Below are 44,679 nucleotides of genomic sequence, written 5' to 3'. Positions count from 1 at the left end.
CGCAACTCAAAAGTCGTTATCTCCCTATCTCTTCCATCCTTTCCTTCTGCCTTGGAAATGCTAAAGTTAAGGAAGTATCCTGAAAGTACACAATAGTTTACAAAGTACAATCGGGGATTGAATCTGCAACTGTTGTAATTTAGCTTGTTGGCTAATGGGGTCGCGATGAATAGTTCAACTGGCAAATTTTGGAAACAACCGACGATTTATATATTGCTTTTGGTGACGGGAGCAGGAGCGGCGCTAATTGGCGATCGCTTAGTATTGTCGAAAATACCTGTTTCTGCTCAGAACCGAATAGAGCAGAAACTTGACCAACCGCAAGTCAAAATTCCTTCTGACAATAGCAATTCTCAGGCTCAGATCGTCTCACAACTTCCCCTGCCGATCGCTCCCGGTGAGGAGAATTTTATTGCGGCGGCGGTGCAGAAAGTCGGGCCGGCGGTGGTTCGGATTGACTCTTCTCGACGGGTAGGATCGGGAGGACTAGGGTTGGATGGACAATCTCCTGAAGATTTTTTTAGGGGAGAACAACCACAAGGTAGAGGACGGGTTGAGCGGGGAACTGGTTCCGGTTTTGTAATCAGTGCTGATGGTCAGGTACTCACTAATGCTCACGTTGTAGATGGGGCAGATACAGTAAGTGTGACACTCAAGGACGGTCGCACCTTTGAGGGGAAAGTTTTGGGGGAAGATCGAGTAACGGATGTGGCAGTGGTGAAGATTGAGGCCGATAAGCTGCCAATTGCGAAGGTAGGAAACTCTGACCAATTGTTACCTGGGGAATGGGCGATCGCGATCGGTAATCCTTTGGGTTTAGATAACTCGGTAACTGCTGGGATCATCAGTGCTACAGGCCGCTCTAGTCGCGATGTGGGTGTCCCAGATAAGCGGATTGGCTTTATTCAAACTGATGCAGCAATTAATCCCGGAAATTCAGGCGGCCCACTATTGAATGCTGCTGGTGAAGTGATTGGTATGAACACGGCAATTATCAGCGGTGCTCAAGGATTGGGATTTGCAATTCCTATTAATGAAGCACAGCAAATTGCTCAACAATTGATTACAACAGGCAAAGTTGAACACGCTTATTTAGGTATTGAGATGGCGACGCTGACACCCGAAATTCAGCAGCTAGTTAACAACGATCCGAATAGCAGAATTCGTGTCAATGTTAGCGAAGGAATTTTAATTAACAGCGTTGTTCCTGCTTCTCCTGCTGCTAGGGCAGGTTTCCGGCCGGGAGATGTCATTCAGAAGATCAATAATCAGCCCATGCTCAAATCGGAATCGGTGCAAAAATTGGTACAGAATACTAAAGTTGGTACTTCTTTACAAGTAGAGGTAAACCGCGATGGTAAGCTGATTAATTTGGAAGTAAAACCAGGAAATCTCCCAGTTCAATCTGCCCGCTAAAGAAGGGACTAGGTGCTAGGGGCTAGGGGCTAGGGAAAGAGAGAGGGAGATGGGGAAGATAGGGGGTAATTAGCAATTAGCAATTAGCAATTAGCAATTAGCAATTAGCAATTAGCAATTACCAACTAACAACTAACAACTAACAACTAATGTTCCCTACCTTCCCCAGTTTTCAGTCCCTAATACTTCTGAGCTTCCTGTTGTGCGTCGTCACTGTATTGGCGGTAAAGCGCAGCTCTGTTTACAGCGGTATCGTAGCGTGGATGAGCGGGCACTACTGCGCTCATCAGTTCGGATGCTTGCTGCCATTTAGCAGCTATTACCAACCAATCCTCGCGAGTTTGAGCGTTTTTACCACTGTCTGCGGCTTGTTGAGCTAGCCGCACAGCTTGTGCGAAATCATCTTGAGATTGAGCGATACTTGCAGGTTTTGGGGTTGCCGGAACTGGATTGGGGGAAATGTTGTAGGGTACGGATTGAGTTGTAGCTTGAACAGTCTCAGAATCTTGAGCATTAAGCCAATTGTGCAGTACCAAACCTACCATCAGCAAAAATAAACTCAGGCTGACTCCGCCGACTAGACCCCGCTGATATTGTCGCCGATCGCGTAACAGAGATGATGAGGAAGTTTTGGGTAAAACTGGCTTCTGGGATTGAGTTTTGCCTGAGCGAAGCCAGCCGAAGATATAGTTAAGATCCTCGAAGGACTGTTTAAAAAAGTTGGGCTTTGCGAGGATAATTTGTTTTGACCACAGCAATTGATTTTCGGGATTTCGGCTAATTTCTTCTAGCCAGAGCAACTGCTGTTCTCGGACAATCCGGCTGTTAATATTGACTCGGCGAATGTAGCGCGGTGAAATTCCTTCGAGAATCTGTCGAATGCGCTCCACCAAGGTAGACTGTTCGAGCTGATCGACTTTTGGGGCCTCGCATAGCAGTTGTAAGACACCATCTGCAAACACAGCTCTAGTTCTGACACCGACTTCTGCCAACTTTTCGTTGAGCACTTGAATAATCGCTGCAACACTACCCTGACGAGCTTGTATGGCTATTTCATCAATCCGATCTACCATTTTAGGTTCAAGAATGAATTTATAGTTCAGTCCGAATGTATTTATGTGATTTTTCATAAGACTATCAGTTAAGGAGGGTAACGGGTAGAGTCAAGAGGAGAACATGGCTTGAGTGTTGCTTCAGCTTGAGCGATCGCACTTCAGGAACTCTTTGTACTCTAGAGGGCATAGCAAGTTAGAATGTAGCGATCGCCATACATGAAAACTCCTGCATCACCTCAACCGAACCGAAAAATTAACTATGAGCAAAGTAATTCGCGGTCAAATTTTTGTTTTAGATGATAATATCGATACCGATCAAATCATTCCTGCTGAATATCTCACCTTAGTTCCTTCCAAGCCAGACGAGTATGAGAAACTAGGAAGCTACGCTCTAGTAGGGTTGCCCAATCGTTACGGCAAGTTCATACAACCCCCAGAAATCAAAACGCGCTACCCTATTATTGTTGCAGGAGAAAATTTTGGTTGCGGCTCTTCACGGGAACACGCTCCCATTGCATTAGGAGCTGCTGGTGTCCAAGCGGTTGTCGCTCAATCTTACGCCCGGATTTTCTTTCGCAATTGCTCCGCTACAGGTGAATTGTACCCTTGGGAATCTGTCGAGCGGCTATGCGATTTATTTGCTACTGGCCAGGATGTTAGTATCGATTCTGAACAAAATCAAATCATTAATCACACTCTAGGCAAAACTTACGAACTTAAGCCTCTGGGAGATGTAGGGCCAGTAATTGATGCTGGAGGACTTTTTGACTACGCTCGTCTTACGGGCATGATTGCCACTCGGTAATCAGTTAACAGTTAATTGTTAACAGTTAACCGTTAACTGTTAACAATTAACTATTACTTTTGGATAAATTTCTGGAGCTTGCGAACCATTTTATCGATGATTCCTTCTTCGTTATCATCAACCAAAGCTTCTGCTTCCGTGCGCTTGACTACATCTTCCGGCAGGTTTAGCAACTGCACTAATTTTTGATAGGCTGCTGCTTCATCAGCGTTGATTTTGGGTTCGTCAGGCGTGCGAGCACTAGAAGCAATCACTTCATAACCTAGTTGCAACACTAATTCGCGTTCTTCCTGGCTTTCTAATTGTGGAATCAATTCATCTAAGGGGAGATTTTGCATCAAGTAATCTCGCAATTCTTGTTGCACTTGTTGCACTTGTTGCTGATTGTCACCGGGGGCAAATAAACGACTGAAGCGGTTTAACATTAAATCCACTTCTTCTGTTGCGAGTTCTCCGTCAGACCATGCCATAGAAGCAACAATCCTTAGTAGGTTCATTTGACGGGGATTAATGGATGGAGGAGGTGGTGGTTGCATAATAAAAATTGGTAATTGGTAATTGGTAATTGGTAATTGGTAATAGCTAATTGCTAATTGCTAATTGGTAACTGTTAACTGGTAATAACGTAAGTGTGACCCCCTTATGAACGTAAGCATTACTCCTTAAACTCTTGTGCTTTGTTAACAGTTAACAGTTAACAGTTAACAGTTAACCGTTAACCGTTAACTGTATATCATGTCACAAATTTGGATAGAGGCACTCCGAGCCATCCAGCAAAGTTTTGTTTCTGAATTGATGTTGGGTGCTCTAATGTTAGAATCTGATAGCGATTGGGGCGGGGTTTGACGAGAGTAACTCGACAAGTCCGCAGTTCGTCTTGGTGAAAGACAGTCACGGCGATCGCATCTCCCGGCTGATAATCTTTAAGGCGATCGCTCAAATGTTCAGCAGTTACCCGGAAACCGTCAACTGCTAGCAATTCGTCCCCAGCGTCAATACCCCCTAACTGTGCGGGCCCCCCTGCTTCCACAAATTTTATCATCTCCCGTCCATTCTCTATCCCTGCGGTCAAACCGATGTGGGGGGAACCACCAGGATCGTCGCCTACTAACTGAAGTCCAAAGGGTTCTAGGTATTCGTTAAATGGCAACTCTTCGGTGCTGTCTAGATACCGCTGAAAAAAGTCGCTTAAATCTATCCCTGCTACTGACTCAATTACACTTTGTAACTGTTCGGGGGTAAAGCCAACTTCTGTTCGGATCTCGTTAAAAAGTGGCTGTTGCTGATTTGGGGAATTAGCAGTCCCTTTGCCAAAATTTTCCCACATAATTCGCATTACATCATCAAGCGATCGCGTATTTCCGTGACGCGCCCGAATCAGCAAATCTAACAGCAATGACACCATTTCCCCTTTCAAATAATAAGAAATCTGGCTATTATCACTATTAGCATCTCGCCTGTAAAGCTTAATCCAAGCATCCCAACTTGACTCGTTTAGAGGTTGTACCTGACGACCAGGAGTTGTTTGAAAGCGAGTAATTTCCTTACCCAAACTTTGGAAAAACCCCTTAATATCATAAATTCCGGCTCGGAAAGGAATCACTAGATCGTAATAGCTCGTCGTGCCTTCCGAAAACCAGAGAGAAGGAGTATAATTCTCTCCATCATAGTCAAAAACTTCTAAAGCTTTAGGGCGGATACGCTTAACATTCCACAGGTGGAAAAATTCATGAGCGACTAGCTGCATGAAGCGATCGTACTTTTCCTGACGGCGAAAACCAAAGCGAGGATAGTTCAGCGAACAGCTAAACTTGTGTTCTAAACCGCCAAAACCTGAACCTGATAAATGCAGCAGAAATAAATAGCGATCGTAAGGCAAATCTCCGAATAATTCAGCTTCGACCTCAATAATTTTCTGCATATCCCGAATCATGCGCTTCGGTTCGAGATTGCCTTTACCCCAAATCGCCAAGGAATGAGATTTTCCTCTGACTTCAAAATCATAAAGTTGGTGAGAGCCAATCTCAAAGGGGCTATCTACCAAAGTATCAAAATCCACAGCCAGGAAAGTATGAGATTCCTGTAAGATAGCAGGCAAAGTAGTAGTAACTTGCCAAGAAGGTTTCGGTGGCACAATAGTCACCGTGTAAGAATTACGCTCAAATCCAGGGATATAAAAAAACAGTGCCGCCCCATTAAAATAGCCATGAGAGGAGTCTAAATGATTAGTCCGCACTGTCAATTCATTAGCAAAAATGCAATACTGCACCGTTACTTCCGAGATATTTTCCGTCTCAATTTGCCAGTGATTTTTGCTAATTTTGCGCCAAGGCAAAGACCGATTTTCTCCAGCGTAGGCGCGGAAGTTCTGGAGGTGCCTAGCGTACTCTCGAACTAAGTAAGATCCCGGAGTCCAAACCGGGATTTTTAAATCCAGAACAGATTCGTGCCAAGCTTGCACGCGCAAAGTCACTTCAAACAGGTGATTTTCTGGCTGGGGCATGGCTACCCAGTATTGAATCCCCGGCGCTATCTGCTCTGAGTTAGCAGTTCCGCTGGCTGGTAACGGGCGAGAGATGGTGGCATCAGTCATTGATTTGCTAAATTCTTCAAGTGCTTGAGGTTGGTCAAATGGATGGCTTGACGGTCAGGATCGATTTTGATCCAACCTTTGCTATCCAGTTTTTCCATAATTTTGCTAGTTTCCTCTAGACCGATATCTGTCACGTCCGCTAAGTCTTTGTAAGGGATGTTAAAGATGTCAGTACCATATTCGGTTTTTTGACCATAGTTTTCTGCTAGTTCGACTAAAGTATTGGCTAGTTTAACGGCTGGTGGTCGGTTACGGATTTGATAGCGCAGGTTGGTTTGGCGCAGCCGTCTTACCATCAATTGCAACATTCGGTGGTGCAACTGCTGGTCTTTAAATAGGATTTGAATAAATCGCTGAGCAGTGACGCTAATCAACCGCACTGCTGAAAGGGCAATCACGTCATTGGAGCGGGGGGACTCGTCCAGAATGGCCATTTCGCCAAAGAAGTTGCCGCGCCCCAAAATCGCCAAAGTCACGACATTATCTCCAGAGAGACGGCGGACTTTGACCCAGCCTGACACCACAAAATAGATGGCGTTGCCCCAAGCGTCTTCCATTAAGACAGCTCTGCCTGGTGGATATTCGTGCTTAACGGCAACGGACAGCAGACTTTCCAATGTCTGTGGGTTGGCTCCCTTTAAGAGGGGGAAAAGCTCACTAAAAGCTTCTGTCTCCATGAAAACTCGCGGTAATGGGGAAATTTTAATATGCCACAGCCGGCAGTTGGGGAACTAAGGTTGCTCGGCAAAAAGAACTTTTTGCTCCTTAATTATTGATGATAAGGGCGGTGGGGCTTGGATCGTATGAAAATCTTAAGATTCTTTGTAATGCCGCCCTCTGGGAGGTAATTTACCGCTCAGAGGAGGGCTTTACGACGATCGCGATTTTGTCCGCACTGCTTGGCGAATGCGATCGCCCAGAGTTTCTATGTAGTCTGGCCAACCAACGGCGATCGCTTGTTTGTGGGCCAGTGTTAAGGGGTCTACAGCGTCGGCTGTCCATGAAAGGGGTTCCCCATCTAAGTCGCAACAGACTAATCCTGCGGCTTTTGCTAAGGCTAAGGGGCCGACGGTATCCCAGAGTTTAACTCTACCGTTGAAGTAGAGATATAAACCTGCTCTACCTTGTATGACTTCAATCACTTTGAGACCGAAGCTACCGAGGGAGTAGAATTGAACTCCGGGAATGAGTTGGGCGATCGCACTACCAAAGTTTTTTTGGTCTCTGTCCCCCAAAATAATTTTACAATTCTCGCGGGTAGGCGCGGGAGGTTTGGCAACTACTAAGGGCTGCGGGTTGTTGTCTCCCTCTGTTTGAAACAGTCCCCAATCTTTGCCACCCCAATACATCAAGTCAAAAGCGGGGGCGTAAATCCAGCCGGCTACTGGTTCGTTATCTGATAGTAAACCGATCATTACTGAGTAATAAAGTTTTTTTTGAATAAACTCCTCTGTGCCATCCAGAGGATCTATACACCAGATCCGGCGGTAATTGGCGTGAAAAGCTCCTCTAGAAAGAGGATTTTCCTCGGTGATCGTGCCATCTTCAGGAAAAAGCTGGTGAAATTCGGCGGAGAGTTGTCGGTCTAAGAACTGGTCTATATTTGTTACATAGTCGTTTGGCCCTTTTTGGGAAACCTCAAACGGCAAGCGAGCCAATTTTTGAGCCTGTTGACCGCAGTCGCGCATGAGAATGCGAATTTTTTGGTCTTGGTCAGTGGAAAGATACGACATATAGCTAAAAATAAAGGCGTAATTAATTGAGAGGTGAACATATTGTAGTGTGGGCAAGGCGCAACGATTAACTTATACCAGTTTTCACTTGAGGAGGTACTGTTCTTAATTAGCAATTACCCTGTTCTCAGGCAACCGAAAACTGCTATAGGTCACTATGTCATGATTATCAGTCAAGGAAAAGGAGGACGCTTTGAAGTATCACTTAGCATTAAGTCGCCCGATTGACCTTGAGAGTATCGCTAAAGATGCTGAAGTTGGCATTTGTCCGCGTCATGTGATGTGGGGACTCAGCCAGCGGTTAGGGGCGACTATCCATCAACCAGAGGGGTATTCCCCATTATTTCTCGATCGGATACGCTCTAAAGTTTCTAGTCGGCCGGAACATTGGGCCTTAGCCCGCAAGCTGTCTGAGCAACTCGATCGCAATGATACGATCTTGTGTACGGGTGAGGATATTGGTATTCCCGTAGCCACGCTTTGCGGGGCTAAGTCTAATCGACCCAAAATTGCTGTATTTTTTCATAATATAGATCGGCCGCGCGGCCGTTTGGCTCTGAAATTGTTTGGTTTGGGAAACCGGATTGACTTGTTTATTGCTTGTGCTAGTCCTCAAGCTAATTTCCTGTGCCGCTACTTGAATTTGCCTGAATCCCGATGCTGGCTGCTTCTAGATCAGACAGATACAAACTTTTTCACGCCGGGCCCCCCAAGACCTGATAAGGGGCGTAGAACGATCGCCAGCGTCGGGTTAGAAAAGCGGGATTACAGGCTGCTTGCTGAAGCTACTTCTAATTTAGATGTGGATGTGAAAATTAGCGGTTTCTCTAAGGATGCGATCGCATTAAAGCAAGCTTTTCCTGAAATTCTGCCGGAGAATATGTCCCGTAAATTCTACCCTTGGCCTGAGTTGGTGCAACTCTACCGCGATGCGGATATAGTTGCAGTTACTCTGACAGATAATAAGTATGCTGCGGGTATCCAAGTTTTTCTAGAAGCGATGGCAACTCGGCGACCGGTGGTAGTGACGAAAACTCAAGGTTTGGCTGATTACCTTGCGCCTCCTGGTATCGCTACAGTAGTTAATCCAGGGGATGCTGAAGGTTTGCGGAATGCAATTATAAAGTTACTAAACAATCCCCAAGAGGCGGAAAAACAAGCAAAATGCGGTTATGAATTGGTACTCAAAGAGCATAATAGCGAGCAGTATATTGAGGCGCTAGCGGCGCGGCTAGCTGCACTCTAATACTTTAGGACTTACGCAGGTCGTAGCAGAAACCGGGTTTTTGAGAGAATCTGTGGGTAATAACTAGGGACTAGGGGCTAGGGGCTAGGGGCTAGGGAAGAAGGGAATAAAATCAGCGGGTTCCAGCAATCGATAGTGTCTGGTATTGCCTTAGCGGTTGCTATATTTTCGTCAAAAAACCCGGTTTCTTAGTTAGTTAGGGTGGCGTTACGAATAACTTTAATTTTTTAAGTAGAATTTGCGTATTTTTAGGCCGCTTTTCAGGTTTAATATTCATCATTTCATCTATAAAATCTGCTAAGTAATTTTCAATTTTAACAGTGCTATTCCTCCAAATAATTTGCTCTGGGTCGTTATCTGATATCAAATTTATAGGCGCTTTACCTGTCAGTAAATAAACAAAGGTACGCCCTAAAGCAAAAAAATCAGATTGTTGTATAGCTTTGCCTGCAAGTTGTTCGGGTGGGGCGTATCCCAAGGAACCAAGTGGTAAACTTTCACCTGCTTCTGTTTTGACGCTCCCAAAGTCAATTAATGCCAATTTCCCATCAGGCTTAAGTATAATATTAGATGGCTTAATGTCGCGATGAATAATATTTTTACTGTGAATTAAGCCTAATATATTGATTAGCTGTTTTAGCCAATCAATAGCTATTGATTGAGAGATTTCATGTTGCTCTAAATATTTATCTAAGTTTTCACCAGGAATTTTTTCCATTACTAAACATTGTAAATACTGAGAGCAACCATTAGGTGAAATCCTAAAATAACCGTCAGGTTCTACTTTAGGAATTCCTATATGCCTCAGCCAGATTAAAACCCGTGCTTCTTGTTTAAATAACCGAACTAAATCCGAATTATTTGTATATTTTAGGACTTTTAGGACTTTGTGAGTTCCCCATTCTTGTTCGTCAGTTCCCCAATCTTCTACCTCAAATATTTCTGTAGGATGTCCTAAGTCTAACGATCGCAATGGTTTGATAATGCGGTAGCGATCGTTAATTAGCAAAGCTGTACCGCAAGCTGGGCAGTATTTAACTGCATCGGAGTTTTGGCGATTGTGACACTTAGGGTTAATACAGTAGTTCACCAAAAAAGTCCTATTTGCAATCGGCGAGATTTGATATTAATCGGCTTTAAGCAACATCATTTAAAGCAACTAAATTCATCATAGTGGTTCCCACTTACAGATAGACTCTGGCGAAAGAGGACAAGTTTTGGTATCGATCGAATTTCCGCCGAGGTAGAGTAGCATCAGTTTAGTCAAAGATTTCAATGTTTTGATATCGCTGATTTGATTGTTGTAGAGGTAAAGTATAGTTAGTTTAGTCAAAGATTGCAATGGTTCGATATCACTGATTTTATTGTTGCTGAGGTCGAGTATATTCAGTTTAGTCAAAAATTCTAAGGGTTTAATATCGCTAATTTTATTGTTGCTGAGGTCGAGTATAGTCAGATTAGTCAAGGATTGTAAGAGTGTGATGTCGCTGATTTTATTGCTGTAGAGGGAGAGAGATGTCAAGTTAGTTAAAGATTGCAATGGTTTGATGTCGCCGATTTGATTGTTATGGAGTTGGAGTAAATTCAGTTTAGTCAAAGATTGTAAGGGTTTGATGTCGCTGATTTTATTGTTATGGAGTTCGAGTAAATCCAGGTTAGTCAAAGATTCTAACGGTTTGATGTCGCTGATTTTATTGCTGTAGAGGGAGAGAGATGTCAAGTTAGTTAAAGATTCTAGCGGTTTGATGTCGCTGATTTTATTGCTATGGAGGATGAGTACATTCAGTTTAGTCAAAGATTGTAAGGGTTTAATATCGCTGATTTGATTATCGTTGAGGTCGAGCCAAGTTAGGTTAGTCAAAGATTGCAATGGTTTAAGATCGCTGATTTGATTGTTATAGAGGTATAGTGCCGTGAGACTAGAAAGTGTCTGATTAGCCGCCTCACACTCAGTAGTCTCAGCTTTCTCCAACAGCACTTCAACAGTATGTTTAGCTTCAGGACTTAAAGAAGTCCGATCGCGACACCAATCAGCAAATGTTCTGTTTCCAAATTGCGTCTCTGCTGCTAATACTCCCAGTCCATTTGCACATAACGCTAGGGCAATCGCACTACAACTAACTACTATCAACTTTGGTAAATTTATAGATTTATCTGCAACTCTCAGTCTCATAAATCTTGTCCCTAGAAGCTTTGTTCATCGTCATCTCCTGTGGGTGGTTAAATCAGACTGAAATTCCCCCCAACGTTGCTGCACCTGTTTATAACATTCAGCAGGGGAAATCGCCAAGTTTTGCAACAAGTTGATATCGATCGCACCGTTACCAATAACCAAAATTACCATCGCCTGAGTGGGGTCATAGGTCGCGATCGCCCCTAGTAATCCACTAACAGCCTCTTCCTCCAGTTCCAGACCTTGCAGATACCGCCCTACCTGCCCTTGAGGAATAAATGTCCGATTGAAGTTAACAATATCAATAGTCCAATCAATGAACGGAGGAACTACATCCACAACATCGCAAACTACCAGCCCACGTCCTTCATTTACATAACCAATCCAGGCCGTGTATCCCAGAATCAAAATATTATGGTGAATGAAGCGGTTCTGCCAATAGCCAAAATATCCTTGCCAAAGGTCATTTTGCATTCGCATTGGCTTCCTCCCGCAGAATTTTTGCTGCTTCCACCTCTATAGATCGCGTTACTACATTAGCCCGGATCGCGCGAAACATCCCAAAGCGACAAAGACCCGCACCAAATGACAACCGCATCAACAGAATCGTAGGCACTTCTCGCACAGACTTAATAAAGCCAGAAACTCCATATTTCATCCACCCTTGCGGACGAATAATTCCCTGCCAAATCGTATCTAGCCAAGAAGGTAGAGTTTGTTCCGTCCAATCTGCGGTTTTCACCTCTCCCTCAACAAATCCCGTCGCCTCTAAAAGTTCAGAAAAGCCTTCAATACTGGAAAAAGCAGGATGCGACCATTGATCGAGTAACTGCTGCATCACAGGTTTCTCCCAAAAATTCAGCGGTTGCTGGCGATCGTCCCGCTGATTCCAATCAGCCAGAACCATTATCCCACCGGGCTTGAGTACGCGCATCAACTCTCTGGCGAAAATAGCTTTATCGGGCATATGCGGGCCTGCTTCGATCGACCAAACTACATCAAAACTCCCATCTGGGAATGACAATCCCATCGCATCATCTACCTGAAACTGGACATTCAGACCTGCTGGCGTGAGTTCCTGAGCACGTTTGACTTGTTGAGGACTGATGGTAATCCCGGTGACTGCAAACCCGTAATCCTGGGCCAGAATGCGGCTGCTACCGCCAATTCCGCAACCGACATCTAAAACGGTAGTGCCGGGAGATAATCGATCTAAACCGCCCCAACGCACCATTTCATGGATGAAGTCAGATTTAGCCGCTAAAAAATCCTTTTGTTGTGGTGGCGAACCATAATAACCTAAGTGAATATGTTCGCCCCAATAAAACTCTAAAATGCCGTCTTCCGTCCACTCGTCATAGGAATTGGCAACAGAATCAGATGATTGATAACGACGAGCGGTGAGTAGATAGAGTGCAATTCCTACTATTAGGAGTGTCAGCAGAATTCCCAGTGTAGCAAACAATAAATTCATCCCGATTTAACCTCAACATTTTTGACAATAACTTTTTCCATTTTGTCTAGGAAACTTGGTTATGTACCTAGAGCCATTGATTGGGACGCTTGACGAAATGATGCGATCGATACCAGGCGATTAGAGTCAGCATCCCAGAGAATAAACTTGGAACATTCCAGCATATCGCCGATCCGCAGCTTTTTTACTTTCGATAGCAAGTGAATATTTTCATTATGACAAGCTTCGAGATTATAATTAGGGATTCTTTCAGAAAGATGATGAATGTTGTGGTAGCCAATATCTGCGGTAAACCACTTGAGAATTGTCGGTAACTCTAGGTAAGTGCTGCCCTCGATTGCTCCCCTAATGTAGCTCCAGTCTGCTGTTTTGTGGGCGTAGCAGCCATCAAAATTGTGCTGTACAAAAAAGACCCAGATGAAGATTGCAGCAGAAAAAGTCAAGATAATTGAGTACATGGTTAAGAAGAATCCCGGCCCCAAGAGATAGCTAAAGATAATTAAGCCACCAATAACGCAAATGTTGTTAAACAGCAGATCCCAAAATTCTGCCACCGTGTACCAATGTTTGGACTTATGAGCAGAGATAATTTCTGATAAACTCATGCCGGGAGATGTTTTCAATCGAGTAAATAGATCGCGAATAAAATCATAAGTTCCTGCGATCAGGGCAATTCTTGGCTTGATCGCGAGATAGAAAAAACCGCCGGGAAAAGCCATTAATGGATGTCGTAGTAATTCATAAAGCCTTTGGTCAAATGAATTGAGTTTTGAAAATTCCTCGGTAGAAAGAAAGTCGGCAATACCGCGATATCGCTCCCAATCACCATTGGTTTTGTGATGGTAGGCATGATCTCTTGACCAGGGGTATTGAGGGATGGCGTTGATGACACCCAGGATAAAACCTACGACTCGATTAACTCTTTTTGAACTAAAGAGCGAATAGTGTCCGCAATCGTGCATTAAAGAAAAACAACGCACGGATAAAAGTACAATTAGAAGCACTATCGGCGGTAGCAACCAAAAGGAAATCGCAACTGCTTTTACTGCTAAAAACCATAAAAGAAGATAAGGGACAAGCGTGTTGAGGATTTGATAAGTCGCCCATAAGTCGTTACTCCTCATATAGGGAGTCAGAACAAAGTCAGATTTTTTAATTGTGGTTTCCATTCAATAAAGCTCTTTTGTGAACAACTTTGAGGCCATCTGTTAACAGTTAACAGTTAACTATTAACTATTAGCTGTTAACTGATTAAATAAGATGGCGTGCAGATTAAATAGAGCAATCGTCATCGATTACCCCCATATCACGGCAATTAGGCTCAGAAAATACTACTGAATTGTGAATCGTAAAAATTGGTTAACCAACTATATCGACAGGACTGAAATAACCGCTTGGCTGCGGCTCAGTTTCACACCTGCTAGCATTGCAAAGCTAACTAGGGGCACATGGGGAGAGATGAGGCTACTAACAGCAACTAGGCAATACCGCCACAACCTGCTTGCTATTGTGACTTGAGACGATATTCTCGACTTGGAATCGCAAAAAGCTTTTAGACATAATCTGTACCTCGCAGATATTTGGGCAACATCGAAAACTATCGGCGGGCATCCTGACTCAGAGAATAAGAAACTCTCATTACAGTTGCGGGACAGCGCCAGATTTACACTGGACTTTCCCCCTTACGTCTGATGGCTGCTCCCCATCAGAACCGACAATTATATTAAATAGTAGCATAACTTTGATTGAGAGTCAAGGTTATTGTCAAAATAATCAAGAATAATCGATTTTCAGAGAGAAGAAATTGATTTCGTTGCTTGCAATAAAACTGAAGGTAGATGAAACGATCGCACAGGCGAGTTAACAATAGAAAAAGCCGATCGCGCGGCGGTGGAAGCACTATCAAAAAGGGTTTCTAATTCAGAAACCGCTGCCATTGGTGTTTGTTGTCGCGCTGTCCAGTCGGCAAAATCAATTAGCAAATTCCACTGAGAAATTATTGTGAAAGGAATGCCAATACTTTCTCCCGCCGCTTGCCATTCAGACAGCATCCAATAGCGATTGTGAGAAGGATCTCGTAGTAATTCTACTTGGTTAATGAACTCTGCTAGGGGTTTTTCTTCGGGAGAAATCGCATCTACTACTAGCAATTGACCTCCGGGTTTGAGAACGCGGAGGATTTCAGCTAAAATGGGTGGTAAACTGGGGAAGTGATGAGCTGCGTAGCGACAGGTGACGAGATCGAAGTGGCGATCGCTAAAAGGCAATTCGGCCGCGCTAGCTTCTTGAAACTGAATATTTGTAATCTTTCGCGCTGCTGCTTGTTGTTTCGCCTCTGCCAACATTCCCGGACTTAAGTCGATCGCGATCGCCTCCCGAATCTTTGGCGAAAAGGCAAAAGCTGTATGACCCGCTGCACAAGCAACATCTAATAAGATCGTATCTGCTGTTGGCGATGCCGTTTTCACCATCAGCGCTAAATCGTGTCCCTTAGCAAAGATTGGCGACGTGCCATAAGCGGCAGCGGCGCGGTCAAATTGCTGTTTCACATTGCCTTCTAGTTCCATAAATTAATCCTCACCTTCCCAATAATCTACTTCAGTTTACCTGTAAATATATGAAATCTGTCCCCACAACCGCTCTATTCTATTAAAGAATCCGTTGATTTTGACTCGCTGCTTCTCTCTGCATCAGCAAAGCGAACCGGCCAAATGCGATCGCAGAAAAATAGCGTTCCTGCTACTAAGCATAAGGGAATTGCCAGCAAATTCAACAGCGGAATGCTTACCAAACCAAAGCAAACTAAACCAAAAGTTGCACTTCCAGGCAAACTAGCGCGAACTACTGCTAACTTATCTTGAAAATTAAGCCGTCGCCTGTCTAAAGGTGCGCTCAGGAAATCCAAACAAACTAGGGTTGCTCCCAAGGCAATACCTCCGACAGTTGCAGCAATAGATCCTATTCCTGGCACAAAATTTAATAGTAATAATGGCAAGGCCACGCTAATCAGAAGTTGCAATTTTCTTAATTCAAACCCGACTGCTCTTTTGATTTCGCCAAAAATACCGAGCAAACTTGTATCTGCTGGAGGTAAATTACCAATTCTCAAAAGTTCTAACTGCTCCGACAATTGGCCGTACCAAGGCGCACCTAAAATCACCCCAAATTGCACCAATAAAAAGCCAATTACTAGCAATAATCCCGCAACGAGAAGGACTCGTAATAGCCAACCTAATACAGAAGTTAAAACGCTTAAATAGCTCAACCAAGCAGGTAAACCCGCAATCAGAGCATTAAATTTGACTGATAAATCAGCAACCAGAGCATCTATTCCTTGCAAACTAGGAAACAGTAAGCCCAGATAAAGAGCAGTGCCAATTATTAAATTTACCAATACGGGAACTAGAACGTAACCCCAGAGTCTAGGAGTCTGCAAAAGGAATCCCAATGCTCGAAAAGGATAAGATGCACCCGCTAGGATACCGATAGGTGTCCGAATCAGCGCGTTAGTAGAATTTGAACCTTGCTGGTGTGCCATTTTTGTCTCAGATTATATTTTCCCAGTTTACTGTTAGTCTATGTATTGCTACTACTATAGCTTAATTAATTTCGGTAAATTTATGACTTTTTTGGTGTAAATTGGAGTAGTGAGGTCGTTTGCGCTAAAATTTGCACATACTTGAAACTCTAGTTGCGTAATTAGGCTGATGGCTTAAAAAAGAGCAACTTCTCACCAACAATTCCTCTAAATCTTCAATTCGCCTCAGCCAGATAGTACCATTACTTCCTGCTACAGCAAGTTTTTTACCATCAGGGCTCCAGCTTACATTAACAACATTCTCGTTAAAATCAAATTGAGCAACTTGTCGCCCCGCTAAATTCCACAGCCGCACCGTCTTATCAATTCCGACAGTCGCAAAACGCTCTCCATCGGGGCTAAAGCTAACTAACTTAGTATCTAAATGCAAAGTCTCTATCTCCTTCAATAAATCCTTTTTTGACATATCCCAAAGTCCCACTTTACCATTTAAAGTTACTGTAGCAAATAGTCTTTGCTGCTGAGAAGAACTAAAGCTAATACTAATAGCTTGGGTGGGCAAAGTTTCTTCTGACTTTCCTGAGATATTCCAAAGCCGGACTGTAGAATTGCCATCTAAAGTCGCTAAAAATTTTCCGTTTGGGCTAAAGGTTACGCTTCTCACTAAACCATTATTCCCTGGGAGTGTAACACCAGAGGCGATAGAGTTTGGCAGTTTAGAAAGATTCCACAACCTTGCAGCATCGTCTATACCAGCAACAGCTAAAAGCTTCCCATCAGGGCTAAAACTAATACTGGTAATTGCTCCCTTAACAGCTTTCCATTCATAAATTTTTTGACCTGATAAACTCCATAATTTGATAGTACCATCTCTTCCACCTGTGGCTAAATATTTTCCGTCAGGGCTAAAAATCAGGCTATTAATTGACTCTTGTAAAGCTTTCCATTCATAAGTCTTTTTGCCTGATAGATTCCACAGCTTAACTGAATTATCTACTCCAACAGTCGCTAAAAATAGTCCATCTTGGCTAAAACTCACACTGGTGACAGCACCAATGTGACCTTGCCAAGCTATCTCTCTTCCTTGAAGAAAAGACCCTTTAAACTGCTCTTGTGCGTCGAGTTTATCGAGAATTATCTGTAAAGCTAATAGAGGTCTTGTTGCTGGATATCGCTGCAAAACTGGCTTATTCTTCACCAATGCTCTCAACTTCTGACCCGCTGCGATTGCCCTCGGTAAAGCCTCTAATAAAGCTTGGCTATTTTCTGAATTTTGAGAAATCGCTAAAAGTAAAGCATCTGTCCCATTTTGTTCTATTTCAATACTTGTTTGAGCTAGTTGAAACCGCTGATAAGCTAGAGTTGAAAAACTGATTGCGCCTACCAAAGATGCCGCCAATATACCAGAACCTATCCCAATCCATTGTTTAGCTTTTTGCTTTGAAGTTGCTGCTTCTGTCTTGGCTTTTGCAGCATTAATTCTGGCTTTTTCAGTCTCAATTTTAGCCGATTCTAGAGTTTGTTTTCGCTCGTCTAAAACTACTTGTTGGCTAGCTGTCAAAAATTGGAAATCGTGATTTCTCAAACTTTTACCAGCAGCCCAGACTAATGCTAACTGCAAATCTTCACCTTGTAATAACTGAGAATAATCCTGACAATTAGAATTTAGCCACGCTTTGATTGCTTGAGAGTAAGGTGGTAGCTTTCCTAACTCATAATCCACATAATTTATATCAAAAATATGCTGATAAATTAGGTTTGATACTTTTAATTTATCTCCCCGTTTAACGACTAATCCTGATAGCCGCAGCTCCATCTGTTCGGGAGTGCCATCGGCGATAATTTCGCCATATTGTAAAATTTGCTGATATAACCCTAAGCGTCTAACAATATGTTTATCTTCTGTGAGAATACGATCTCTAATTGTCGAAAGATGCTCTGGTACATCCTGAGCTTCCCAATTTTCAATTACTCTCTGATGCACCACTTTTCTTACTATAAATTCGGGGGAAATTTGCTCAGATTTTTCGGTTAAATCTGTATTCTCAAGGATAAGTTTACAAACCTTTTGAGTCAAAAAAGGTTGTCCTCCAGTCCAGTATAAAACTTCCCTCATAATCGCCTGATAATTTTCTGCAACTGCTGCCAAACCAGCCGTTAAAGGTTTTGCTTCCTCTTCGTCAAAACCTGATAATTCAATTGCCTTACCAATATTAAAAGGTGTACTACTAGAACCTGGATCTCTGCATAAATCTTTTGGCGATGCTACACCCAAGAGTACCCAAGTCAGGCGATTATACTCAGGATTATTAGGACGTTTATTATAACCAGAGCGAATGAGAGCAAAAAAATCATTGGCGGGGAAATTGAGAGCGAGAATGCTATCAATTTCATCGATAAAAATTACAATATTGCTGCTAATATTAGCCAGCATTACAGTTTCTATAAACTCGCTCAAACGCTGCACAGGTGCTAAAAAATCGCGCTCTCGCCACCAAGTTCGGACATTGACAACATCTGAGAGATTAAAATTATTTTCTATGGTGCGAATTAGACCAGCATACCACTGTTCAGGAGTCACGCCCCGGTTTCCAATTTCTGACATATCAATAGCTGCACAGGCGATTTCCTCAGCTTTTAGTCTTTGTATTGTTCGTACCTGTAAACTCGATTTACCCATCTGTCGGGAATTCAAAACATAACAAAATTCTCCAGCTTTTAATGCGCTGTAGAGGTCGTCATCTGCTTGCCGCTTCACATAATTGCAAGCGTCACCTGTTAGACTCCCGCCGACTTGATAGTAGGATGGTTTTGTTGCTAAATTCATTAAAATAAATGTAAACTAAGTTAAGTCTATCTCATTACTGGGATTTAAGGAGCCTATGAGCCAGATGCCGAAAAACATAGCTCAGTTGTATAATACGGACTTTGTGGCATGGACAGAAAAAACGGTGCATTTGCTTCGTACTGAGCAATTTAAACAGGTAGAATGGGAAGCTGTTATTGAGGAAATTGAAAGCTTGGGTAAATCGGAGCGGCGGGAGTTGAAAAGTCGATTAGAAGTGTTGTTACAGCATTTACTAAAGTGGCAATTTCAGTCTAGTTTGCGAAGTAGCTCTTGGCGAAATACGATTGATGAACAACGCAACCGAATTGAAGATTTACTGCTAGATAGTCCTAGTCTTAATCCCGCTCTAGAAGAAGTTTTAGGCGAGTGCTACCGCCGGGGTAAAAAGGCTGCTACCAATGAAACTGAATTACCTCTAGTTACTTTTCCTACAGAGTGTCCCTACACTATTGACGAAATTCTAGATGCTGATTTTTTCCCAGATGCTATTAATCTATAGTCCCATTATCGCGCAAATTTTGACTCAAGTGCAAGCTGAAATATTGGCGGTACAATTCACATCTCGGACTGCACTCATTACCTTGTAATTTTACTAACCCTAAACTTTCTAATTTAAATGCCTGCATCGTTTTTAACTGTACCGAAGAACTCGCCATAACTACTTCTCTCATTCCCGCCGTCAATTCTGGATACTGTTCCAAATTCCACAACTGCCTGCGTAGATGATCGCTATAAACTCCACCTTCTCCAAAAGCAGTTTGCTTGAGCTGTTCAAGGGTCAAGTCCTGCCGTGAAATGTGATATAATGCTACTCGCACTAGATAAGGATTTCCCCCCACAATTGCCATTAATTCTAATACTTCTTGCTCTGACCACTTCAAATCATGCCGCTGCGCTAAATCTGCGATTTGTTGAGCGTTAAACTCTGGTAATTCCACTGGCAACCCCACATTGAAAGGGGATTGATTGATATTCATGGGAATGTAAACTTCTGTGGAGTGAACTACAATTAATCTTAGTTTTTTCCAAATCTCTCGACGTTTTGATTCTTCATGCCAAGCTCGTAGCAATCCCAAGAAATCTTCAGCAATATCCGTATATTGAAAAATACGGTCGATTTCATCTAAACCTAAAACTACCGGACTATCGATTTGCGGCAATATATACTTTTCAAAGTAATCTTTGCAATTAACTTTACTGCCAAAAATATCATCCCAATAATCATCTAATTGATTCGGCAAGTTCAATTCTCGCCCGATATAAGCGCAAAACCACTTTAAAAATTTATCTAAATTTGCAAACACGCCTTTATCTACTAGCTGAAAACTCAGCGGAACGGTGCAATAACCTTGACGTGAAGCGCTATCTAAAATCCGAGAAAGTAAAGAAGTTTTACCCATTTGTCTCGGAGCTTTAATCCGAATTAATGCACTTGATTGCAAAATTGTCTCATAGCAACGTTCTTCAATTGGTGGCCGTTCCACATAAAATCTAGAATTTACATCGACTTGTCCCCCCGGCAATTCTGGTTCTGCCGTAGGTAAAGGAATGTCATTACTAACTGTAAAGTCCGTATTTACCTGGTTGCTGTCAGGTTTAGCAGAATTGTGGTCGCTTGGGTCAAGGGTGAGCCCAAAAGTCGCGAATAACTGGCGAATTTTGCTGAGGTCGGCTCCATCTCGGCCCTGCCGAATTTTGCTAACAGTATCAGCGCCGACACCCGACTCCGCCTCTACCTCAGCCAGCGTGCCTTTGAGGTTGTTCTGGTCAGACCACTCCTGAATCGCCTCATTAATTTTTTTCAACCCAGAGGCGGTAAGAATTCGACCGCGATCGCGTTTTGACTTGAGCACTTCTCTTTTACCGAAAACCGAGTTTAACGCCTTAACTTGGTATTTTAGACGATTTTAAGGGAGATAGGAAACTCGCCCTAATTTAAGGAAGTTAATTTTTAGCCACATTTTTGACACTAACCGACTCAAACCCTCTCCAGTCAGTAGTTGTAAGGTTTTCAATGATTTCCCCTAAAAATATTTTTTAACTCCCTAATCTCCTGCGCGGAACCCCTCTCCAATTTTTTAAAGTAGTGACATCAAGCAAACAGGGAATACAAAATGAATATTTTACGCAGACTGGCAATGGCTGCTTTCGGTACCGCCGCTATCTTCACAATCAATACTTTAAATCAAGCTGCCGCAGCTTATAAATTTGACCAAACAGAAATTGACCAAAACAGCGTTGTTGCCGTTGCAGTTCCGCGCGGTTTAGGCGGCCACCAACTGTTAGTTTTAGAACAAATATCTAAGTCGCGTTCTTGCTGGAGCGAAAGCGGTTCTAACCCCGTTACCATCGATCCGTTGCTGTTAAATTTTGACTTCACTGGTCTTTGCGGCCGCGCCACAGATAGCAATGGTTATTCTATCCGCATGGCTGGTACTGATTTGGCATTAAAATATAGTTTAAGTTTGCAGAATAATGGCAGCGATGTTCTGCTTGTCGGCAGTCCTAACGACCCAAATTATCAGCCTGTTGTGATTGGTAGAACGCGCGGTGTAACTGGCGGTTTCATGAAGGTTTTTCTCGATCCAGAATGGCGTTTTGCTAAACGAGCTTATGACGGTAAAACCCTCGGACACTTTTATTTAGCCAGCAATCAAACTGCTCCGGGAACTGTAAATAATGGGACTGATACACCGCCTATTACTACTGCTTTTAAAGATATCAGTAGCGATATCTATTCTAAAGAAATTCAACAGGCTGTAGAGTTGGGATTCGTTGCTGGATTCAGCGATAATACCTTCCGCCCTCAAGAAGCTTTAACTAGGGAGCAATTGGTATCTTTAGTATTGGAATCTTTGAAGCGAGTCAAGGGTGCTAATTTAAGTATTCCCACTCAAGTATCATCTCGTCCTTATGCTGATGTTGAAGCTTCCCGCTGGAGTGCTGCTAAAATCAAATTTGCACAGGATAATAAGATTGTCAGCGGCTATGAAGATGGGACGTTTAAACCGCAGCAACTTGTCACCCGCGCTGAAATGATGGCAGTGCTAAGAAAAGCAGCAGAATTTGGTTTGACTTTGCAAGGTCAATCTCCCAATTTATCCCCCACACAACCAGTTAAAACTTTCTCAGATACCCCCAATCACTGGGCCGCTTCCACAATTAATCAAATGTCTGGTTATTGTTCTATAGCTTCTCCTTTGAATGAAAGTGGCAATCAGTTTTTCCCAGATGCCGGAGCGAAGCGTAATTATGCAGCCGCAGCTACTTTACGAATGCTCAATTGTGTTTCTAAGTAGTAGTTAATTGCTTTCGGTGAATAGCGCGATCGGACTTGTCATTTTTGATTTCACTATTCACCTAAATCGGCCCAAGAGTTAACAGATAGAACAGTTCTTTAACAACCCAGGTAACAATCATGGAAACTATTCTTTGTTCACCTCTAGCTACCCCTAATCAATCTGAATCAGTTAAGGATAAGGATAATTGCGATTTAGATAGCTGCATTGCATTAGCTTGGTTGGAGTTAGTAGCATTAAATGCAGATGCTTTGACGGGAGATGATTGGCTGGCTTTGTGCGATGATATTGATACTGGCGAAATCTATCGAGACTGGTTTTTGTGGCAAGATATGGAAGTTAGCGGCGAATGGGAAGCTTTCGATCATTTAAGCGATCGCAGATTTGCATTCCCAGAAAAAGCTTCTCTCAAAGCTTTGATTGACAGGATAGAGGATGCGAGAAATTCCGCGATCGCACAGCTTGAATTTTGCTAGGATACCCTCTATAAGTCCCCCGAAATTCGGGGGATGACGACAGCCGAAAGCTAAAAAAAGTATTTTTGAATACAATTTGCGGGAAGTCCAGCTCTAAAATATGTAGTTCGAGGATGCGATCGCAAATTTTTCTCACTCACTCCATTTTGCCGACAGACGTGCTATAATTCAAAAAAGCGAGGGCACGTAGCTCAGTGGATAGAGCATCAGATTCCGGTTCTGAGGGTCGGGGGTTCAAATCCCTCCGTGCTCGCTTAGTTAGCAAGGCAGGCAAGCCACCCCGCATTTCCCCATTTCCCGCTTGCCTGCCATTTTTCTTGTCACATAGAAGAAGGGGCTAGGGGCTAGGGGCTAGGGGCTAGGGAAGAGAGGGAGGGGGAGCGGGGGAGCGAGGGAGCGAGGGAGCAGGGGAGATGGGGAAGGTAAGTAAGAGGGATTAGCCATTAGCCATTACCAATTACCCATTACCAATTACCCATTACCAATTACCCATTACCAATTACCCATTACCCTTATATTTCTTCACCATCCCCCCCTTGACCTTGAACACCTTTAATAATCCGAGATAACTCACTCTTTTCATTAAAACTAATCCGAGTTGGAGAACCGCTAATAATCCGTTCGTAACTGCGGAAAGAGTCTCTAATTTCCGGCCCTTTCTCCGTAATTGTATACTCCCGAATACCCTTATCGTGCCAAGAACCACGCATTTTGAAAACATTAATAGCGCGGGACATTTCTCCTCGGATTTCCACATACTGAAGCATGATAATCGTATCAGTAATCGTAGAAATATGAGAATCCGTAATTGAATTAGAGCCCATGAACTGATCGCTTGTATTCGTGAAAAAGCCAGTTATTTCCTCCTGCTTAGCAAAACCAGTCACGCCGATCACAAATTGCCGGAAAGAATTATTACTAACTCCCCGCGCTAAAGCTGATAGGGAATCAATAGCAATTCGAGACGGCTTAAATTCAGCAATTTCTGATTTAATATTTTGCAAATGGTCTTCTAAACCTGCCGATTCCGGGTAGGTGCAAAGGATTCTCAGCAGACCTTTTTGTTCCATTTCCTCAAAATCAATTCCCCAAGAATAAGCATTGCGAAATAGCTGAGCGCGAGACTCTTCATAAGCAAATAGCATAGCGCGATCGCCATTTGCACAAGCATTTTGCAAAAACTTACTCACCAGCAAAGTTTTACCCGTACCAGTAGCGCCAGTAGCTAAAATAATCGAATCTTTGAAGAAACCACCACCGCACATTTCATCGAGAGTTTTATCCCCAGAAGAAACCCGGACATTAGAAGAACGTTGAGTTAAGCGCATTGCACCAAGGGGGAAAATATTAATGCCGTTATTCGTAATCGTAAAAGGATACTCCCCTTTCATGTGAGTTGTCCCCCGCAACTTCAAAATTTCCATCGTGCGACGACGGCGTTCCCCTTCCAAAACGTTGCGGACAATCACTACATTATCTGAAACAAATTCCTCTACTCCAAACCGCGCCACAGGGCCATACTCTTCTACCCGTTCAGTGGTCATAATCGTAGTAGCACCAACTTGTTTTAGTCGCGCTACTAGACGAAAAATCTCCCGCCGCACTACGGAGGCCGCATCATATTGCTGGAAAACTGCCGTTACTGAATCAATAGAAACTCGCCGAGCTTTATATTTCCGAATCGCGTATTGAATGCGCTCGATTAAGGCGGATAAATCAAAATTTCCGACAATATCTTGACCTTCTGGATCGGGAGAAGCATCTAAAATAAACAGTTTGCCTTCGTCAATTAAGCGTTGCAAATCCCAACCGAAACTGTAGGCATTTTTAATGATATCTGTGGGAGATTCTTCAAAGGTAACAAATACCCCCGCTTCTTCAAAGTTCATGATGCCGTTGTAGAGAAATTGCACGGCAAATAATGTCTTTCCAGTTCCCGATGTGCCGCTGACTAAGGTGGTTCTGCCAATAGGCATTCCTCCGTGACTTATATCATCGAAACCCTCAATCATCGTGCGAATTTTTTGAACTCCTGGGGTTACTAATACTTCGTGATGCAAAATTTGAGTATTATTATCCATATTTTGTTTTTGTTTTTTGTTGTTAATTGTTGTTTTTAATTAGAAAGCTATTAGGATCAACAATGTCAATTATCACTATTGTATATTTAGTGTTGTTCTATATTTTGTTTTATAGAAAGTCACTCAAGCTAACAGTTTTAATTGTATTAATTGTTGTAGCTATTTGTTGACGATCGCTTAGATTCTATCGTGTAAGTTCATGTCTTCTTCGCGCAATTCTTCATAGAGTAAATCTAGTCCAATCAAAACTTTTTCTCTGTCTGATAAATCACCAATAATTTTTCTGACTGGAGGTGGCAATATTTTAGCCAAAGTCGGCGTTGCCAAAATTTTGTCCTCTTCTGCTAGTTGAGGGTTTTTGAGGACATCTATCACTTTGAGGGCGTAGACTCCCAGAAATTCTTGCTCTAGAATGTCCTTGAGTGTTTTCAAAGCCCTTACAGAGTTGGGAGTATTCCCAGCAACATAGAGTTTGAGAACATAGGTTTTCTTCAGAGGGGTCATAAATTTTGCTCAGACTATCAGTTGATAATTGGTGATTGGTGATTGATAATTGGTAATTGGTGATTGGTAATTGGTGATTGGTAATTGGTGATTGACAACAATTAACAGTTAACAGTTAACAGTTAACAGTTAACAGTTAACAAAAATCAAGAATCTCTGGGAATTGAACGTCTGTACATCTCGCACAAGTGTGCAATCGCATCGATTAGTGTCAATCGGTAGTCTAGTAATACTTCCTCACTACGACCTTCTAATTTTAGCTGGTTGGCAAATTCATCCATTAATTCCATGTGAATTTCTACAATTTGAGTAACAGAAATGTCGGCAAAAAAAGCTACATTTACAAACTCATCTATTTTATTATTCAGCGTGGAGTCTGGGGAAAAATAATTCAAAACTATCTCACGATAATTTGACTGAAGTTGCTCCAAGAGCTTTTGCCTCTCTGCTGAAGGCAGATTTCGGAAGAAAAACTGGGAATTTCTCTTATAGTACACACCTAAGTATCCTAATCGCTCCCGTAATTTTTCAGCAAGCCTCCGCTGCTGGCGATGGAGCAAACTTTGAGAAGTCAATTCCGCAGTCGGATCGGTAGTTGAGGCATGGCCTCTAGCTCGAACCGGGACAGAGAGATTGAGAAATCGGGTCATCGCCTGGTCAATGAAGGAACTGAGATCGCTTAACTTGGCGATCGGCAACTTCACTTCAGCAGCGTGGTAAAAAAAATGGAGGTTTTCCTCGTGGCTATCCTCCGAGGTCATCGCCTGATTCTCTGGCAGAAGTTTAGCGTCTTCTGAATTTGCCTCCGCTTCCAAGATTACGACTGGTAAGAATATGGAATGTTCTTGTAGTTGGCTAACTAGCAAGTGTAACTCTGGGTAAACCTCGAATACAAGGCAATCGAGGTGGCTGTTGCGCTGGATGAAGTCCAAAAATCCCTCTGGGGAATTACTACGCATCAAAATGTAGCGATTTCTGTCCAAAAGCTTGAGGACAGATGTCGCGAGTTCTTCAGACCGCAGAAAAATACAGATAGAAAGCTCGGAACGCAAAGCTGTATTTGGCTCAATCCCGAAGTTGCCAGACAGTGCTGAATCGGTCAGTTTTGGTAACTCCTTTGCAAACACATAATATTACATAAAACATTTAAACACTAATTGTAACCAATCTTAACTCCAAAATTGATTCGATCCCTGTTAGAGAGCGATAATTAAAACTGTACCCTTGGGAGCAGCCTTTAACAATCCTCAGCAAGATTTCAGGCAAAGAGCTGGAGTCTTAAAATTATTCCTAGCTAGATTAGATAGCCCAGGTCTATGATTATCCCAAGCATCTTGCTGGACTCGCTAGGTCGCTCTGCGGACTGAGATAGGGATAAGGCAGATTTCGAGGTCGGCCCCTATTATTTAGCATCAATTGTTGCGCTACTTCTGATTTCCAGCCCTGACCACCAAGTTTCTCATGTCAATACCCAACCCGACTCTCCAAAATTTTATCGAACCCGTGCCGCTGTGCTTCCCAACTGCGAGACTGTCCGCAGTGCGGTCAATTTTCAGGCAAGCCAAGTGCGATCGCGTGGCAGTAGTCAACGATTTGCAGCAGCCTTTGGGGTTAGTCTATCTCCGTAGTTTAATGTTTGTCTCCCCAGTTTCGGATCGCAGAGGTGGCTACCATGCTAAATCACTGTCGGAACTGAACTTTATAGTCGAACCTATGCTAGCTGTATCGGCTCTTATGAGTTTGAGCGATTTCTGGCTGTGGCTGCGACAGCAACACTCTCAAGCGCAGCTCAAAAACCAGGAAAAAAACGGCGAGTTTAATTATTTGGCAGAGAGTCGAGAAAATTGGGGACTAGAAAGCGCAGGTAGGGATATGTCTGGCGAGGCGATCGCAGATTTCTCCACCACTGCTGACTTACTGCCGGCTCCCAACCTGGCTCCCATAGCCTTGATCGAGCCTGATAGCGGTAAGTTTTTAGGATTGCTCGACAGCCTACAGTTGCTAAAATTTATGGCATTCGAGAACAGCAACAAAGGCGGGAGCCGAGAAAGGGTGGAGTCGGCAAAAACTATTAAAATTGAAGAGCAAACAGGACTTAGATATCGCTCAGCGCCAAGAACCCCGAACATTGCTCCCCTTGTTGAACGGCCGAATGTCGCGGTTCCAGGGAATGTAGCTCTCACCCTCAATTCCTTTGGACAACTGCTCGAACAACTGCCTTTACCTTTAAGATTGCTCAGCAACGACGGGCAAATTATTACTCAAAATGCAGCTTGGAAATCCCTGTTGGGAGCGGGCCCAGAACCTGCTTTGCAGGCAGCAGAAACAGGGAGTAATTCTGCTAAACCCTTCTCCCATTCCTCAGCCTCCGTTAGCAGGAATGCAGGAAATTCCGTCCCCGAAGATGGCAGGAACTGGGGAGGAACAGCCTTAGCCCAAGAAGATAGTAGCTGCTCGGGGCCAGCGTGCGCCATAGCCCAACCCTTGGCTTTCTCAACCTCAACCGCTCCTAGTTGGTGCGCGATCGCTGCAAAACCCGATAACTACACTTGCACATCTCCCGCCCACCAAGGCAAAGATCGCACCTGGCAATTTGTCAAACAGCCACTCTCAGAAACACTAACTCTTGTCTTAGCGCAGGATGTAACCGAAGAACAGCTAGTAGCCAAAGAACTCGCAGCTAAAAATGCCGATTTAATTCAGCTCAACCGACTTAAAGACGAGTTTTTAGCCTGCATCAGCCACGAACTGAAAACACCGCTGACAGCAGTATTGGGGCTATCTAGCCTCTTAAAAGACAGAGCGATCGGAGAACTCAACGATCGCCAAGCTCGCTACGCCAAGCTGATCCACCAGAGTGGTCGTCACCTGATGACAGTAGTCAACGACATTTTAGATTTGACCCGGATGGAAACCGGTCAAATGGAACTAATTGTCGAACCCGTGCAAATTGCCGCAGTTTGCGATCGCGCCTTTGAAGGAGCCAAGCTACTTCAGCAACAAGAAGACAAACCAACCGCAGCCAGAGATGACCCCACCAATCGCGACAGCACATCGGGCAAATCAGACTCCCCAATAGACTTTACTCTGGAAATCGAATCAGGATTAGCCCATATTGTTGCTGATGAACTGCGACTGCGCCAAATGCTCGTCAACCTCTTGTCCAATGCCCTCAAATTTACAGCCCCAGGCGCAGCAATTGGGTTGAAAGTTAACCATTGGGAAGGCTGGATAGCTTTTACAGTTTGGGATACAGGCATCGGCATCCCCGCTGACAAGCAACACCTAATCTTTCAAAAATTCCAACAGCTTGAAAGCCCCCTGACTCGCCGCTTTCAGGGTACAGGGCTAGGATTGGTCTTGACTCAACGCCTAGCTCGCCTCCACGGAGGAGACGTTTCGTTTATTTCCTCCGAAGGGCAAGGTAGCCAGTTTACTCTGCTTCTACCCCCTTGTCCTCCAGGTAAAACAGATGGGAAGCGAGGGAGCCGGGGAGCCGGGGAGCCGGGGAGCAGGGGAGCAGGGGAGATCGAAGATGAAAATCTGCGCTTAGTCTCCTCATTCCCCCGCCCCCGCGTCCCTCCACTTAAGAGATCCCCTGTCGGCTTGGTGTTGATTGTTGAAGCCGTCCCCCGGTTTATTGAAGATTTGAGCAACCTCCTGACAAATCTAGGCTATCGGGTGATCGTCGCCCGTTCCGGTACTGAAGCTCTAGAAAAAGCCCGTAGATTTAGCCCAGAAGTAATTTTTATCAACCCCCTACTACCATTGCTATCCGGTTGGGACGTGCTGACATTACTCAAAACTGATGCCGATACTTGCTCTATACCCGCGATCGTGACCGCTACACGGGGCGAAAAAGAACGGGCCAAACTCAACCGAGCCGATGGCTTTTTAAGCTTGCCAGTTAAAGAAGCTACACTACTTGAGCAACTCAGGGACTTGACACGGGCAGAGCAACCAACTGCGGATGCGTTCAAGAGTTCCCTTACTGTTTTATTATTGAGTCCTCTCAACAGTTCCTTTCACGCTGCCTCGTTCCTAGTTCACCCTTCTTACTGCCGGATTTTAGAAGCAGATGACCTCGATCAAGCCGAACTCCTTGCCCGGATTTGGCATCCTAACGTGATGGTATTGGAGGGTACGACACAGTTACAAAACCCTTCCGCTTTTGTCGAAGAACTAAGTCGGCGCAGCAGTTTGGTCAGCATTCCGCTTGTAACTTTAGATTCTGTGACTACCTCTGTTGCCAATCAAGTCAAGGGATTATCAGTATTTCCATGTTTAGCAGCAGGCGATCGCACTGCTGTCGGGACTGCCGACACATCCCAGCAGATGCCCTCTGCCTTATGGCAAGTAATTCAAGTGGCGGCGGGTATCACTTGCAAACCCTCGATTTTACTCGTTGATGTCTCCTCCCTCTCAGATTTATTACAGTCTGCTGAGCGAGAAGGGGAGCGGGGAAATGGGGAAGAGGGGCCAGAGGGGAAAGAAGGGGAAATTTCAGACTTTTTTAACTCTAAGCTCAAAACCCCAAAGCGTGGCGAGGAAAGAAGCCATCTCTCTAAACTCGAAACTCCAAACTGCGTTAGCGAAGCCTACCCGCAGGGTTTAGCGTTGCGAGGCGCGAAGCGTGGCGAGGAACGAAGCAAACTCAAGCCATCTCTGCCAACTCCCAACTCTCCCTCTTCCCAAGTTACTCATCCCCCGTTAACATTCCCCATTCCTAATTCGCAATTACCAGTTCCCAATTCCCAAGCTTTGATTCAGTACCTCCAAACGGCAGGATTTCGAGGTGCGATCGCAGGCTCTTGGGCTGAAGTTTTGCAACAGTTGCAATATCAAAGTGTTGACTTGCTGTTAATTTGCTTGCGGGAGGACTCATCGTCATCTCTAGTGCAGGCACTATCTAACTTAAGACAAATGCCTGCCAAACCTCCTATCCTCGTACTGGATTATCGCTGCCAGACAAACAGAGAATCGCCAGCGATCGACTCTATTCTGGGGGAAATAGCTGCTCAACTTTTGTCCTCTTCCCTGTCGGTAGCAGAGTTACTACAACAAATCGAACAATCTCTCAATGGTAGTTACAAACACAAGAGTTAAGCGATCGCTATGAGGGGAAGCCAGAGTAAACGCAGGGCGGTTTCATTCTCTTGTAGGGGCAATCCCCCTGTGGTTGCCCCTTTTGGGTTTGGGGCAGGCACGGGGGCACTGCCCCTACAGAAAACCTGTTGATCTGAGAATGAAACCGCCCTGCATCTCCCCCTCTCTTTCCCTAGCCCCTAGCCCCTAGCCCCTTCTTTCCCTTCTTTCCCTAGCCCCTAGCCCCTAGCCGCATAATTGACTAGAGTGAAAGTAGAAAAAAATGTGAATGTTAAAAGTAAGGCATCTCGAAAAATTACGCCCCTTTGGGATTTGCCTTGCCCAAGACTCGTTCACCCTATAGTTTGTTGGAATGAATGTTGCTGTGATCGTAATGCCATCAGAAACTTCCCCGGCTGAGTCTTCCCCCTTGATTTTAGACAGTTTGCCGGATATGCCACTCTCAGAGAAGGGGTGTCCCCGCCGAGCCAGGTTGCAAATTGACCTGATGTTATTGGCGATCGAAGCCTTATATCTCGGCGGTGCAGAACAAATGCTGGCAGTGGCAAAGGAATTGGAACTGGAAGGAATTGTTAAACATCGGGTTGCCCTTTGGCTGCTGCGGAACACTAACCCTCTGCGGCTCTTCAGTCAGCGGCGTTCTCTGACTGTGCTGGAGGCGAAAGCACTGGTGGCGATCGCCTGTTATTTAGCACGCAGGTTAACGGTGAGAATTAGGCAGTTGTTACTGGAATATCACCAAATGAATCAAAAAGGTCTGCCTCTAGAACAGAATTTATCGCTGGCTGACTATCTCGAACGTTTCCGAGCTCACTTCCGTTCTCGGATGAATCCGAGGCGCTCTCTAGTTGTTGCCTATGGTTCTGATGAAAAATTGAATGAACTAGCTCTCAATTTATTGGGCAAATTGCTATTTTGTACTGGTACAGCGGGAATGCAAAGATTTTGGATTAGTTTATTTGATGGAGAGGTGGAGTAATGACGATTCAGCGTCAGTACAGTCTGCCTAACTGCACCCTAATTTTAGAGGGTTTAAGCGACGGGACGGCTGCTCCTAGCCAGTTCGATCTCAGACCTGCGCTTTCGATTTTAATGAGCGCTGAGTGTCGTTTTGTGGGTCAAGGACAACCGCTTACGGGAGGCCGTGACTTTTTTGAAAGTTTAGTTAAAGCTGTCAGTAGTTACGCTCAGGAATTTTTGAGCGGAGTACCTTCACTGGCAGGTGAGAGTACGCAGCCTAGTTTGGTGCGGTTCCAGAGAATTAATGAGAATTTGCATCGGTTGACGGTTCAAGCGCTGGAACCGGAAAAGACGACATCGCCAGCATCAAAACCCCCTCTACCAACTCAGATCGATTTAACGACGGTACAGTTATTTGATTTGGTGGAGGCTGTGGATCAGTTTTTTGCTGACTCGCAAACGCTTCCAGAGCTTTCGTTGCAGTTAGCGCCTGTTTCTAAGCGCCATGCTAAGGCCACCGCCCCGATTGCTAAGCGGGCTTTGCCTGCTGCTGTGGGAATGTCGAGCTTGGCTTTGGCGGCGATCGCGTTTTTCTTCGTACCTATTCCTGAAATCCAGCGACCGAGAGATCCCGTTCCTCAACCCAATGCTAGCGGTAATCTGGCTACGCCCACCCCTAGCGGTGCGGGGACACCAAATCCGAATCCTACGCCTTCTCCTGATGTTACTCCCTCGGCTTCATCAAGTCCGACGGCTTCACCGAATCCTACGCCTTCATCGAGTCCAACGGCTTCGCCTCTCTCTGCCGAAGAGTTGAAGGGATCGGAGGCTACAGCAGCGAAGATTACAGATGCAGCAGAAATCGAAGAGTTGAGTGGAAAAGTGTATGAGCAAATTAATGCAGGTTGGAAGAGTCGGCCAGGGTTTAAAAATGATTTAGCTTATCGAGTGACTGTAGCTCAAGATGGGGCGATCGTTGGCTACAAGTTAATTAGCCCAGAGGAAGCAGACGAGGGACAAACGCCTCTGCCGGAACTACTATATAAGCCAGTTGGCAGCAGGCGCATTGGGGAGCCACTTGCTGATTTTAGGGTAGTGTTTACCACAGGCGGTGTGTTACAAGTTAGCCCTTGGTGAGGTTGAAGAGCAATTAATAGGCTTGATAGATTTTAACCTCAGTCTTAAGGTGGGCGCTGTCAGAATCACGATATTTCTCGTGTAGGAGAGATATGTTCTGACAGCGCCTACCCTACAAGAGTTGTTGGCGATCGCACTAAATCTCTAAAAATATTGCTCAGGTAAAGCAGTTATGTTATAATCATTTAAATAACGGGGGTATAGCTCAGTTGGTTAGAGCAGGTGACTCTTAATCTCAAGGTCGTAGGTTCAAGTCCTACTACCCCCATCGTCAAAAAACATACCCCAAGAACACTACCAGGAATCTCTACATCTATAGGGAGCTGACTGGTACGAGTATCCACAGCTAAAAAGTATTACACGATACAAAATAGTGAGCGATCGCCTCTTAGAGAAAAAGTGGTGATTGACTCAGCCGAAGTTTACCGCTCTTCTTTGACTCTGATAAAATGTACAACCAGAGCTTGCTCTTCATCCAGAAAAAGGAAGATTTCTGATGTCTATTATCCGCGAAGAAATGCCCGTACTTGCTCGCCATGAAGGAGATTGGGTGGGAACCTATACACTCATCGATACTGAAGGGAATATTATTGAAAAACATCACTCACATTTAACGTGCCATTTTCCCGAAGATCGGGAATATCCCTATTACCAGATTAATCGATATAAATGGCTTGATGGCAAGCGAGAAGAGTTTTTTTTTCCAGCAACTTACCGAGACAAAAAAATCTTGTTTGATACCGAGCGCATTCAAGGAAAAGCCTGGGAAGTTGATGATTCAACAGTGATTTTATGGTTTATTTATAAAGCATTGCCGGATATTTACTTGTATGAAATGATTCAAATTAGCCCCTGTAATAATTATCGTTCCCGTACTTCGCACTGGTTTAAAAATCATCAAATCTTTAAGCGAACAATCATTCAAGAAGAACGCTTGCAATAATTTATTGAAGTAATTCAATAAATTTCAAAATAACCAAAAACGTAATTTAATAATGAGCTTTATTACTTTCAAAATTCGCCAACAAAAACGCTTATTAGTTATTTTCTTTTGGATAGTTAGTTGCTGCTTTTCCCTAAAAGTCGAGGCTCAAGACCCAGAGACATTGCGGAGAGTTTACCAGCAAGTTCTTGATTCTTATCTCCAAAATTTAGCAGAGGCACGAAGGCAGGGAAATCGAACTTACGAAGCACAGATTTTATCCAGTGCGGGGTTAGCTTATCAATATTTAGGTGAGGATCAAAAAGCGATAGAAGTGTATCAGCAAGCTTTGCTAATTGCTAAATCTATCCGAGACCCAGCAACAATTTCTCAAATCCTTACTCAGATGGGTAGTACCTACAGCAAACTAGGGGATTATCAGGGAATTAATTTTTTTGAAGAACAGTTAAAGCAAGCCAGAAACAGCGGCGACCCCCTACTGATAAGCGCAGTTTTAAAAAGTTTAGGCTTGGCTTATATGTCTCTGCCAAACTATCGTAAAGCAATTGTTACTTACGAAGAATATTTACCGATGGCGCGGCAAAGTAACAATTCGCTGGAAGAGTTACAAGCTCTAGGTTTACTAAGCACTGCCTATGGTGTTATAGGGGAAACTCAAAAACAAATTGCCCTCCTAGAGCAACAATTAATAATTTGCCAACAAATAGGCAATATCGGACTCGCAAGTTACGCATTATTGAATTTGAGTAAGGTTTATGAATTATTAGGAGATTATCAAAAAGCTATTGCCTATCAGGAACAAGCTGTACAACTAGCACATAAATCTCAAGAACCATTACAAGAAGTGCTTGCATTGCAACAGCTAGCGCTGCTTTACGGTCGGATAGGAAACTCTGAAAAATTGATTTCTTTTTTACAGCAAACTATTGAAATTGCTAAAAAAAGTAATAACGAATTCTCTCTAGCTCTAGCTTTAGATTATCTTAGCCGTGCTTACGCTTTAGTCGGTAACTATTCCCAAGGGATTTATTTACAAAAGCAAAGTTTATTGATTTATCAAACCCTCAATCAGCAAAGCAAAGTAGAAACGAGTCTCAGTGAAGTATGGGGGTTACAAAATTTGGGCAGGCAACAATTTAAAGCTGGTCAATTAGCCGAAGCCGAAAACAACTTACAAGCAGCGCTCAAAGCTTCCAATAAACTGTTAAAAAATCAGCTATTGCCTAATAGCAACTTATTGGCTACTAGCAGCGATGAATTAAATCTCAATATCCGCGAAGCAACATTAGATATTTACCGAACGTTGCAACAAGTTTTAGTTGCTAACAACCGTAATGACGAGGCATTAGAAGTAGCAGAAGTAGGTCGAGCCAGAGCTTTTGTAGATTTATTAAAAACTAATTTAGGAGTTGACACTCAATCTGAACTAACACCTGTGCCGCTGACATTGGAGGAAATGCGACAAATTGCTAAAGCGCAAAATTCTACATTAGTGCAGTATTCCATTGTTTATAATGACAATGTAGCTGGTTGGGTGAAAGTAGGAAAGCAACGACCCTATGAAAATACATTATATATTTGGGTAATTCAACCGACAGGAACCATTACCTTTCGTTCGGTTAATTTACAACCCCTGTGGCAACAGCAAAAAAATGTAGAAAGTGACTCTTCTCTATTAACTTTTTTTGTGAGTAATGCTCGTAGTTCCATCTTGGTTAGGGGTCGCGGCGTTCCTGTTTCCAGCACACCAGAAACAGGCCCTTCTAGCGGCAATCCCGCTAATACCCGCCGCAAATATCAGCAATTACAGGAACTCTATCAAATACTAATTCAACCAATAGCTGACTTGCTACCAACTGACCCCAAACAGCGAGTTACTTTCATTCCCCAAGAAACTCTGTTTCTGGTTCCATTTGCAGCTTTGCAAGACACTAATGGCAAATATTTAATCGAAAAACATACTATTCTCACGGCTCCCTCAATTCAAGTTCTAGATTTAACTCGCCAACAGCGGCAAAGGTTAGGAAATTCTTTAACGGAAAGCTCACCTATTAAAAGTCAAAATTCCCTGGTTGTTGGCAATCCAACAATGCCCTTACTCTTGCAAAAAGTGGGAGAATTACCAGTACAATTGGCTAGCTTACCTGGGTCAGAAAAAGAAGCAAAAGCCATCGCATCTTTACTCAATACTCAACCATTAATCGGTACTCAAGCCACAGAAAATGTTGTCATCGAACAAATGCCAAATGCTCGGTTTATTCACCTCGCAACTCACGGGTTACTAGATAACTTGATGGGTTTTCAAAGTTCTCTGGCATTTGCTCCCGATAGTAAAAATGACGGCTTCCTCACTGCGAGAGAAATCCTCAATTTGAAGTTAAAAGCAGAGCTTGTGGTGCTAAGTGCCTGCGATACGGGGCGCGGCAGAATTAGCGGTGACGGTGTAATTGGACTATCTCGCTCCTTCATTGCTGCGGGAGCTCCTAGCGTCATTGTTTCTTTGTGGAAAGTGCCTGATGAACCGACAGCCGATTTAATGCTTTCATTCTATCAGAATCTTCAGCAAACACCAGATAAAGCTCAAGCTTTGCGACAAGCCATGCTCGCAACTCTAGTAAAATATCCTAGTCCCAGAGATTGGGCTGCTTTTACTTTAATTGGCGAAGCAGAATAGGAAATTTGGATTAATGACTAATGGTCTATTTTCAATTAACTTTCTGTCTCTTTGACTTCAAAAGTAAGGCGAGAATATTTAGGTTCTTCTAAGGCTTGCACGCAGAGTTCAGCGATATCTTCCCGGCTCACTTTACCCTTGATATTATCGCCTTGGTCGAACATCAAAGCTTTGCCCCCTGGCTCTTCTGTTAAGGCACAAGGTCTGATAATAGTGTAGGGTATGCCACTAGAACGCAAGCAATCTTCACCTTTCAACTTCCAGGTTAAAATCCCTCCTAATTGGTCGTTCATTCTCACTGCTGGCGGTTCTTCTTCTAAGTTTATTCCCGGTCGTCCGGGACGAGTAACTCCTGCGGAACTTACCATGACAAACCTAGTCAAATTTTGCTCGCCGTAAGCTTTTATATATTCTAACTCTAGTTGAAAAAGACCAGGCTCGAATTTAGGATTTAGTTCGCCGTCATATTCAAATTTACTCAACATTAATTGTACAGAAGTGATGCGGCTGCGGTCGATTAATTCACCATCCTTGACAGTTTTAGCGCGAAAAACGGGAATTAAATCATCAAAAGGAATGCAAACTGTCATCCAAATATTGTAAACAGTATCAAAGGAATAGCTGTAACCAATGCCATCCCATTTCGGGTCGCTGCGGAGGATGAATTTATATCGCTTACCATCGCCTTTTACGCGCAGTTCGATGCCGCTGTACTCTGCTAAATTAAGAGGCGGGTCAAAGTTGCGGGTGCGAACAGAAGCAAAACCGCCGGAGTTGGCAGTAGAAACGTTGCCACTAAATAAAGCGATATTATTTATCAACTTTATAGAACTTTCGCTAACGCCGCCCATTACAATGTCATCTAATGCGCCCCAAGTTTCTTTTAAATCTTGGGAGGGTTGGGCGAAGTCGCAGACTATTTTTTCACTAGCTTTTATTAACTGATTTCGGGTCGCTTGCACTAGATTTTGTATGCCTTTGTATTCGACTATTTCCGGCACATCTACGACTTCTGGCATATAAAATTTGATGCCTTGATAGTATTTTTCACGGGTGGGAGTATCTCCTTCTTGAGGTTGGACTCGCGTACCTGTGCAACAAATTATGGCTTCTACACCACTTGTTACCTGCTGCGTAAGCGTCTCTGGGAGAGTGATATCTCCCTCGACTAATTCGATACTTGGTCCTAGAATTTCACGGCCTCTGTTGGCATCTCTAACGAGGGCTCGCACTGTATAACCCCGCTTTAGCAAATGGCGTACTACTCGCTTACCCACACCGCCAGTCGCACCAGCAACAAGGATCAATTTAGATTTTTGTTTGGGAGTTTTGGCCTCACCTCCAAATAGTTGCTGTAGCCAATTAATACTGCCAATAAAAGGGATGACTCCGAAATAAACTAAGGTGTTGAAAAATCTGCCAGCATCCCATTGAGCGATATTTTTTTCAGTCATAATTTGTACTCGACTTTTTTATTACTTTTTTGAAGGATGAAATTGCCGTTTTTATTGGCTTTTGTATGCTACAAGACTTACGCATCACGCTTAAGTAGTCGGACATAATTAAACGTAGGGTTGGCGCTCGCCGCAAAAAACCTGTAACTCATAGAAGAAGATGGTTGCGGCGAGCGCCCACCTGTGCATTTTATAGCCTTTATTTATGTCCACCTACTTAGCAGGGTTATCAACAATTATGTGTAACTATGCGTAACTCATATTCTAGCTAAATTCTGATTTTTTAGCTTTGGGAACAAGAGATTTATCTAGCCGATTAGACACGAGGTTTATGATGACTCTGGTGCAAGGGAATCTCAATAATAAACTCCGTACCTTCTCCCGGTGTGGAAATGCACGTCATTTTTCCCCCGTGTTTTTCCGCGATAATTTGATAGCTTATTGCTAAGCCGATACCTGTGCCTTTGCCGACGGGTTTTGTGGTAAAAAAAGGCTCTGTTATCCGCTGGCGGATTTCTTCTGTCATACCAGGGCCGTTGTCATAAATATGGATGCTAACGGTTTCTCTCTTGGGGTGAAATTCCGTGCGAATCCGAATTTTCCCCTTGTATTTCGTCTCCTTATCATTTTGTGCGGTTTTATAATTGATAAAGGACTCTTCAAGAGCATCAATTGCATTGCTTAGAACGTTCATAAATACCTGATTGAGTTGACCTACATAACACTCAACTAAGGGGAGAGAACCGTATTCTTTAGTCAGGTGAATTGCTGGCCTATCTGGCTTGGGTTTGAGTCGGTTACTCAAAATTAGCAGAGTGCTGTCTAGCCCATCGTGAATATCAACTGGCTTCATTTCTGCTTCGTCAATTCTGGAAAAGTTTCGCAGAGATTGGACAATTTCGCAGATACGTTCAGCACCTATTTTCATCGAGGCTTGCAATTTAGGTAAGTCTGTAATTAAAAAATCTATCTCCATCGTTTCACTTGCCTCTTGAATTTCTGGTACAGGCGAGGGATAATGCTGTTGATAAAGATTGATTAATTCTATCAGATCGCGAGTATATTCATCGGCATGGCTGATATTTCCGTAGATGAAGTTAATGGGGTTATTGATTTCGTGGGCAACACCGGCTACCAGTTGTCCTAAACTAGACATTTTTTCAGTCTGAACCAGTTGAGTCTGCGTGCGCTGGAGTTCTTGCAATAGTTTTTCTAATTGAGTTGATTTTTCCCGTTCTCTTAGTTCAGATTGCTGCAAGGCTGCATTTAATTTTGCCAGCTTTTCGGCTTGCAGCAGGACAATATTAATCATTGAGTTTCTGAGTTCTATCGCCGCCTCAATTTCACATTCTTTCCAAGGTAAAGATGTGTATTTTACGGTTTCTTTCCACAACTCGAATGATTTCCGAGGAGACAGGCGAATGCTGCCATTAGCCTCGATTTCTATGGGTTTGTTTGGGTTTCCCGCCCAATTTACGGTTTGAATAACTTCGGGACGAAACCAGAGAACATAAATTTTCTGGCTGGGGGATATGGCAATTGCTAAACAGCCGCTTGCTGTGTCTTTTAATTGCTCGGCATTTTCATAAAACTTGGAGAGTGAGTCTGTATGAAAAACTTCACCTATGAGATTTTTTTGCCCCCATTCAAGTAACTGTTTTAGTGCCTCTTTTTCAGGGGTTTGACCTACTAAATAGCAATTTTCCCCAAATAAAACTGCTGCACCTGTAGCACTCACGAGGTCAAGTAAGCTCTGCTGAGACTTAACTAATGCCTGTGACAAATTTTCTGCTTGAGATATATTTTCCAGTAGCTTTGCTTGAATGGATTTTAATTGCAGTCTATAGTCGTAGTCTTCATTCCCTTCTTTAAATTCTAGTTCTAAAGACATGACTTGTCCAATAAATTCGCAGGCGGCGCGAACTTCATAAGGAATGTATTTGGGCGCGTAGTGATGGCAAGCAATCAGACCCCATAATTTCTGCTTTTTCATTAAAGATATAGACATAGAAGCTGCAACGCCCATATTTTGCAGATATTCTATGTGAATGGGTGAGACACTTCTTAAAATGCTGAAGCTGAGGTCGAGAGGTTGATTAGTAAGTGGATTGTTGCTGGGTACAAGTTCAACAGGTTTATAATTAATTTCTGGTATTAACCTCAGCCAGTTTTCGGAGTACAATTTTCTGGCTTGTTTGGGAATGTCTGAGGTTGGATATCGTAGACCTAAGAAAGGAGAAAGATTTTCTTCTTTATCTTCAGCGATTACAGAGCCATTACCTTCAGCATCGAATTTGTATACCATTACTCGGTCAAAGCCTGTAAATTTTCGCACTTCTGCAACTATTGTTTGACATAAATCCTGGAGGTTGCCAGTGCTTTGAATTTTAGAAAGTGTGGTTTTAACTGAATGATAAAAGCTAAAAACTGAAAGATTATTTTTTGAACTTGCGGGTTCTATCTCAATAATTAAAAGTCCTTCGTTTCTGTGCAATATACAGTCAAAGGTTCGGGGGTTGTAGGCTGTGCCTATAGTTAGTTTTAAAGGATTGACTGTTTTTAAATTTTCATGAATTAAGCAGCTTTTGAGACTTTCAATCTGAATGGGGTCGAATAAGGTACTCAAATCTTTGTTAATAAGGCTACTGGGGTGCAGACCAAAAAACTCGAAGGTGTTGTTGCTCATTTGTAAAATTTTGAGCTGAGGTTCTTTGACAACAAACATTACTCCGTGAGGCTGAATGTGTCCTGATATATGAATGGGTTCTTTGTCGCAGTTTGTTAAGTCAATTTCTGCTGTGGCGATGTTGTTTTGTGCCATTTTATTAAGGTTCCTTTTGTAAAAATGGTGGATAATTCGGCAGGTCTTGGTTGCAGTATGGTAGTGATAATTATAGTCAATTATACTACGCTCTCTAGCAGCTCACCATGATATAGCAGAAGTCAGAAGTAAAGTACAATTCCCAGAATAATTGGAGTAATTATTAACGTCCTAGTACAGCACGGCGGTTGCTATATAATCTATATAGTTAAGCTATCAGACTGAATCTGTAAGCGAGCGCAAGCCTTGATGATGGCTGAGCTGCTGTCTGTAAACTTTTTCACGCTTTTTTAAAGGAGAAGTATTTATATTATGCCAATAAAACCGGAATTATTACTAGCTTTACCTAAACGGGAGCATAAATCTTAATTAGCGATCAAAAAAGTTGATCGTCAGAGGATCGAGGGTGTTAAATAGTAATCTCACAGGCTGCCCGCACTAAGAAATCTAAAGTTATGCTCTCAGGTAGAAGCTATTGGCCTAAATTTAAGCTAAGCTTGATAGGTATATTCAACAAGCTGTATATTTTACTGATGTTTGACTTTAATACCGTTACTGCCTTTTCACATAGGCACTGTATCGAAATTTGCGCGTTTCTTGTACCTGCTAACTTGCTGGCAACTTTGCAGACGATTATTTTTACAGGTCTAAAACGCTCTCAACTTCAGGTGCGGTTAGGGGCAGCCGTTGGTAGCTTCTATGCTTTAATTATGATCCTTCACGTTTTTACGTGGCTGGCAATTGGGGTAGTAATGGCCCCAACATATATCCTGTTTCTGCTGGGAAGCATCTGTCTGGGGACTAATATTTGGGCGGCAGTACATTCTTCAAGTATGAGCCGATTAGTTGGGTATTTGCTGTCAGTGTTTAGGGAGAAAGGAAAGGGAAAGCTAAGGATGCAGGCATTAAAAATCAAATCGGTAATGGGTAATGGCTAATAGCTAATTGAAATCGATTAACCACGTTAAGAAAGTTGCATAATCCTTTCCAATTTGCTGATGGTTAACTGTTAACTGAATTACTTAATTTGTTAACGGTTAACGGTTAACTATTAACTGTTAACCCCATTACTTAATCAGTTTCGCGATCGCGGCAGTTTTCTTCTTCTGGGCCATGCGGATGTACCGTACAGTTGAGCAAATAGCCGCCATCGCTCCTACCGTAATAGTAGTAGCAGCCGATGCAGGTTTGGGGGCGTTCTAAGGGCGCTTGCTGAATAGTATATTGCGGGCCTGAAAACAGGGAAAAGCCGCGCTGTGTCTGGACTGTGCCAATAATACCCCCTGCGAATTCAATGGCTGAGCGAATGGTCTCTTGGCGAATACCTGGTTGTAGCTGCACCTCCATAGCTAGCCGCTGATTTAGGGGATCTTGTTCTTGGCGGCTAATGACACCTCCGAGAACATGAAAGCTCTCCGCGATCGCCACAGAAAACCTTGCTAACGACATACAATAACCCGATAAAACGTAAACTTGATCGTCAGTCGTAGCTCTAATTGTTAGGCGAGTAGGAATCAGCAATCTCAGGTGAGCGTTAAGTTCTTCAAAAACAGGCTCCAATCTCCAGATCGTTTGGTTTCCTACTTCTTGGTTGAGGCCAAAAACTCTAGAAACCTGCTCCATTAGGGCTGCTAGAGTATGAACTATCTGTAACAAAAGTGATTCTAGTGTGCTGTCAACTCTTAAGGGACACTCTCGGAGAGTTTTGAAATAATCCTCCAAGCGGTGGGCAATTCGTTGAATGCTGCTAAATCCCAGCATCGCGGCTCCCCCTTTAATTGAATGAGCACAGCGGATTAGCTGGTGCATACTTTCGGGATTTTCTACAGTGCTTTGTAGATGTACGAATCCTATTTCAATAGTATGAATGTGTTCTGTGGCTTCTTCAACAAAATAACCGATGATTCGCTGTAATTGTTCTGGTAGCATAAATATTCTCCTTTCGCCCTTTAATCCCTGCTCGCCTTCCTGTTGTGTGTCCAGCCAAATTTATCCATAAAAAGTGCATTGACTGAGTTAGAGGGTGTGTTGAGTGCAACAGTGATTTTTGGGGCTGCGATCGCACCTACTTTTTTCATATTATTACCCAAAAGTGCCAGCTAGGAGGCATTATCTAAAGTTAGATATTTAGAAAATCGAGAGCGATCGCCCCCAGAAAGGCAAATACTACACCGCCGCCCTTGGGTCTGGCTTTCTCCGTACCAGACCGCCGACAGCATAGCCAGTCAAATGATAGGAAGATTCATTTGCAAATTTTAGCACTAGATAGACGCAGATCTACGCCGATCTTCTGCCCAAATCTGCGTAGATCTAAGGTTTACAATAATGAATCAACCGTAACAAAACGACCGCTTAAATCTTCTGGCTTTACATTCAAAACTGCGCCTAAAAGAGCATTCGTGAAACCAAAGCTAATATAGGTCGCTTCAACGCGGCCATTGCCATCAGGATCGAGGTCAGACTGGGAGATTCCACCCTTACTCAAAAAGCTAGTTCCATCCTCTATAATTCCCGGATCTAAAAGTAAAATTCTGGGGTCGCTGAAGCTCAAGCTGACCTCTTGAAACGAGAGAATACCACCTGTAAATCCACCCGTCAGTCCAATCAAATCGTCAGACTTATTGAAGTCAACAATCACCGCATCAGGCAATTCAATTCCTACTGCTCTTACTCCCGATTGATCGGCTCTAAATACAAATACATCGCTCCCCAAACCTCCCTTATAGATATCAACATCTTTGTCACCAATCAGCGTATCATTACCTTCCCCTCCCACTAATAAATCAACACCAACCCCACCCCGCAACAAATCATTACCGCTACCTCCATCTAGAAAATCTCTATTTTTTTCACCCGTGAGAATATCATCGCCACTTTCTCCCAAAATATCATCATTTCCCTTACCGCCAAAGAGAGAATCATTGCCAGAACCCCCAAAAATACTATCACTATCATTATTACCAAAGATTAATTCTGCATCGGAGGAACCTGTAACAGTATCCTTACCGCCAAGGGCCCAAACTCCTTCTGGGAAATTAGCCAATTCTCCCGGTAACAGAGCAATATTTTCAGAAGTATTATCTCCAATCAGACGCAAGCTATCCGTAGGGTCTGGTGTCAGTACCATAATTTTCTGCTACCTAATATTTGCGATCGTATCCATCTTGCCATATTTAAAGAAATATAGACCACAGGGTGAGTGAAGGAAAGAAAACTAACATAAGAGTTGTAGCAGAAATTTTTAAACTTGGTATAATCTTACAGGCAGGGGAGTAAAAGTAAAGCTGATGCCGATTATAGTAGCTGAAGAATTGAGTAAACTTTATCCGGTAGCAATTAAAGAACCCGGACTTAAAGGCACAGTGCGGCACTTTCTGCGCCGCACATATCGCACCGTCAAAGCAGTTCAGGGCGTTTCGTTTCAAATAGAAGCTGGCGAGGTAGTAGGCTTTCTAGGGGCTAACGGCGCGGGGAAAACCACTACTTTGAAGATGCTGACGGGATTAATTTATCCTTCTACTGGAGTGGTAAGAGTGTGCGATCGCATTCCCTTCCGCCGCGAAGCTGATTTTTTGCAACAAATCACTTTAGTAATGGGGCAAAAACAACAGTTAATCTGGGATTTACCCGTCCTAGACTCCCTAAAAATCAATGGCGCTGTCTACGGTATCTCCGATAAAGAATATCGCCTGCGGGTGGGGGAACTAACGGAGATGCTATCCCTGGAAGGAAAGTTAAATCAGCCAGTAAGAAAGCTTTCTCTGGGTGAAAGGATGAAAGCTGAATTAATGGCAGCGTTACTGCATCGGCCGCAGGTATTATTTTTAGATGAGCCGACTTTAGGTTTGGATGTAAATGCTCAGTTTAGTGTCCGGGAATTTTTGAGGGATTACAATCAACGCTACCAAGCAACAGTGTTATTGACAAGCCACTATATGGCTGATATTACTGCTTTATGCAAAAGGGTTTTGTTAATCCATGAAGGGATGTTAGTTTATGATGGCAGTTTGGATGGATTACTTGATAGATTTGCACCTTATCGGGAGGTGAAGGTGGAGTTAGCTAGTCCGCTGTCAAAAGAGCAGGCTTCTGTTTACGGAGAAGTGGAATCTGTGGAGGGTCAGTCAGTGCGTTTTCTGGTACGGCGGGAGGCGCTGACGGCTACTGTGGCAAATATTTTAGCTGAGTTAGAGGTGATAGATTTAACTGTAACAGATCCACCAATTGAAGAGGTAATTGGTAGAGTTTTTCGCAGTGGTGGAGTTTCTTGAAGGAAGATAGGGGAAAAGAGGGGCTAGGGGCTAGGGGCTAGGGGCTAGGGAAAGAGGGAAAGAGGGGGAAAT

34 protein-coding genes, 2 tRNA genes and 1 riboswitch are annotated in these 44,679 nt (G+C 43.4%); of the genes, 15 read left to right on the top strand and 21 right to left on the bottom strand.

Going from position 1 to position 44,679, the window contains the following annotated elements; genetic code table 11:
- The first annotated feature begins 165 nt into the window (after window positions 1–165).
- Entirely contained in the window at window positions 166–1,416 is a 1,251-nt protein-coding gene (locus OSCI_RS16355; RefSeq protein ID WP_007356141.1) for an HhoA/HhoB/HtrA family serine endopeptidase, read from the top strand.
- Window positions 1,417–1,595: 179 nt separating this feature from the next.
- On the opposite strand, the gene OSCI_RS16350 is transcribed toward OSCI_RS16355, so the two are convergent.
- Entirely contained in the window at window positions 1,596–2,546 is a 951-nt protein-coding gene (locus OSCI_RS16350; RefSeq protein ID WP_007356140.1) for a hypothetical protein, read from the bottom strand.
- Window positions 2,547–2,730: 184 nt separating this feature from the next.
- Here OSCI_RS16350 and OSCI_RS16345 point away from each other — a divergent pair, with 184 nt between their 5' ends.
- Entirely contained in the window at window positions 2,731–3,276 is a 546-nt protein-coding gene (locus OSCI_RS16345) for a 3-isopropylmalate dehydratase small subunit (protein ID WP_007356139.1), read from the top strand.
- Window positions 3,277–3,329: 53 nt separating this feature from the next.
- On the opposite strand, the gene OSCI_RS16340 is transcribed toward OSCI_RS16345, so the two are convergent.
- From OSCI_RS16340 to OSCI_RS16325, 4 genes are all read right to left on the bottom strand, one after another.
- On the bottom strand, window positions 3,330–3,812 hold the full coding sequence (locus tag OSCI_RS16340) for a TerB family tellurite resistance protein (protein ID WP_007356138.1): 483 nt from the start codon (window positions 3,810–3,812) through the stop codon (window positions 3,330–3,332).
- A 197-nt stretch (window positions 3,813–4,009) separates the two neighbouring features.
- The gene (locus tag OSCI_RS16335) at window positions 4,010–5,869 is read right to left on the bottom strand and encodes a M61 family metallopeptidase (protein WP_007356137.1); all 1,860 of its coding nucleotides are present in this window, start codon (window positions 5,867–5,869) and stop codon (window positions 4,010–4,012) included.
- Window positions 5,866–6,546, bottom strand: coding sequence for a Crp/Fnr family transcriptional regulator (locus OSCI_RS16330; RefSeq protein ID WP_007356136.1), 681 nt, complete (start codon window positions 6,544–6,546; stop codon window positions 5,866–5,868). The genes OSCI_RS16335 and OSCI_RS16330 overlap by 4 nt, the downstream gene beginning before the upstream one ends.
- A 192-nt stretch (window positions 6,547–6,738) precedes the next feature.
- A complete protein-coding gene (locus OSCI_RS16325; RefSeq protein ID WP_007356135.1) occupies window positions 6,739–7,602 on the bottom strand; it encodes a 3'(2'),5'-bisphosphate nucleotidase CysQ family protein in 864 nt (287 codons plus the stop codon).
- Between the two features lie 193 nt (window positions 7,603–7,795).
- Between OSCI_RS16325 and OSCI_RS16320 the strand changes: the two genes are divergently transcribed.
- Window positions 7,796–8,848, top strand: a complete 1,053-nt coding sequence (locus OSCI_RS16320) for a glycosyltransferase family 4 protein (protein WP_007356134.1) — start codon at window positions 7,796–7,798, stop codon at window positions 8,846–8,848.
- 196 nt (window positions 8,849–9,044) lie between these two features.
- Here the strand turns inward: OSCI_RS16320 and OSCI_RS16315 are convergent, their stop codons facing one another.
- The 8 genes from OSCI_RS16315 to OSCI_RS16280 all read right to left on the bottom strand — a co-directional run bounded on the left by OSCI_RS16315 (window position 9,045) and on the right by OSCI_RS16280 (window position 18,860).
- On the bottom strand, window positions 9,045–9,938 hold the full coding sequence (locus OSCI_RS16315; protein WP_007356133.1) for a serine/threonine-protein kinase: 894 nt from the start codon (window positions 9,936–9,938) through the stop codon (window positions 9,045–9,047).
- A 78-nt stretch (window positions 9,939–10,016) separates the two neighbouring features.
- A complete protein-coding gene (locus tag OSCI_RS16310; protein WP_007356132.1) occupies window positions 10,017–11,021 on the bottom strand; it encodes a leucine-rich repeat domain-containing protein in 1,005 nt (334 codons plus the stop codon).
- A gap of 30 nt (window positions 11,022–11,051) precedes the next feature.
- Complete coding sequence (locus OSCI_RS16305) at window positions 11,052–11,501, bottom strand: hypothetical protein (protein ID WP_007356131.1); 450 nt, start codon at window positions 11,499–11,501, stop codon at window positions 11,052–11,054.
- Entirely contained in the window at window positions 11,485–12,495 is a 1,011-nt protein-coding gene (locus tag OSCI_RS16300; RefSeq protein WP_007356130.1) for a methyltransferase domain-containing protein, read from the bottom strand. The genes OSCI_RS16305 and OSCI_RS16300 overlap by 17 nt, the downstream gene beginning before the upstream one ends.
- Before the next feature lie 59 nt (window positions 12,496–12,554).
- Complete coding sequence (locus OSCI_RS16295; RefSeq protein WP_007356129.1) at window positions 12,555–13,664, bottom strand: fatty acid desaturase; 1,110 nt, start codon at window positions 13,662–13,664, stop codon at window positions 12,555–12,557.
- 415 nt (window positions 13,665–14,079) lie between these two features.
- Window positions 14,080–14,226, bottom strand: a riboswitch (cobalamin riboswitch).
- Between the two features lie 59 nt (window positions 14,227–14,285).
- Window positions 14,286–15,062, bottom strand: coding sequence for a class I SAM-dependent methyltransferase (locus tag OSCI_RS16290; RefSeq protein ID WP_007356127.1), 777 nt, complete (start codon window positions 15,060–15,062; stop codon window positions 14,286–14,288).
- 74 nt (window positions 15,063–15,136) lie between these two features.
- The gene (locus tag OSCI_RS16285; RefSeq protein WP_007356126.1) at window positions 15,137–16,033 is read right to left on the bottom strand and encodes an EI24 domain-containing protein; all 897 of its coding nucleotides are present in this window, start codon (window positions 16,031–16,033) and stop codon (window positions 15,137–15,139) included.
- A gap of 124 nt (window positions 16,034–16,157) precedes the next feature.
- Window positions 16,158–18,860 (bottom strand): AAA-like domain-containing protein, encoded by a 2,703-nt coding sequence (locus OSCI_RS16280; RefSeq protein WP_007356125.1) that lies wholly within the window; start codon window positions 18,858–18,860, stop codon window positions 16,158–16,160.
- A gap of 64 nt (window positions 18,861–18,924) precedes the next feature.
- Between OSCI_RS16280 and OSCI_RS16275 the strand changes: the two genes are divergently transcribed.
- On the top strand, window positions 18,925–19,380 hold the full coding sequence (locus tag OSCI_RS16275) for a DUF29 domain-containing protein (RefSeq protein ID WP_019487269.1): 456 nt from the start codon (window positions 18,925–18,927) through the stop codon (window positions 19,378–19,380).
- Here OSCI_RS16275 and OSCI_RS16270 read toward each other — a convergent pair.
- Window positions 19,370–20,734, bottom strand: coding sequence for an AAA-like domain-containing protein (locus OSCI_RS16270; protein ID WP_007356123.1), 1,365 nt, complete (start codon window positions 20,732–20,734; stop codon window positions 19,370–19,372). The genes OSCI_RS16275 and OSCI_RS16270 overlap by 11 nt on opposite strands.
- Window positions 20,735–20,995: 261 nt before the next feature.
- On the opposite strand from OSCI_RS16270, the gene OSCI_RS16265 reads away from it, so the two are divergent.
- From OSCI_RS16265 to OSCI_RS16255, 3 genes are all read left to right on the top strand, one after another.
- On the top strand, window positions 20,996–22,180 hold the full coding sequence (locus OSCI_RS16265; RefSeq protein WP_007356122.1) for a DUF3747 domain-containing protein: 1,185 nt from the start codon (window positions 20,996–20,998) through the stop codon (window positions 22,178–22,180).
- Between the two features lie 119 nt (window positions 22,181–22,299).
- Window positions 22,300–22,656 carry a hypothetical protein gene (locus tag OSCI_RS16260; RefSeq protein ID WP_007356121.1) on the top strand — a complete coding sequence of 119 codons (357 nt, stop codon included), beginning with the start codon at window positions 22,300–22,302 and terminating at the stop codon, window positions 22,654–22,656.
- A gap of 180 nt (window positions 22,657–22,836) precedes the next feature.
- A tRNA-Arg gene (locus OSCI_RS16255) sits at window positions 22,837–22,909 on the top strand.
- Between the two features lie 259 nt (window positions 22,910–23,168).
- Here OSCI_RS16255 and kaiC read toward each other — a convergent pair.
- The 3 genes from kaiC to OSCI_RS16240 all read right to left on the bottom strand — a co-directional run bounded on the left by kaiC (window position 23,169) and on the right by OSCI_RS16240 (window position 26,368).
- Window positions 23,169–24,737 carry a circadian clock protein KaiC gene (gene kaiC / locus OSCI_RS16250; RefSeq protein WP_007356119.1) on the bottom strand — a complete coding sequence of 523 codons (1,569 nt, stop codon included), beginning with the start codon at window positions 24,735–24,737 and terminating at the stop codon, window positions 23,169–23,171.
- Window positions 24,738–24,914: 177 nt separating this feature from the next.
- Window positions 24,915–25,241: a circadian clock protein KaiB gene (gene kaiB, locus OSCI_RS16245; RefSeq protein WP_007356118.1), complete on the bottom strand. Its 327-nt coding sequence runs from the start codon at window positions 25,239–25,241 to the stop codon at window positions 24,915–24,917.
- 146 nt (window positions 25,242–25,387) lie between these two features.
- Entirely contained in the window at window positions 25,388–26,368 is a 981-nt protein-coding gene (locus tag OSCI_RS16240; RefSeq protein ID WP_007356117.1) for a circadian clock protein KaiA, read from the bottom strand.
- Window positions 26,369–26,702: 334 nt separating this feature from the next.
- Here OSCI_RS16240 and OSCI_RS16235 point away from each other — a divergent pair, with 334 nt between their 5' ends.
- The 6 genes from OSCI_RS16235 (at window position 26,703) to OSCI_RS16210 (ending at window position 36,061) form a co-directional block, all read left to right on the top strand.
- Entirely contained in the window at window positions 26,703–30,347 is a 3,645-nt protein-coding gene (locus OSCI_RS16235) for a hybrid sensor histidine kinase/response regulator (protein ID WP_007356116.1), read from the top strand.
- A 373-nt stretch (window positions 30,348–30,720) separates the two neighbouring features.
- The gene (locus OSCI_RS16230; protein ID WP_019487267.1) at window positions 30,721–31,326 is read left to right on the top strand and encodes a DUF3038 domain-containing protein; all 606 of its coding nucleotides are present in this window, start codon (window positions 30,721–30,723) and stop codon (window positions 31,324–31,326) included.
- A complete protein-coding gene (locus tag OSCI_RS16225) occupies window positions 31,326–32,444 on the top strand; it encodes a DUF4335 domain-containing protein (protein ID WP_007356114.1) in 1,119 nt (372 codons plus the stop codon). Before OSCI_RS16230 ends, OSCI_RS16225 begins: the two co-directional genes overlap by 1 nt.
- Before the next feature lie 194 nt (window positions 32,445–32,638).
- A tRNA-Lys gene (locus tag OSCI_RS16220) sits at window positions 32,639–32,712 on the top strand.
- Window positions 32,713–32,940: 228 nt separating this feature from the next.
- Window positions 32,941–33,387 carry a DUF3598 family protein gene (locus tag OSCI_RS16215; RefSeq protein WP_007356113.1) on the top strand — a complete coding sequence of 149 codons (447 nt, stop codon included), beginning with the start codon at window positions 32,941–32,943 and terminating at the stop codon, window positions 33,385–33,387.
- 52 nt (window positions 33,388–33,439) lie between these two features.
- The gene (locus OSCI_RS16210) at window positions 33,440–36,061 is read left to right on the top strand and encodes a CHAT domain-containing tetratricopeptide repeat protein (protein WP_007356112.1); all 2,622 of its coding nucleotides are present in this window, start codon (window positions 33,440–33,442) and stop codon (window positions 36,059–36,061) included.
- Window positions 36,062–36,096: 35 nt separating this feature from the next.
- Here the strand turns inward: OSCI_RS16210 and OSCI_RS16205 are convergent, their stop codons facing one another.
- Entirely contained in the window at window positions 36,097–37,515 is a 1,419-nt protein-coding gene (locus OSCI_RS16205; protein WP_007356111.1) for a CIA30 family protein, read from the bottom strand.
- Window positions 37,516–37,831: 316 nt separating this feature from the next.
- Window positions 37,832–40,336 carry an ATP-binding protein gene (locus tag OSCI_RS16200; protein ID WP_007356110.1) on the bottom strand — a complete coding sequence of 835 codons (2,505 nt, stop codon included), beginning with the start codon at window positions 40,334–40,336 and terminating at the stop codon, window positions 37,832–37,834.
- 533 nt (window positions 40,337–40,869) lie between these two features.
- On the opposite strand from OSCI_RS16200, the gene OSCI_RS16195 reads away from it, so the two are divergent.
- Entirely contained in the window at window positions 40,870–41,274 is a 405-nt protein-coding gene (locus OSCI_RS16195) for a hypothetical protein (RefSeq protein ID WP_007356109.1), read from the top strand.
- 133 nt (window positions 41,275–41,407) lie between these two features.
- Here the strand turns inward: OSCI_RS16195 and OSCI_RS16190 are convergent, their stop codons facing one another.
- The gene (locus OSCI_RS16190; RefSeq protein ID WP_007356108.1) at window positions 41,408–42,265 is read right to left on the bottom strand and encodes an Hpt domain-containing protein; all 858 of its coding nucleotides are present in this window, start codon (window positions 42,263–42,265) and stop codon (window positions 41,408–41,410) included.
- Window positions 42,266–42,653: 388 nt separating this feature from the next.
- A complete protein-coding gene (locus tag OSCI_RS16185) occupies window positions 42,654–43,463 on the bottom strand; it encodes a calcium-binding protein (RefSeq protein ID WP_007356106.1) in 810 nt (269 codons plus the stop codon).
- A 160-nt stretch (window positions 43,464–43,623) separates the two neighbouring features.
- On the opposite strand from OSCI_RS16185, the gene OSCI_RS16180 reads away from it, so the two are divergent.
- Window positions 43,624–44,607, top strand: a complete 984-nt coding sequence (locus OSCI_RS16180) for an ABC transporter ATP-binding protein (RefSeq protein ID WP_007356105.1) — start codon at window positions 43,624–43,626, stop codon at window positions 44,605–44,607.
- The last annotated feature ends 72 nt before the right edge of the window (window positions 44,608–44,679 follow it).

This window comes from Kamptonema sp. PCC 6506 (genome assembly GCF_000180455.1).
GTDB lineage: Bacteria > Cyanobacteriota > Cyanobacteriia > Cyanobacteriales > Microcoleaceae > Kamptonema > Kamptonema formosum.
The sequence above is the reverse complement of the archived record's forward strand: the minus strand, read 5'-3'. Positions and strand labels throughout refer to the sequence as shown.

What these genes read in the sequence shown, in the direction of transcription:
- OSCI_RS16355 (WP_007356141.1), top strand. Translation starts at nt 166, where the DNA reads ATGAATAGTTCAACTGGCAAATTTTGGAAACAACCGACGATTTATATA.
- OSCI_RS16350 (WP_007356140.1), bottom strand. Translation starts at nt 2,546, where the DNA reads ATGAAAAATCACATAAATACATTCGGACTGAACTATAAATTCATTCTT.
- OSCI_RS16345 (WP_007356139.1), top strand. Translation starts at nt 2,731, where the DNA reads ATGAGCAAAGTAATTCGCGGTCAAATTTTTGTTTTAGATGATAATATC.
- OSCI_RS16340 (WP_007356138.1), bottom strand. Translation starts at nt 3,812, where the DNA reads ATGCAACCACCACCTCCTCCATCCATTAATCCCCGTCAAATGAACCTA.
- OSCI_RS16335 (WP_007356137.1), bottom strand. Translation starts at nt 5,869, where the DNA reads ATGACTGATGCCACCATCTCTCGCCCGTTACCAGCCAGCGGAACTGCT.
- OSCI_RS16330 (WP_007356136.1), bottom strand. Translation starts at nt 6,546, where the DNA reads ATGGAGACAGAAGCTTTTAGTGAGCTTTTCCCCCTCTTAAAGGGAGCC.
- OSCI_RS16325 (WP_007356135.1), bottom strand. Translation starts at nt 7,602, where the DNA reads ATGTCGTATCTTTCCACTGACCAAGACCAAAAAATTCGCATTCTCATG.
- OSCI_RS16310 (WP_007356132.1), bottom strand. Translation starts at nt 11,021, where the DNA reads ATGAGACTGAGAGTTGCAGATAAATCTATAAATTTACCAAAGTTGATA.
- OSCI_RS16305 (WP_007356131.1), bottom strand. Translation starts at nt 11,501, where the DNA reads ATGCGAATGCAAAATGACCTTTGGCAAGGATATTTTGGCTATTGGCAG.
- OSCI_RS16300 (WP_007356130.1), bottom strand. Translation starts at nt 12,495, where the DNA reads ATGAATTTATTGTTTGCTACACTGGGAATTCTGCTGACACTCCTAATA.
- OSCI_RS16295 (WP_007356129.1), bottom strand. Translation starts at nt 13,664, where the DNA reads ATGGAAACCACAATTAAAAAATCTGACTTTGTTCTGACTCCCTATATG.
- OSCI_RS16290 (WP_007356127.1), bottom strand. Translation starts at nt 15,062, where the DNA reads ATGGAACTAGAAGGCAATGTGAAACAGCAATTTGACCGCGCCGCTGCC.
- OSCI_RS16285 (WP_007356126.1), bottom strand. Translation starts at nt 16,033, where the DNA reads ATGGCACACCAGCAAGGTTCAAATTCTACTAACGCGCTGATTCGGACA.
- OSCI_RS16280 (WP_007356125.1), bottom strand. Translation starts at nt 18,860, where the DNA reads ATGAATTTAGCAACAAAACCATCCTACTATCAAGTCGGCGGGAGTCTA.
- OSCI_RS16275 (WP_019487269.1), top strand. Translation starts at nt 18,925, where the DNA reads ATGCCGAAAAACATAGCTCAGTTGTATAATACGGACTTTGTGGCATGG.
- OSCI_RS16265 (WP_007356122.1), top strand. Translation starts at nt 20,996, where the DNA reads ATGAATATTTTACGCAGACTGGCAATGGCTGCTTTCGGTACCGCCGCT.
- OSCI_RS16260 (WP_007356121.1), top strand. Translation starts at nt 22,300, where the DNA reads ATGGAAACTATTCTTTGTTCACCTCTAGCTACCCCTAATCAATCTGAA.
- kaiC (WP_007356119.1), bottom strand. Translation starts at nt 24,737, where the DNA reads ATGGATAATAATACTCAAATTTTGCATCACGAAGTATTAGTAACCCCA.
- kaiB (WP_007356118.1), bottom strand. Translation starts at nt 25,241, where the DNA reads ATGACCCCTCTGAAGAAAACCTATGTTCTCAAACTCTATGTTGCTGGG.
- OSCI_RS16235 (WP_007356116.1), top strand. Translation starts at nt 26,703, where the DNA reads ATGTCAATACCCAACCCGACTCTCCAAAATTTTATCGAACCCGTGCCG.
- OSCI_RS16230 (WP_019487267.1), top strand. Translation starts at nt 30,721, where the DNA reads ATGCCATCAGAAACTTCCCCGGCTGAGTCTTCCCCCTTGATTTTAGAC.
- OSCI_RS16225 (WP_007356114.1), top strand. Translation starts at nt 31,326, where the DNA reads ATGACGATTCAGCGTCAGTACAGTCTGCCTAACTGCACCCTAATTTTA.
- OSCI_RS16215 (WP_007356113.1), top strand. Translation starts at nt 32,941, where the DNA reads ATGTCTATTATCCGCGAAGAAATGCCCGTACTTGCTCGCCATGAAGGA.
- OSCI_RS16210 (WP_007356112.1), top strand. Translation starts at nt 33,440, where the DNA reads ATGAGCTTTATTACTTTCAAAATTCGCCAACAAAAACGCTTATTAGTT.
- OSCI_RS16205 (WP_007356111.1), bottom strand. Translation starts at nt 37,515, where the DNA reads ATGACTGAAAAAAATATCGCTCAATGGGATGCTGGCAGATTTTTCAAC.
- OSCI_RS16200 (WP_007356110.1), bottom strand. Translation starts at nt 40,336, where the DNA reads ATGGCACAAAACAACATCGCCACAGCAGAAATTGACTTAACAAACTGC.
- OSCI_RS16195 (WP_007356109.1), top strand. Translation starts at nt 40,870, where the DNA reads ATGTTTGACTTTAATACCGTTACTGCCTTTTCACATAGGCACTGTATC.
- OSCI_RS16190 (WP_007356108.1), bottom strand. Translation starts at nt 42,265, where the DNA reads ATGCTACCAGAACAATTACAGCGAATCATCGGTTATTTTGTTGAAGAA.
- OSCI_RS16185 (WP_007356106.1), bottom strand. Translation starts at nt 43,463, where the DNA reads ATGGTACTGACACCAGACCCTACGGATAGCTTGCGTCTGATTGGAGAT.
- OSCI_RS16180 (WP_007356105.1), top strand. Translation starts at nt 43,624, where the DNA reads ATGCCGATTATAGTAGCTGAAGAATTGAGTAAACTTTATCCGGTAGCA.